49 protein-coding genes (1 of these 49 running past the window's edge) are annotated in these 57,671 nt (G+C 59.4%); 42 read left to right on the forward strand and 7 right to left on the reverse strand.

Annotated features, from left to right (window positions below; translation table 11 throughout):
* Nucleotides 1-191 precede the first annotated feature (191 nt).
* Genes WC421_08430 through WC421_08445 form a run of 4 tightly spaced genes read left to right on the forward strand, consistent with a single transcriptional unit; the run spans nt 192 to nt 6,111 of the window.
* Nucleotides 192-1,610, forward strand: a complete 1,419-nt coding sequence (locus tag WC421_08430; GenBank protein ID MFA5162258.1) for a tryptophanase — start codon at nt 192-194, stop codon at nt 1,608-1,610.
* Between the two features lie 5 nt (nt 1,611-1,615).
* Nucleotides 1,616-3,631, forward strand: a complete 2,016-nt coding sequence (locus WC421_08435; GenBank protein MFA5162259.1) for an FAD-binding protein — start codon at nt 1,616-1,618, stop codon at nt 3,629-3,631.
* A complete protein-coding gene (locus WC421_08440) occupies nt 3,618-5,009 on the forward strand; it encodes a (Fe-S)-binding protein (GenBank protein ID MFA5162260.1) in 1,392 nt (463 codons plus the stop codon). Before WC421_08435 ends, WC421_08440 begins: the two co-directional genes overlap by 14 nt.
* Nucleotides 5,002-6,111, forward strand: coding sequence for an HD domain-containing phosphohydrolase (locus tag WC421_08445; protein MFA5162261.1), 1,110 nt, complete (start codon nt 5,002-5,004; stop codon nt 6,109-6,111). The genes WC421_08440 and WC421_08445 overlap by 8 nt, the downstream gene beginning before the upstream one ends.
* A 178-nt stretch (nt 6,112-6,289) precedes the next feature.
* On the opposite strand, the gene WC421_08450 is transcribed toward WC421_08445, so the two are convergent.
* Together WC421_08450 and WC421_08455 are read right to left on the reverse strand one after the other, a co-directional pair.
* On the reverse strand, nt 6,290-7,819 hold the full coding sequence (locus tag WC421_08450; GenBank protein MFA5162262.1) for a YifB family Mg chelatase-like AAA ATPase: 1,530 nt from the start codon (nt 7,817-7,819) through the stop codon (nt 6,290-6,292).
* A 6-nt stretch (nt 7,820-7,825) separates the two neighbouring features.
* Nucleotides 7,826-8,491, reverse strand: coding sequence for a DUF2064 domain-containing protein (locus tag WC421_08455; GenBank protein ID MFA5162263.1), 666 nt, complete (start codon nt 8,489-8,491; stop codon nt 7,826-7,828).
* 229 nt (nt 8,492-8,720) lie between these two features.
* On the opposite strand from WC421_08455, the gene WC421_08460 reads away from it, so the two are divergent.
* The 4 genes from WC421_08460 (at nt 8,721) to dinD (ending at nt 12,153) form a co-directional block, all read left to right on the forward strand.
* On the forward strand, nt 8,721-9,656 hold the full coding sequence (locus WC421_08460) for an SDR family oxidoreductase (protein MFA5162264.1): 936 nt from the start codon (nt 8,721-8,723) through the stop codon (nt 9,654-9,656).
* A complete protein-coding gene (gene rfbB / locus WC421_08465; GenBank protein MFA5162265.1) occupies nt 9,653-10,663 on the forward strand; it encodes a dTDP-glucose 4,6-dehydratase in 1,011 nt (336 codons plus the stop codon). Before WC421_08460 ends, rfbB begins: the two co-directional genes overlap by 4 nt.
* 1 nt (nt 10,664) lies before the next feature.
* Nucleotides 10,665-11,222, forward strand: a complete 558-nt coding sequence (locus tag WC421_08470; protein ID MFA5162266.1) for a thymidine kinase — start codon at nt 10,665-10,667, stop codon at nt 11,220-11,222.
* A 76-nt stretch (nt 11,223-11,298) separates the two neighbouring features.
* Entirely contained in the window at nt 11,299-12,153 is an 855-nt protein-coding gene (dinD, locus tag WC421_08475) for a DNA damage-inducible protein D (protein ID MFA5162267.1), read from the forward strand.
* Here dinD and WC421_08480 read toward each other — a convergent pair.
* A complete protein-coding gene (locus WC421_08480; protein ID MFA5162268.1) occupies nt 12,150-12,905 on the reverse strand; it encodes a Nif3-like dinuclear metal center hexameric protein in 756 nt (251 codons plus the stop codon). The two genes, dinD and WC421_08480, sit on opposite strands and share 4 nt — an antisense overlap.
* 82 nt (nt 12,906-12,987) lie before the next feature.
* On the opposite strand from WC421_08480, the gene tpiA reads away from it, so the two are divergent.
* The 13 genes from tpiA to WC421_08545 all read left to right on the forward strand — a co-directional run bounded on the left by tpiA (nt 12,988) and on the right by WC421_08545 (nt 28,198).
* Nucleotides 12,988-13,755, forward strand: coding sequence for a triose-phosphate isomerase (gene tpiA / locus WC421_08485; GenBank protein MFA5162269.1), 768 nt, complete (start codon nt 12,988-12,990; stop codon nt 13,753-13,755).
* On the forward strand, nt 13,752-14,387 hold the full coding sequence (locus WC421_08490) for a phosphate propanoyltransferase (protein ID MFA5162270.1): 636 nt from the start codon (nt 13,752-13,754) through the stop codon (nt 14,385-14,387). The genes tpiA and WC421_08490 overlap by 4 nt, the downstream gene beginning before the upstream one ends.
* Before the next feature lie 11 nt (nt 14,388-14,398).
* Nucleotides 14,399-15,409 (forward strand): HEAT repeat domain-containing protein, encoded by a 1,011-nt coding sequence (locus tag WC421_08495; protein ID MFA5162271.1) that lies wholly within the window; start codon nt 14,399-14,401, stop codon nt 15,407-15,409.
* A gap of 37 nt (nt 15,410-15,446) precedes the next feature.
* Nucleotides 15,447-16,124 (forward strand): deoxyribose-phosphate aldolase, encoded by a 678-nt coding sequence (gene deoC, locus WC421_08500; GenBank protein ID MFA5162272.1) that lies wholly within the window; start codon nt 15,447-15,449, stop codon nt 16,122-16,124.
* A gap of 15 nt (nt 16,125-16,139) precedes the next feature.
* Nucleotides 16,140-18,185 carry a DnaA/Hda family protein gene (locus WC421_08505; protein ID MFA5162273.1) on the forward strand — a complete coding sequence of 682 codons (2,046 nt, stop codon included), beginning with the start codon at nt 16,140-16,142 and terminating at the stop codon, nt 18,183-18,185.
* 269 nt (nt 18,186-18,454) lie between these two features.
* Complete coding sequence (locus WC421_08510) at nt 18,455-20,233, forward strand: hypothetical protein (protein ID MFA5162274.1); 1,779 nt, start codon at nt 18,455-18,457, stop codon at nt 20,231-20,233.
* Between the two features lie 5 nt (nt 20,234-20,238).
* A complete protein-coding gene (gene pilM / locus WC421_08515) occupies nt 20,239-21,834 on the forward strand; it encodes a pilus assembly protein PilM (protein MFA5162275.1) in 1,596 nt (531 codons plus the stop codon).
* Entirely contained in the window at nt 21,834-22,439 is a 606-nt protein-coding gene (locus WC421_08520; protein MFA5162276.1) for a hypothetical protein, read from the forward strand. The genes pilM and WC421_08520 overlap by 1 nt, the downstream gene beginning before the upstream one ends.
* Before the next feature lie 4 nt (nt 22,440-22,443).
* The gene (locus WC421_08525) at nt 22,444-22,956 is read left to right on the forward strand and encodes a hypothetical protein (GenBank protein MFA5162277.1); all 513 of its coding nucleotides are present in this window, start codon (nt 22,444-22,446) and stop codon (nt 22,954-22,956) included.
* Between the two features lie 50 nt (nt 22,957-23,006).
* Nucleotides 23,007-24,683 carry a secretin N-terminal domain-containing protein gene (locus WC421_08530; protein ID MFA5162278.1) on the forward strand — a complete coding sequence of 559 codons (1,677 nt, stop codon included), beginning with the start codon at nt 23,007-23,009 and terminating at the stop codon, nt 24,681-24,683.
* Nucleotides 24,683-26,422 carry an ATPase, T2SS/T4P/T4SS family gene (locus tag WC421_08535; GenBank protein ID MFA5162279.1) on the forward strand — a complete coding sequence of 580 codons (1,740 nt, stop codon included), beginning with the start codon at nt 24,683-24,685 and terminating at the stop codon, nt 26,420-26,422. Before WC421_08530 ends, WC421_08535 begins: the two co-directional genes overlap by 1 nt.
* A 4-nt stretch (nt 26,423-26,426) precedes the next feature.
* A complete protein-coding gene (locus WC421_08540; protein MFA5162280.1) occupies nt 26,427-27,659 on the forward strand; it encodes a type II secretion system F family protein in 1,233 nt (410 codons plus the stop codon).
* An 11-nt stretch (nt 27,660-27,670) separates the two neighbouring features.
* Complete coding sequence (locus WC421_08545; protein ID MFA5162281.1) at nt 27,671-28,198, forward strand: prepilin-type N-terminal cleavage/methylation domain-containing protein; 528 nt, start codon at nt 27,671-27,673, stop codon at nt 28,196-28,198.
* Between the two features lie 18 nt (nt 28,199-28,216).
* On the opposite strand, the gene WC421_08550 is transcribed toward WC421_08545, so the two are convergent.
* Together WC421_08550 and WC421_08555 are read right to left on the reverse strand one after the other, a co-directional pair.
* Nucleotides 28,217-29,191, reverse strand: coding sequence for a lysylphosphatidylglycerol synthase transmembrane domain-containing protein (locus WC421_08550; GenBank protein MFA5162282.1), 975 nt, complete (start codon nt 29,189-29,191; stop codon nt 28,217-28,219).
* A gap of 193 nt (nt 29,192-29,384) precedes the next feature.
* Nucleotides 29,385-30,266: a DUF4105 domain-containing protein gene (locus WC421_08555; GenBank protein ID MFA5162283.1), complete on the reverse strand. Its 882-nt coding sequence runs from the start codon at nt 30,264-30,266 to the stop codon at nt 29,385-29,387.
* A 115-nt stretch (nt 30,267-30,381) separates the two neighbouring features.
* On the opposite strand from WC421_08555, the gene WC421_08560 reads away from it, so the two are divergent.
* The 18 genes from WC421_08560 to WC421_08645 all read left to right on the forward strand — a co-directional run bounded on the left by WC421_08560 (nt 30,382) and on the right by WC421_08645 (nt 52,438).
* On the forward strand, nt 30,382-32,421 hold the full coding sequence (locus tag WC421_08560) for a hypothetical protein (GenBank protein MFA5162284.1): 2,040 nt from the start codon (nt 30,382-30,384) through the stop codon (nt 32,419-32,421).
* A gap of 28 nt (nt 32,422-32,449) precedes the next feature.
* Nucleotides 32,450-33,493 carry a tRNA 2-thiouridine(34) synthase MnmA gene (mnmA, locus tag WC421_08565; GenBank protein ID MFA5162285.1) on the forward strand — a complete coding sequence of 348 codons (1,044 nt, stop codon included), beginning with the start codon at nt 32,450-32,452 and terminating at the stop codon, nt 33,491-33,493.
* On the forward strand, nt 33,490-34,536 hold the full coding sequence (gene hydE, locus WC421_08570) for a [FeFe] hydrogenase H-cluster radical SAM maturase HydE (GenBank protein MFA5162286.1): 1,047 nt from the start codon (nt 33,490-33,492) through the stop codon (nt 34,534-34,536). Before mnmA ends, hydE begins: the two co-directional genes overlap by 4 nt.
* The gene (locus tag WC421_08575; GenBank protein ID MFA5162287.1) at nt 34,533-34,949 is read left to right on the forward strand and encodes a hypothetical protein; all 417 of its coding nucleotides are present in this window, start codon (nt 34,533-34,535) and stop codon (nt 34,947-34,949) included. The genes hydE and WC421_08575 overlap by 4 nt, the downstream gene beginning before the upstream one ends.
* Nucleotides 34,940-36,220 (forward strand): hypothetical protein, encoded by a 1,281-nt coding sequence (locus WC421_08580; GenBank protein MFA5162288.1) that lies wholly within the window; start codon nt 34,940-34,942, stop codon nt 36,218-36,220. Before WC421_08575 ends, WC421_08580 begins: the two co-directional genes overlap by 10 nt.
* The gene (locus tag WC421_08585) at nt 36,220-37,287 is read left to right on the forward strand and encodes a D-alanine--D-alanine ligase family protein (protein ID MFA5162289.1); all 1,068 of its coding nucleotides are present in this window, start codon (nt 36,220-36,222) and stop codon (nt 37,285-37,287) included. The genes WC421_08580 and WC421_08585 overlap by 1 nt, the downstream gene beginning before the upstream one ends.
* A gap of 76 nt (nt 37,288-37,363) precedes the next feature.
* The gene (locus WC421_08590; protein MFA5162290.1) at nt 37,364-37,837 is read left to right on the forward strand and encodes a DUF6790 family protein; all 474 of its coding nucleotides are present in this window, start codon (nt 37,364-37,366) and stop codon (nt 37,835-37,837) included.
* 109 nt (nt 37,838-37,946) lie between these two features.
* Nucleotides 37,947-38,084: a hypothetical protein gene (locus WC421_08595; GenBank protein ID MFA5162291.1), complete on the forward strand. Its 138-nt coding sequence runs from the start codon at nt 37,947-37,949 to the stop codon at nt 38,082-38,084.
* Between the two features lie 82 nt (nt 38,085-38,166).
* On the forward strand, nt 38,167-39,708 hold the full coding sequence (locus tag WC421_08600) for a polysaccharide biosynthesis C-terminal domain-containing protein (protein MFA5162292.1): 1,542 nt from the start codon (nt 38,167-38,169) through the stop codon (nt 39,706-39,708).
* Nucleotides 39,709-39,761: 53 nt separating this feature from the next.
* A complete protein-coding gene (locus tag WC421_08605) occupies nt 39,762-40,844 on the forward strand; it encodes a radical SAM protein (protein ID MFA5162293.1) in 1,083 nt (360 codons plus the stop codon).
* Nucleotides 40,841-42,037, forward strand: a complete 1,197-nt coding sequence (locus tag WC421_08610; protein ID MFA5162294.1) for a glycosyltransferase family 4 protein — start codon at nt 40,841-40,843, stop codon at nt 42,035-42,037. Before WC421_08605 ends, WC421_08610 begins: the two co-directional genes overlap by 4 nt.
* A 33-nt stretch (nt 42,038-42,070) precedes the next feature.
* Entirely contained in the window at nt 42,071-42,820 is a 750-nt protein-coding gene (locus WC421_08615) for a methyltransferase domain-containing protein (protein ID MFA5162295.1), read from the forward strand.
* Between the two features lie 301 nt (nt 42,821-43,121).
* Nucleotides 43,122-43,457: a hypothetical protein gene (locus WC421_08620; GenBank protein ID MFA5162296.1), complete on the forward strand. Its 336-nt coding sequence runs from the start codon at nt 43,122-43,124 to the stop codon at nt 43,455-43,457.
* Entirely contained in the window at nt 43,426-45,663 is a 2,238-nt protein-coding gene (locus tag WC421_08625) for a hypothetical protein (protein MFA5162297.1), read from the forward strand. The genes WC421_08620 and WC421_08625 overlap by 32 nt, the downstream gene beginning before the upstream one ends.
* A gap of 250 nt (nt 45,664-45,913) precedes the next feature.
* The gene (locus WC421_08630; GenBank protein MFA5162298.1) at nt 45,914-48,247 is read left to right on the forward strand and encodes a glycosyltransferase; all 2,334 of its coding nucleotides are present in this window, start codon (nt 45,914-45,916) and stop codon (nt 48,245-48,247) included.
* A 203-nt stretch (nt 48,248-48,450) separates the two neighbouring features.
* Entirely contained in the window at nt 48,451-50,505 is a 2,055-nt protein-coding gene (locus WC421_08635; protein MFA5162299.1) for a hypothetical protein, read from the forward strand.
* Between the two features lie 31 nt (nt 50,506-50,536).
* Nucleotides 50,537-50,722: a 50S ribosomal protein L28 gene (rpmB, locus tag WC421_08640; protein ID MFA5162300.1), complete on the forward strand. Its 186-nt coding sequence runs from the start codon at nt 50,537-50,539 to the stop codon at nt 50,720-50,722.
* Complete coding sequence (locus tag WC421_08645; protein ID MFA5162301.1) at nt 50,723-52,438, forward strand: hypothetical protein; 1,716 nt, start codon at nt 50,723-50,725, stop codon at nt 52,436-52,438.
* Nucleotides 52,439-52,442: 4 nt separating this feature from the next.
* Here WC421_08645 and WC421_08650 read toward each other — a convergent pair whose 3' ends face one another.
* The gene (locus WC421_08650) at nt 52,443-53,774 is read right to left on the reverse strand and encodes an MFS transporter (protein ID MFA5162302.1); all 1,332 of its coding nucleotides are present in this window, start codon (nt 53,772-53,774) and stop codon (nt 52,443-52,445) included.
* 49 nt (nt 53,775-53,823) lie between these two features.
* On the opposite strand from WC421_08650, the gene WC421_08655 reads away from it, so the two are divergent.
* The 3 genes from WC421_08655 to WC421_08665 are packed head-to-tail and all read left to right on the forward strand — an operon-like array spanning nt 53,824 to nt 56,604.
* The gene (locus WC421_08655) at nt 53,824-55,275 is read left to right on the forward strand and encodes an NAD(P)/FAD-dependent oxidoreductase (protein ID MFA5162303.1); all 1,452 of its coding nucleotides are present in this window, start codon (nt 53,824-53,826) and stop codon (nt 55,273-55,275) included.
* On the forward strand, nt 55,268-56,245 hold the full coding sequence (locus WC421_08660) for an FAD-dependent oxidoreductase (protein ID MFA5162304.1): 978 nt from the start codon (nt 55,268-55,270) through the stop codon (nt 56,243-56,245). The genes WC421_08655 and WC421_08660 overlap by 8 nt, the downstream gene beginning before the upstream one ends.
* Nucleotides 56,242-56,604, forward strand: a complete 363-nt coding sequence (locus WC421_08665; protein ID MFA5162305.1) for a DUF1667 domain-containing protein — start codon at nt 56,242-56,244, stop codon at nt 56,602-56,604. The genes WC421_08660 and WC421_08665 overlap by 4 nt, the downstream gene beginning before the upstream one ends.
* A 42-nt stretch (nt 56,605-56,646) precedes the next feature.
* On the opposite strand, the gene purB is transcribed toward WC421_08665, so the two are convergent.
* Nucleotides 56,647-57,671, reverse strand: the 3' portion of a protein-coding gene (purB, locus tag WC421_08670; GenBank protein ID MFA5162306.1) for an adenylosuccinate lyase. It continues 358 nt past the right edge of the window; the window shows 1,025 of its 1,383 coding nt (coding positions 359-1,383); its start codon lies beyond the right edge, outside the window — the gene reads right to left on this strand; it ends in the stop codon at nt 56,647-56,649.

Below are 57,671 nucleotides of genomic sequence, written 5' to 3' on the forward strand. Positions count from 1 at the left end.
TCCATTTCCAGCGTCATGGCTTAGTTTACGAACGACAGAGCGCAAACGGACGATTTCAGCGCGGTTCAGGCTCATCTTGTGTTGGAAACGAGCATTCCTTCAGGCTCATCTTGCATTGGATAATTCTACGGCGGGCTTTTTGTTTGCCAAAAAAGTAGAATAACTGTGCGCTATCCGCGCCGGAGGCCGTGATGTATATTCATCTTGAAGACTGGAAATGGAAAACCGTCATAGAGCCGCACAGAATCAAGACCGTGGAGCCGCTGGGGTTCACCAGCCGCAGGGAGCGCGGGGAAATACTGGCCCGCGCGCATTACAACCTTTTCAACATCCCCGCCGAGAAGGTGCTGCTGGATTTTCTTACCGACAGCGGCACCGGCGCTATGTCCGCCGCGCAATGGTCGGCGATAATGAGCGGCGACGAGTCTTATGCCGGCGCCTCCAGCTACTACCGCTTTGAGGCCGCCGTGCGCGGGCTTACCGGTTTTGGCGAGGTCATTCCCGCGCATCAGGGCCGCGCGGCGGAGCGGATATTGTTCTCTTTTGTGGGCGGCAAAGGGAAAACGGTGGTTTCCAATTCGCATTTTGACACCACCCGCGCCAATGTGGAAGCCGGCGGAGCCGAGGCGGTGGATTTGCCGGTAAAAGAGGCGCTGGATTTCGCGCGCCCCGGCGACTTCAAGGGCAACATGGACACCGCCGCGCTGGAGAAATTCATAAAGGAAAGAGGCGCGCAAAATATCGCCCTGTGCGTGATGACGGTTACCAACAACTCGCTGGGCGGGCAGCCGGTCTCGCTTGCCAACCTCAAACGGACCTATGAAATCTGCTCGGCGGCGAAAATACCGGTGTTCCTGGATATGGCCAGATTCGCCGAAAACGCCTATTTTATAAAGCTGCGCGAAAAGGGCTGCGAAAACCGCTCCGCGGAGGACATCGCAAAAGAGATGTTCAGATACGCCGACGGCTGCATGATGAGCGCCAAGAAAGACGCGCTGGTCAATATCGGCGGCTTCATGGCGATGAAGAACAAGGAGTGGGCCGCCCGCGCCCGGCAGGTATTGATTCTGGGCGAGGGATTCCCGACCTACGGCGGGCTTGCGGGCCGCGACCTGGACGCCATGGCGGTGGGGCTGGGCGAGGTGCTGGACGAGAAATACCTGGCTTACCGCATACGCTCCGCGCAGTATCTGGGCGACGGCCTGCGCAAGGCCGGGGTTCCGATAGTGGAGCCGCCCGGCGGCCATGCCGTGTATGTTGACGCGCGCCGCTTTTTGCCGCATATCCCGCCGGAGAAATTCCCGGCCCAGTCGCTGGCCTGCGCGCTGTATCTGGAAGGCGGCATCCGCACCGTGGAAATCGGGATGCTGATGTTCGGCAACCGCGACGCCAAGGGCAATTTCACCCCCGCCAGCATGGAACTGGTGCGCATCGCGCTGCCGCGCCGCGTTTACACGCAAAGCCATATAGATCTGCTTATAGAGGTTTTTGAGGAGTTGGCAAAGCGCAAAACCGGCATACGGGGGCTGGAGATAGAGGAAGCCCCCGCCGTGCTGGCGCATTTCACGGCAAAATTGCGGCCCGCGGAGAAAGAGCTTATCCTCAGCTAGAATAAATGTTCACAAAGGACACTTTTTCGCGTGTTCGCAAACAGGCGGAGGCCGTTGTCGGCGCGCAGAACGTGCGCGCAGACAACGGCAATCTCGCGCTTTATTCCTACGATTCGGGCCTTTCCCGCGCGCGGCCCGAGGCTGTCATCCATGTCCTCCGGACGGAGCAGCTTGCCCCGCTGATAAAGCTGCTGGCGGAAAACGATGTTCCCTTCGTGCCGCGCGGCGCGGGAACCAATCTGACCGGCGGCTGCGTGCCGCTTAAAGGCGGCGTCATCATAAACACCGCCGCGCTAAACCGCATTCTGGAGGTGGACACCGCCTCCGGCTATGCTCTTGCGGAGCCGGGCGCGGTAAACGGCGCGCTGCAGCGCGAGCTGGCGCGCGAGAATTTCTTCTTCGCGCCCGCGCCGGAGAGCGCGGCTGTCTCCACCATCGGCGGCAACATGGCCGAAAACTGCCGCGGCCCGCGCGCGTTCAAATACGGTCCGGCGGGGGCCTCGCTGCTGGAGGCGGAATTCGTCTCGCCGGAGGGGGAAACTCTGCGCTGGTCCGCCTCCGATGCGGGGCCGCTGCTGGCCCGGTTTTTTGCGGGGAGCGAGGGCTCGCTGGGCGCGGCGGCGCGGCTGCGGGTCAAAATTCTCAAATCCCCTGCGGCGGTCTGCTGCGCGCTTATAGGTTTCCGCGGCCCGGAAGGGCCCATAGACGCGGCGCGCGAGCTTGTGGCCGCCGGCATAATACCGCGCGCCGCCATCGGCATGGACAACGTCGCCGCCAGCGCCTCCGACAGCCTCGGGCTGGGCGCGTTTCCGCCGGAAAGCGCGGGCGCGCTGTTTCTGGAGCTGGACGCCGCCTCCGAAGATGAAATGTCCGCCGTCTGCGCCGCGGCGGAGAAAATATGCGCGGCGGCGGGGGCGGGGCCGGTGGTTTTTTCGCGGGACGCGGAGGGCCGCGCCGCGCTGCGCCTCCGGGCGGATGTTTACACGGCGATGGCGCGGCTTGCGCCAAACGCCGTGCTGGAGGATATGGCGGTGCCGCCGGCGTCGCTGGCGGTGGCGCTGGCCATGCTGCGCCACTGCGCCGCCAAATTTGACGCGCGCGCCGCGCTGGTCTATCACCCGGCCAGCGGCGTGCTGCGCCCCCAGCTTGTCTTTGACGAGCGTAACAGTTTTGAAGCGGGCCGCATCAAAAAGGCGGCGCGCGAAATGCTCAAATGCGCGGTTACGCTGGGCGGGCTGCCGGCCTGCGGTTTCGGCTCCGGCGTGGACAAGCGCATGGCCATGCACTGGATTTACGACAATGCCGCGCTGGAGTTGTTCCGCCGCATCAAAAAGGCCGCCGACCCGCGCGGCATAGCCAATCCCGACAAGATAATTCCCGTCGCCGGCGCGCGCGAGGGGGCCGAGGCTTTGCAGGAACGCGCGCAGCCGTCCCGCGCCGCGGCGGCGGTGGCGGCGGAGCTTGCCTCGCGTTTTGCCGCCGGCAGGGCCAGTTTTATCGCGGGGCATGGCGCCGCGCCCAGCGGGGCCGCGCCGCTGGATACGGGCGCGCTGGACGGGGTTGAGATTGACCGCGCCAACCGCTCGGCTGAGGCGGAGGCCTGCGTCCCCGTCGCCCGCCTGAAGGCAAAGGCCGCCGAACACGGTCTGCGGCTAAGGCTGCCGGATTATCCGGGCGGCATAGGCGCGCTGGCGGCGTCGGGCCGGTGCGCCGCGCTGCGGGAGATAATAACGGGAATCAAATTCGCGCTGGCCGACGGCAGCGTAATCCGAGCCGGCGGCAAATGCGCCGTGGACCCGCCGGGGACGGATGTCATCAGCCTGATGTGCGGTTCGCGCGGGGCCTACGGGGTGATACTGTCGCTCACGCTGCGCGCGGACGGCGCGGCAGACTGCTCCGCCCTTGCCGCGCGCAGGGAATTTTCGCCGGGGCCGTATCACCGCAGGCTCAAACGGGCTTTTGACCCGAAAAATCTGCTGAACCCTCATGTTTACGGGGAGAATGGCGATGCGGCTGCCTAAAATAGACGATTTTGTCCCCTATAACGAGCTTTATACCGCCGCCACGGAAGGCGCGCATCTCAAGACGCTGCTTACCGTCTCCGGCGAAAAGCCGGTATACGACTGCGCCGTCAAATGCAACCGCTGCGGCCTCTGCCTGGAAAAATGCCCCACTTATTCCGGCACAGGGGCGGAGAATTTCTCGCCGCGCGGGCGCGCGCAGCTGCTGCGCATGGCGATGGGCGGCAGGCTCAAGCTGGACGCGGACGCCGCCGTCCTGGCGGAATCGTTTTACAACTGCCTGCTGTGCGGCGCGTGTTCCGGCGCCTGCCATTCGCAGGTTCCGGTGCGGGAGCTTGCGCTGGAAGGCCGCAGGACATACCCGGAAAAGGGCGCCGGCGCGCTGGCGCGGGCGGTATTTGCGTGCGCGGCGCGGCGGCCCGCATTGGCGCGCGCGCTGATGAGGGCATTGTCCGCCGCGCGCGGCGCCGGGCTTGTGAGGCTGCTGTCCGCCGCCGGAGCGCTGGATACCGCCGACGCGCAATGGGCCGCGCGCTGGGACCGGCTGCATCCCCGCCGCGTCCGTTTCCTGGACGAAACCGCCGCAGCCGCCCCGGAGCTTAAGCGCGCCGGGCAGACCGGACGCTCCGGCTGTGTCTGCTTTATCGGCTGCCAGGCGAATTACCTGTATCCGAAAGAAGGCATGTCGGTGATACGGCTGGCGGACCGGTTTATCGGCCCCGTGCGGCTGCTTGGCGGGCTGTGCTGCGGCCTTAACTCGTATCTGTTCGGGGATATAGAGGACGCGCGCGCCGCCCTGCGCGCCGTTATAGCGCGTTACGAGGAGCTTTGCTCCGGCCAGCCGCTGCCGCTGGTTACGGACTGCGGCGAATGCTCCGCTTTTTTCAAACGGGCCGAGCAGTTGTTTTTGCAGGATCCGGCCTGGCGCCCGCGCGCGAAGGCTTTCGCCGGGGCCGTGCGGGATTCTCTGGAGATGGTGCCGGCGGAGCGCGGCGAATTCCTGCTTTCCGGCAGGGCGGACGCGGCTCTCATAAAAGCCAGAATTTCGCTGCACGAGAATGCCGCCTGCGCCCACTGGCAGTATTCGGCCTGCAAAGCCAGGCAGACGCTGGCGGCGGCCTTCGGCTCCAATTTCGTCCCGCTGGAAAACGCGGACGCGCCCTGCGGCGGCGAGTTCGGCGCGCCGCTTTTTTCCCCCGCCGCGGCAGACAGGCTGCTGCGCGCCAAAATTTCCGCCATAGCGGCGGCGCGGGCGGACATAGTGGCCTGCGGTTCACATTCGTCCGCGGCGCACATTGCCGCGGGGCTGAAAAAATACTATCCTCATGCCAAAGCCGTTCACTATGCCGTGCTTATTGACGAGGCCTGCGGTGGCTGACCCGGATGCGGAAAAAAAGCTGCGCCTGCTGATTAAATTCGGCGGGCTGATTTCGGCGGAAACCACAGTTGACGCGCTGCTGGAGATAATAGCGGACCAGATACGTCTAATCGCCGACGCGGACCGCTGCACCGTATTCCTGGCTGATATGGCGCGCAACGAACTGTGGTCCAAAGTCGCCCATGGCGGGCACAGGCGGGAAATCCGCGTGGCCATGGGCTCTGGCATAGCCGGCATCTGCGCCGTTACCGGCGAAACCATCAATGCAGGCGACGCCTATTCCGACCCCCGGTTTCTGCCCGATATAGATAAAACCACCGGCTACAAGACCCGCAATGTTCTGGCCGTGCCGCTTAAAAACAGCAAGGGCGAGCTGCTTGGTGTTTTTGAGGCGCTCAACAAAAAAAGCGGCGCGGGATTTACGCAGGGCGATATCGGGCTTTTGCAGCTTATGGGGACCTTGGCCGCCAACGCCATAGAAAACGCCAAGCTCTACGAGGATCTGCGCGCCACGCAGGAAGAAACCATTTACCGCCTGGCCGTAACCGCCGAGTACCGCGACCAGCAGGACACGGGGCGGCATTTACGGAACATAGGCCGGGTAACCTATCAGCTCGCGCTGGCGATGGGCCTGCAGCGCGAGGATGCCGAGGATATGCGCCGCGCCAGCGCGCTGCACGACATAGGCAAGGTCGCGCTGTGCGACGCGATACTGCTAAAGCCCGGCAAGCTCACCGCAGCCGAATTTGAGGAGATGAAAAAACACACCCTCTACGGCGCGAGAATACTTTCCAAGGCGGAAAGCCGGCTGCTGCGCATCGCCAGCCGGCTGGCCGCCGCCCATCACGAGAAATACGACGGCAGCGGTTATCCCGGCGGGCTAAAGGGCCGGGAAATCCCGCTGGAGGCGCGCATAGTGGCGGTGGCGGATGTTTTTGACGCGCTGTGCATGCCGCGCGTCTACAAGCCGGCCTGGGGCGCCAAACGCGCGTACGATTACATAATACGCCATGCGGGGCGGGCCTTTGACCCGGAAGTGGTGGAAGCCTTCCGGTCCATATTCCCCGAAATCAAAAAAATCTACGCCGACCAGCCGGAATAAGCCCGCCTTCCAAAGTTGGCGGCGAGAACCGGGACGGCGGATGGCGGGACAGCCTGTGCGGAAATTTTCTTGCATACCCACACGGCATGCGAGGAAAATCCCGCACAGGAATACCACGCTCCCCGCCGGCGAATTCCGCTGTCCAGCTGCGGGAAATGGGTTGCCTGAAACTTTCAGGTCAGGGAATGTTCTGCCGGTCGAAGTTGCGGTATTGCAGCACTTCCATGATGTGGGCTTTGGCGATTTCGGGCGCGCCTTCCAAATCGGCTATGGTGCGCGCCACTTTCAGGATTTTATCCAGGCTGCGGGCGGAGAGGCCGAAACGGTTCATCGCGGTCTCAAGCGTCGCGCTGCCGTCGGCGGGAACGGCGCAGAATTTCTTTATCTGGCTTACGCTCATGAAGCTGTTTGCGGTAGTGGCTGTTCCCGCAAAACGCCCGGCCTGAATTTTTCTGGCGCGGACCACGCGCGCGCGTATTTCCGACGAAGGCTCACCCTCGCTGGCCTGCGCCCAGTGGACGTATTTTACCGGCGCAAGCTGTATGTGCATGTCTATCCTGTCAATCAGCGGGCCGGAGAGCCGGCTGCGGTAGCGTTGAATTTGCAGCGGCGTGCAGGAGCAGGGCCTGTCGGGATGGCCGCAAAACCCGCACTGGCAGGGGTTGCTGGCAGCTATAAGCGTCAGCCTGGCGGGGTAGCAGACGGTCTCCTTGACGCGGGAGACTGTTACGCGGAAAGTCTCCAGCGGCTCGCGCAGCACTTCCAGAGTGGAGCGCGAAAATTCGGACAGCTCGTCCAGAAACAGCACCCCGTTGTGCGACAGCGACACCTCGCCGGGGCGCGGCGTTGTCCCGCCGCCCACAAGGGCGGCCTCGCTTATGGTGTGATGCGGGTCGCGGAAAGGGCGGCGGCGCATCAGGCTGCCGCCCCGCGTAAACCCGCAGACCGAATAGATTTTGGTGACTTCCAGCGCCTCGGTGTCGGTCATCGGCGGCAGTATGCCGGGGAAACGTTTTGCCAGCATGGACTTGCCGGAGCCGGGCGGCCCCATCATCAGCACGTTGTGTCCGCCCGCGGCGGCTATTTCCAGAGCGCGCTTTGCCAGCGGCTGGCCTTTCACCTCGCGGAAATCACCGTCGCCGCCGTCCGGCTGGGAGACGGCGCCGCATATCCCGCGCGCGCAGTCTTCCAGCGGGGCCTGCGCGGTTATGGCGGCGGCCAGCGTTTTAAGGTCCCGCGCGGCGCAGGCTTTCGCGCCGGAAACCGAAGCCTCCGCGCGGTTGGCGCGCGGCACCACCGCCGGGATATTGAGGTCTTTTGCCGCAAGCAGCATGGGCAGGATGCCGCTTACCGGGCGGATTTCCCCGTCCAGCGCCAGCTCGCCTATAAAAGCGGTACCGGACAGGGACTGCTCCGCGCCGTCCAGCTGGCCGCTGGCGGCCAGCACCCCCAGCGCTATCGGCAGGTCAAAATGCGTGCCGTTTTTTTTCAGTTCCGCCGGAGCGAGATTGACGGTTATTTTTTTAAGCGGGAAATCAAAACCGGAATTGCGGATGGCCGCCGCCACGCGGTCTTTGGATTCTTTTATTTCCGTGTCCGCCAGCCCTACTATGGAAAACGCGGGCAGCCCCGCCGCCGCGTCAACCTCTACCGAGACGGGAAACCCGTCTATCCCCTTTACTCCCAGCGAGCGGATTTTGGCGAACATCCGAAATCAGCGCGGGCCGGCTGCCGGCGCGGGTTTGGCGTCCTGCCGGGCGGGGGAATGGCTTTTCCTTCCGCCGGCAACCCACTGGTGGTAGGCGGCCTCGTCCTTTATAATCGGGTATTCGGGCAGCAGATGCAGGTTCAGGCGCAGCCGCTTGGCGCGGTCGGCAATCTCGTCGCAGACGCGGCGGCCCGGCCAGGGATAGCCTTCCAGAATGCTAAACAGCGGCTTGTTCATGCCAAGAAGATAAAGGTCGCCGTCCTTGTCGGCTCCGGCAACCATGTCTTTTTCCGCCAGGAGTGAAAAGCAGTTTTCTATAATATTGGCTGGCAGCGCGGGCGCGTTGACAGTGGCAAGCGCGACACGCTTTGCCCCCGCGTCAAAAGCCCAGCGCGCGGCGCAGGCGGCCTGTTCCGCCTCCGTGGCGCCTTTGAGCGAGAGAAACCCCGGGTCCTCCGGGTCCAGCCAGCGCAAATCCGGGTATTTGCCGATATTTTTATAAACGGCGGTGGGCTGTATTCCGTGCAACTTTTTTACAGCGGCGAAAAAATGCCGCGCCATGTCGGTATAGGCCGGGACGAGCTTGCTTTCGCCAAACCCCTCCGTCAGCCGGGGGGGCATTTCCTCCGCCATGGGGGCGTTGATAAAAACCAGAAGGCAATTTTCTTTCATGTCCCTAAATTATACCAAAATCTCAGAGGTCAAAAATGGCGAAGCGAGCAAATATTTATGTTTCGCTCAATAACAGGCAAGTATCCGCCGCGATAAGCCGCCGGGTCTGCGGTTTCAAGAAATTGCCGGAACCTTTGCAAATACATATTCGTTGAATACACAGGGATTGGCGGGATTTGTCCGCTCCGCCGCCAAATGGTAGAATTAAAAATCATTTCAGGAGAGCGCAATGTCTAATAAACCTGTGTGGCTGGTTACGGGCGGGGCGGGGTTCATAGGCTCCAATATCGCCGAGGAATTGGTGAAAATGGGCGCGCGGGTGCGCGTGCTGGATAATTTCTGCGCCGGGAAAAAAGGGAATATCGCCGCCTTCGCAGACAGGATAGAGCTTGTCAAAGGCGATATCCGCAGCGGTTCGGATTTGAGGAAATCGCTCAAAGGCGTTTCCTATGTGCTGCATCAGGCGGCTTTGCGCTCCGTCCCCAAATCCATGGACGCGCCGGAGCCTACCAACGAAAACAACGTGTCCGGCACGTTGAAGCTGCTTGCCGCCGCAAAAACCGCCGGGGTTAAACGGGTGGTGTACGCCTCCTCCAGCTCCGCCTACGGCGAGTGCAAGGTTTTCCCGCAGAAGGAGAATTTCGTTCCCGCGCCGGTGTCGCCTTACGCGGTAAGCAAGCTGGCGGCGGAATATTACTGCGTCATGTTCGCCAAAGCCTACGGGCTGGAAACCGTGTCGCTGCGCTATTTCAACGTGTTCGGCCCGCGGCAGGATCCCGCATCCAAATACTCGGCGGTTATTCCCAAATTCATGGCTTTGGCCAAAGCGGGCAAAACCGTGGAAGTCCACTGGGACGGCAAACAGTCGCGTGATTTCACTTATGTGGCCAATGTGGTGCAGGCCAATATCAGGGCCGCGCTTGCGCCGAAGGCGGCGGGCGGGGTTTACAATATCGGCTGCGGCAATTCCAAATCGCTGCTGGACCTGCTTGCGGCGATAGAACTGGCGCAGGGCCGCAAAATCGCCAGAAAATTCCTGCCCAAACGCGCCGGCGACGTGCGCAAGACTTTCGCCGACATCTCCGCCGCAAGGCGCGACCTGGGCTATAAACCGGTCGTCAACTTTGATGACGGAATCGCGAAAACATGGGAGTATTTCAAATGAAAATCGCTGTTACCGGCGGGCTGGGCTTTATAGGCTCTAATTTCGTGCGGCATGTGCTGGATAAACACACGGACTGGCATGTCCTCAACATAGATAAAAAAACATATGCCGGCAACCCGGATAATTTGCGCGATGTGTCCGGCAATCCGCGCTATAAATGGCTGCGCGCGGACATAGCCGATCTCAAAAAAATGCGCGCCGCGCTGGAGGGGATTGATGCGGTCGTCCATTTTGCGGCGGAGTCGCATGTGGACCGCTCCATACTGCATCCGGGCGATTTCATAAGGACCAATGTCGTCGGCACGCATTGCCTGCTGGAGGCGGCGCGCGCTTGCAATATCAAACGTTTCGTGCATGTCAGCACAGACGAGGTTTACGGCTCGGTGGAAGAAGGCCGCTCTGTGGAAACCGACCCGTTGCTGCCCAACAGCGCGTATTCCGCGTCCAAGGCATCGTCGGATTTGCTTGTCCGGGCTTATTTTGTCACATATAAACTGCCGGTGGTTACCACCCGCTGCACCAACAACTACGGCCCTTATCAATATCCCGAAAAGGCGCTGCCGCTGCTGATAACCAATGCCGGCGCGGACAAGCCCTTCCCGCTCTACGGCGACGGCAAGAACGTGCGCGAATGGATTTACGTGCAGGACCATGTGGAGGCGGTGGAGGCCGTGCTGCTAAAAGGCCGCGAGGGCGAAGTCTACAATATCGGCGGCGGCAAGCTGCTGTCCAATGTGGAAATCGTCAAGACCGTGCTGGACCTGATGGGCAAGCCGCATACCCTTATCCAGCCGGTTGCCGACCGTCCCGGCCACGACCGCCGCTACGCCCTTGACTGCGAAAAAATCGCGCGCGAGACCGGCTGGCGCCACCGCTTCAAATTCGAGGACGCCATAAAGCTCACCATAGACTGGTACGCGCAGAACCGCAAATGGTGGCTGAAGCTCAAAACCCGCGCCAAATACCGTAGCTATTACAAAAAGCAGTACGCGGGGAAGGCGAAGTAATATGCTGCCAACGCCGTCGTCCGTCGGCTGGATAGAGGTGGTCTGCGGCAGCATGTTCTCCGGCAAGACGCAGGAGCTTATACGGAGGCTGCGCCTTGCCACCATAGCGCGCCAGAAAGTGCAGGTTTTCAACTCCGCGTTGGACGTGCGCTACGGCAAGGACCATATAATCTCGCACGATATGGTCAAAGCGCCGTGCGAGCCGGTGCGCAGCTCCGCCGCGCTGCTCAAGGCGATGCGGCCCGACACCCAGGTGGTCGGCATAGACGAGATTCATTTTTTTGACGAGGGTATAGTGGACGCCTGCCAGAAACTCGCCGGAGAGGGCAAGCGCGTCATCGCCGCCGGGCTGGACCAGGATTATACCGGCAAGCCTTTTGAAAACACCGCAAAGCTAATGGCGGTGGCGGAATATGTCGCCAAGAATCTGGCGATTTGCATGGTATGCGGCAATCCCGCCAACCGCAGCCAGCGGGTAACGGGCGGGAAAAAGCGCATAGACGTCGGCGCGGCGGACAAATACGAAGCCCGCTGCCGCAAATGCTTCCGTGCGGAATGATTCGCCCGCAAGAATTTCAACGATGTCCAGAGAAGCATGTTTTTCGCTGCGGGATACGGCATAATGGAGCCGCAATATGGATAAAGAGCTTATTGCGAAGCTGAACAAAACGTTTGAAGAATCCGCCTGCGAACAAGACGGTGTCGAGTATTGGATGGCCAGGAATCTCCAGACACTTCTGGGCTATTCGGAGTGGCGCAACTTTTGCGAGGTGATAGACAAGGCGAAGATGGCATGCTTCAACTCGCGCCAGGATGTTGCCAACCATTTTGTTGAGGTCAACAAAATGGTCAGCATAGGTTCCGAAAGCGAGCGGGAAATAAAAGATGTCATGCTAACCCGGTATGCCTGCTATCTTATGGCGCAAAACGGGGATTCGCGCAAGGAACAAATTGCATTTGCTCAAAGTTATTTCGCGCTGCAGACCAGAAGGCAGGAATTGCTTGAGGAGCGGATTGCTTTGCAGGAGCGGCTCGTTGCCCGCAAAAAATTGGTTGAAACGGAAACCGAACTTTCAAAAACCATATACGAGCGCGGAGTGGACAGCCAGGGTTTCGGGCGCATTCGCAGCAAGGGGGGCCAGGCATTGTTTGGCGGAAAAAATACACAGGAAATGAAGCGCAAGCTCGGGGTGCCGGACAAGCGTCCGTTAGCCGATTTCCTGCCCACCATCACCATCAAAGCAAAAGATTTTGCCACGGAACTGACCAATTTCAACACCAAGAAGAAGAATTTGCACGGAGAGAATGCCATAACGCAAGAGCATGTTCAGAATAACAAAGATGTAAGAGCGGTTCTTGGAAAAAGCAGTATCGCGCCGGAACGGTTGCCGCCGGAGGAAGATATCCGGAAACTTGAGCGGCGCGTTAAATCAAGCAATCAAAAACTTATCGGGGACGCGAGGAAATTTCCGCGAAAGGATGCGTCCTAAAACGGATTCGGCACGTCTATAAAGACGGTTTTTACCGGGAATTTGGCGGCTATCACTTCTTTGAACGCAAGTATGCCCGCCTTCTCGGTGTTGTAATGCCCGCCGGAAATAAAATTCATTTTCGCCTCGCGGCAGTATTCGGGGACGGTTTCGCTGCGGTCGCCGCTGATGTATAAGTCGGCCCCGGCTTCATGCGCCTCCTCTATCATGGAGGACGCCCCGCCGCTGATGACGGCGATTGTGCGCGATTTTTCGGGCCCGCGGCTGATGACTGCGGGGCTGCCGCCTATGCGCCCGCTCAGGATTTCCGCCGCCTCGCCGGTTGAAAGCGGCCTGCGCAGCCGCCCGCAAAGCCCTATCAGATTTCCGTGATAATCGCCGAAAGGCTTTATATTGGCTGCGCCGAACCAGCTTATGATTTGCGCGTTGTTGCCGGTCTCCGGGTGCATGTCCAGCGGCAGGTGATAGGCGGCAAGGGACATGTCATGTTCCAGCAGGAGCCGGATTTTCCCTCCGAAAGTTCCGCGTATGGCGGCGGGCTTGCTCCATATCAGCCCGTGATGGACAAAAGCCATTTGCGCGCCCTCCGCCGCCGCCAGCCGCAGGAATTCATAAGAGGCCGAGACGCCGAACGCGATTTTTTTAACCCCGCGCGCGCCTTCAACCTGAAGCCCGTTCAGCGAAGCGTCCGGTATTTTGGCCGAGTGCAGATAAATGTCCGCGAATTTTACGATTGCGTCCCTGCCCGCCATAGTCCCTCCGTCAGCAAGCCTTCTTGCGAAAACCAGTGTATAAGTAATATCATTATCACAGACGAAACCGCAAGGAGGAGCCATGTCCGCCGCGACAAGAAAACCGCTTATAGCCGGAAACTGGAAAATGCACAACACCATAGACGAATCCGCCGCTTTGGCAAAAGCGCTGGCGGGAGGAGCGAGCGCGGACGCGCAGACTCTGGTCGCGCCCTCTTTCACCGCGCTCAATGCCGTCGCCCGGGCGGTTAAAGGGACCGGCATTCTGGTCGCCGCGCAGGACTGCTGTTGGGAGGACAAGGGCGCTTTCACCGGCGCGGTTTCCCCGGCGCAAATCAAAGACGCGGGGGCGACGCATGTCATAATCGGTCATTCGGAGCGCCGCGCCATTTTCGGCGATACGGACGGAATTGTCAACCGCAAAATCGCCGCCGCGCTGCGGCACGGGCTGGTTCCGGTCTTCTGCGTCGGAGAAACGTTGGAAGAGCGCGAATCGGGCAAAACAGAGAAAGTGCTGGAAACCCAGCTTGAAGGCGGGCTGAAAGGCTTTTCCGCCGCGCAGCTTTCGGAGCTGGTCATCGCCTACGAGCCGGTGTGGGCGATAGGCACCGGCAAAACAGCGACGCCGCAGCAGGCGCAGGACGCGCACCTGTTCATACGCGGGAAGGTTTCGGCGCTGCTGGGCGCGGATTTCGCGAAAAAGGTACGCATACTCTACGGCGGCTCCGTCAAGCCGGAGAACATAGACGAGCTTATGGACCGCCCCGACCTTGACGGCGCGCTTGTGGGCGGCGCCAGCCTCAAAGCCGACGGATTTTTGAGAATTATGAATTTCAGGAGGAAGCCATGACCGACAATGCAGCGTGCGTGGGTACCGTAGCGGCGGACAGGGGCTGCCTGTCAAAACCGATTCCGGCGGGGATTTCCAACCGCCATCTGCATCTGAGCAAAGAGCATTTCAAGACGCTCTACGGCGCGGATGCCGAGCCTACTCTTTACCGTCCCATCACCCAGCCCGGGTTTTACGCCTGCAACGAATGCTTCACGCTGGAAACCGAAAAGGGCAAATTTGAAAACGTGCGCATGATAGGCCCCTACCGCCCGCAGACGCAGATAGAAATCAGCATCTCGGACGCGATAAAGCTGGGCCTCAAGCCGCCGGTGCGCGATTCCGGCAAGCTGGAAAACACCCCCGGCCTCAAGATAACCGGCCCCAAGGGAAGCATTACCCTGCTTTCCGGCGTGATAATATCCAAGCGGCACATACATTTCTCTCCGGCGGACGCGCAGGAATTCGGCGTAAAAGACGGGCAGATAGTGTCCGTGCGCTGCGGACGCGGCGGGGAGCGGGAGCTTGTGTTCGGCCAGGTGCTGTGCCGGGTGAGCGACAAGTTCAAGCTGGAACTGCATGTGGACGTGGAGGAGGCCAACTCCGCCATGATTAAAAACGGGGACAGCATTTACATAGAACCGGCGCGCTGAAGCGCTTTGCCATGAAAGTCTGTCCTGAATGCCAGTATCAGAATCCCGACAACTGGCTTAAATGCGAGGTCTGCGGCAGGAGCGTGGCGGATGTTTCCGCCGCGCCGGAGCCGCAGGAGCGGGTTTCCTCCGCGCGGGTCCGGCCCGCATGGCGCGTTGCCGCTGCGCTGGCCGCGGTCGGCTGCGGCGTCTGGGGCTACCGCATTGCCGCGCGGCATTTTGCCGCAAAGCCGGTTCAGCCCGCGCCCCATGCCGCGCAGCAGCCGTCCGCGCAGGAAGAGGAGGCGCCGGAGGAGACTCCGGCCTATGGCGGCGACACCGTCGCGCTTTTACGCTCCATGTCATCACTTAAAATGCCGGGAGAGGAAGAGGCGGTTATGCTGATGCGCGCATTCTCCGACGATGTTCCGGCTGTGCGCGCCCAGGCCGCGGCCACGGCGGCGGAATGGGTGCTGTCGGGAGCAAGCTATATTCCCTCGCTGCCGGACAGGCTGCTTAAAGCGATGGCGGACCGGGATTTTCTGGTGCGCGCCCAGGCTGCGCGCGAATTGCACAGGCTGTTTTCCTCGCCCAAAGCCGCGGCGGCCTGCGGGCTGTCCGCCGCGATGCGCGACGCGAAGTTTTCCGCCCCGCTTTCCGGCGCGGTTGCGGCGGCGCTGTCGGACGGATATGAGGATGTCCGCGCCGCCGCCGCCGCGCTGGCGGGCGACACCGGCGGGGCGGAGCTTAAGGAAAAGCTGGCCGGGCTTGTGCGCTCGGAGCGGGATATACCGGTGGCCGCGCAGGCGGCGGGCTCCCTGGCGCGGCTGGGCGACGGGCGGGGGGTGAAGTATCTGCTTTCCCTGATGGCTTCCGGCGATGATGGCGCGCGCGAGTTGGCCGCCGGAATGCTTGCCGGCGCGGGCGACGCGCGGGCCGACGGCGCGCTGCGCAAGCTGGCCGGCGACGCCAGCACCGGCGTGCGCCGCGCCGCGCAACTGTCGCTGCAGCACCGCCGGCGCGAACCGGCTGTTATAAATTAGCCGGGATACGGAAATTCTGGACAGGAGGAGGACGGACATGACGCTTCCCGACGCCGCCGGCCTGGCCGGCATCATAGACCATACTCTGCTAAAGGCTTCTGCCACGCCGGCGGACATTGAAAAACTGGCCGCGGAGGCGCTGCAACACCGTTTCGCCTCCGTGTGCGTAAATCCCTGCCATGCCGCGTTGTGCGCGCGGCTGTTGAAAAATTCTCCGGTCAAAGTCTGTGTCGTTATAGGCTTTCCGCTTGGCGCCAACACTTCCGCCGTCAAGGCCGAGGAGGCGCGCTCCGCCGCCGCCGATGGCGCCGACGAGTTGGACATGGTGATTAACATCGGCGCGCTCAGGTCCGGCGGCGACGGGCTTGTCCAGTCCGATATAGAGGCGGTGCGCCGCGCCGTCCCTGGGAAAATTCTGAAAGTCATAATTGAAACCGCGTACCTGACCGATGCGGAAAAAACGCGCGCCTGCCTGCTGGCCAAACGCGCCGGCGCGGATTTCGTGAAAACCTCCACCGGATTTGCGCCTTCCGGCGCTACTGCGGCGGATATAGCGCTGATGCGCGCCGCCGTCGGGCCGGACATGGGGGTGAAAGCCTCCGGCGGGATAAAGGACGCGGCTTTTGCGCTGGCGCTGGTAAAAGCCGGGGCGACGCGCCTTGGCACCAGTTCCGGCGCGGCGATAGTTTCCGGCCGGGAGGGCGGCGCGTATTAGGTTTTCCTCGCGGCGATGATAACATACTGGGAGATACGTCCTGAGCCTTCCGTGCGCGACAGCCGCCGCCACGCGCTTTACATAGACGGCGACAAAGAAGATGTCGCTGCCATCCTTCTTAAACTCGGCAACCACTGCGGCCGGCCCCGCCGCGTGGCCGAGCCTTACACCTACCGCTTCTACATACATTCCGCCGACGCCGAACTGCTGGACAACGCCGCCGATATAATGGCCGCCGCCGCCGCCGAATCCCAGCGGCGCGCCAGGCGGGCCGCCTACTCCCGCCGCAGGCCGCTGCAAAATCCCGCGCCGGGATTCCGTCCGCCGCCCGCCGTGGTGCCGGAGGAGGCGCCGCCCGCCCCGGCGCAGGAGGAAAACCCGCCGGACGCTCCGGCATTTGCCGGGCCGGACCCTACGGCATTTATGAGCAAGACGGACGGCGGGATTGAGTCTCCGGCGCAGGCCGCGCAGCCGGAAGGCGCCGCCGCACCGCCGCAAAATTCCGTAGAAGAGGAAAAGCCGCCTCTGGATATGGAGGTGTTCATGCAGGCGGGCGCCATAACGTCGTTTCCGGGAACCGTCAGCGAGGGCGGCGTTATCCAGCTTGAAGAGCCGTCCGCGGAGGGGCAGGCCGGGCCGGACGGCGCGGATGTTTTCGTCCGCCGGGCCGCGAATGAAACCTGGACCGCGCCCAGTTTCTCCGGACTGGGCCCGCCGGAACAGCCCCGGCCCATGCAGGAAGCGCAGCAGCCGTTTCCCGGCGCGGAGCCGGGCGCGGAGCCTTTTGTGATTTCGCCCCGGGACACCGAGCGGCAGGCGTTTGAAATATTCGGCAGCGTTCAGGAGGATGCGGCGCGCGCCGAAGAGGAGATAATCCCTCCCCGCCCGTGGTCGCTGGAAATGCCTGTCAACCCCCTCTACACCTTTGACACGCTGGTGGTGGGGGCCAACCGCTTTGCGCATGCGGCGGCAAATTCCGTGGTTGAAAATCCCGGGGGCATGTACAACCCTCTTGTCATTTTCGGGCCCGCTGGCAGCGGCAAAACCCATTTCATAAACGCGGTGGCTTATGCGCTTTTACCGGTGCTGGGGCAGGAGGCGCTGTTTTTCACCGACGGCGCGCGCTTTTCCCGCGGGATGGAGCAGCTTGCCTCCGGCGGAGCGGACGAGCTTAAGAACCTGGCGGAACGGACAAGGGCGGTGTTTATAGACGATATAGACCTTATGTCCGTTTCTGACGCCAACAGGGTGTCTGCGGCGCAGTGGCTGGATTCCGCCGTTAAGGGGGGAAAGCAGATAGTGGTCGCTTCCAGCCTGCCGCCGGAGCAGCTCGTGGCGCTGGAGGAAAATCTGGGTTTCAAGTTCGATACCGGCTGGTCGGCGGAATTAAAGTGCCCGTCCGGAAAATTTTACGGCGCGATAGTCTCAAAAATGATGGAAAGCAGCGGCATCGCCCTGTCGGACGAAAGCGTGTTCAGGCTTTTCGGCAAGTCGCAGATGCCGCTTGATGCCGTAAGGCGCATAATAGCCGATGCGCTGAAACTTGAAAAACTGTCCGCCGCCGCAGGCGGCGCGGCCGTGCAGCGCGCCGATGCGTTTGACATGCTTCTGGCTGCGGACGGCGGCGGGGACAAGTCGTTGCCGGACGTGCCGGAGCTTCAGCGCGCCGCGGATTCTGATTTTTCAGGGCGCGAATGGGGCCGCTGGGCGTTTCTGTGCCAGACCGGAGATTTGCGGTATGTGCGCTGGGCGGCGCTTTCGCTGACCGAGCGTGCCCGCGAAATGAAGCTGGAAGGCGGTTTCGAAATCACCCTTGCCCGGGAATACGATTATGCCCGCATGGCCGACGCCGCCTATGATTTGGCCGAAGCCTGCCGCGGCGCCCGCGTGAAATCCGCAGTGATTCTGCTGCCCGCGGACGGGAAAAAGGCCGCGCGCGACGAATTCGCCAGGCTGGTGCGCCATATTCTGGAAGCTGCGGGAACGTTCTGCGCCACGCTTGAGATGGAGCAGTTGAAATCGCCGTCCGCATACTCGCGTATACTGCTGGATTTGATTTGACGCCGCCCTTATTGACTCCTGCGCAAGTAATGTCCCGTGCGGTTGACCGCAGTCGCGTTTGAGGCAAGCATCATGCGCGCGTCGATGTCCGTATGCAGGCGCATGGCGGCGCCGCATCACCCGCGAATGCGGACGTATGGGGCACTGCTTATGTCCGGCTCAATAAGTTTGTATACTGTGTTCGCGCGCGAAGGGGTATGCGACTGCGCGCGCGGCTGCTGCCGCAGGTGCGGACACTAATGGAGATGTTTTTGGTTTTTTTGAGGATTATGAGGATAATACCGGTTCTGGCGGTTTTTTGCGGACTGCTGCTGCCTGCGGCGGACTGCTCCGCGCAGTCCGGCGCGGGCAGGTCCGGCGGAAGCCAGGCGGTGGAGGACCAGTCTCGCCGGATATGGCATGCCATGAAAATGTACCGCAACGGCGATTATCAGAAGGCAATGGATTTGTTCATGGATGTGCTGGTAAACGGTTCCCCGTCCGAGCGTGCCATAGCCAACGAGTATGTCAACAAGATAAGCCAGAAGCTTGAGGTTGACAACTGGGAAACCGATAACGTTTACACCGAAGACGAAGAAGAGCAGGAAACTGCCGACGGCCAGGCAGCGGAGCCGTCGCTTAAAAAAGAGCTTTCAAAAATGGGCGGCGTCGTTATTTCCGGAGTGAAATCAGTCTATTACAGGCTTAAGACAGGCAAGCCCGCGCCGGAACAGCCGCCTGCGCGGGTGGAAGCCGCCGCCGCGACCGCCGCCTCCGGCCCGGCTGGGGAGCGCGCGCGCCAGGTGGACCAGAAAATAAGCGCGATGCGGGGTTTTATCTCGGGGATTCTTTCCAAAACCAAAGGCGTGCGCGTGTTTATGGACGGTGACAGAGTGGAAGCCCTGATGCTTGATCCTGCCGTGCTGTTTTCCAAAAGTCTGAAGTTCCGGCAGCCCGCGGCGGGTAAAATCCTGTCGGCGGTGGCGGGTCTGATGTACACCAACGGCAACGTCTGCTTTGTGATAACGCCGCAGGGATTCACCTCCGCGGGGGCCAGAATGCTGGATATGCGCCGGGCTATGGCGGTCAACTCGTATCTGATGCACAAGGGTATTTCGGCTGCGCGCTTGTTTGTCAATCTGGGGCTTTCGTCGCAGGAGCCGCTGCCCCACAACTTCAAGGACATACAGGGCATAGGCATAACTTTTGATTATGCCCGCCAGCCGCTGCTTAGCCAGAGCGACGGCTCCGGGCGGCTGCCGCCGCGGACAACCCTGGGCGTTTTCCCGTCGTCAATATCCACCGACAGGATGCAGGGGGCTATAGTGGAGTTCGCCGCCATAGAGACTTCGGCCCGCGTTGACTACTGGCGCCTTCAGATTTTCCGCGCCGAAAGCGACGGCTCCCTGTCGGTCATGCAGGAGACATCCGGGCAGGACGCCGCGTATCATCAGATATTCTGGAACGCGCGCAAAGGTTTTTCCGGCGCGGCGTCGCCGCCGGGGAAATACCTTTGCGTGTTCACGGCTTCGGACAGCGCGGGCCGCGAGCAGATAGCGCGCCGCGTCATAAACGTCACCGGCATGGCGCAGGCGGGCAAGGGCCGCTTGCTCAAAAAAGGAGCGGCGGGCGGCGGACAGGGCATAGGCGTCGTCATCCGAAAAGGCAAGGCTGCGGCCAAACGCAAGGCGGCCGCGCACAAAAAAACCAAAAAACGCGCGCCGCGGAGCGGCCGCGAGGTTTCGGATGAAAACGGCTTTGTTGCCATGAGCGGCAGAAAGGCGTATACTATCCGTTACGGTGCCGGCACAGCGGATATTTCGGACGCGGCCAAGCCGCAGGTCGCCAAGCTTGCGGACATGATGGTTTCCAGACCGGACGACAAGGTTATCATATCCGCCCGCGCGTCTTCGTCCGAACCGGATGCGGCGTTCCTTGCGGAGAAGCGGGCCAAGGCGCTTGTGGAAATGCTGGTCAACGAATACGGGGTGGATACTTCCATGATGGATACCAAGACGGAGGTCAGCGCGCAGGCGGAGCCGGTCTGCGTTGTTGTGTTTGGAGAATAGCGCATATGTCCATGCTTGACAATATGATGGGAAAACGCGCGGTTACCCTGACCTCGTGCCTGGGTATGTATCTCACCATGGAGGAAATCGGGCTGGTTGAAACGCAACTGGGAGGCGGCGCCGTCAAGATAGGCCGCTATGTCAGAATCGCCCTGCCTCCGCCCAAGAAAAGCGACGGGGACGCCCGTGCCTCTGCCATGAACGCGGATTTCATAACCAAGGAGGCCAACTGGCTGCCGCATCTGGAAAAGGCCATAAAGCAGGTTGACCTGGACACCCGCAAAGTGATGCTGGCGCTTTCTCCCCAGTTCGCGGTGTTCCGCTATTTCCTGATGCCGATGGTGGAGCGGCGGTTCTGGAAACAGTCGATTCCGCTTGAGGCGAAAAAATACGTTCCCTTCCCGTTTGAAACCTCCATTTACGATTTTCAGGTGCACATGCACGACCTGCCGGACGGAAGGGGCAGGATGATGGGCGTTATTTTCGCTCTGACCAGCGCCAAAATAGTGGAATCCCTGGTGGAAGGCGTCAAAAAAGCCGGGTTGGAACCGGTGGGCGTGGAAGTATCGGCCATGTCGGCCGGCAGGCTGCTGGGCCATGCCTGCGGCGGCACCACCGCGCCCAGGATATACGCGCATTTTGATGCCAGTTCCGCCTACATGCTGCTTTACAACAATGGCGTGCCGCTGCTGTTCCGCGAGGTCAATTTCGGCGACACCATGGGCACCAAACGGCGCCGGCTGGACGTCAAGGGCCCGCTTGATTTCGTGCATAAGCAGTTCGGCGAGCAGATTTTCAAGGAGCTTTACCTCAGCGGAGAAAATCTGGATGTGTGGAAATCCTCCGTGCTGGAGGATGCCAAGCTGCCGCTGAAGATGTGGGACCCGAAGGCCGCCTTCAAGCTGCGCGACGGGAACTGGGGCATGTATTCCGCCATAGGCGCCGGGATACGCCACATGACAGGCGAGGCGGGGGTGGACCTTCTCCACACCACCAGCGCTGCAGTGGATGAGGCGCGCGTCAGTCTTACGGTATGGGCTGTTGCCATAGGCATGGTGGTGATTTCCGGGCTTATGGCGTTCAGCGCCCAGGCCAGGTTTTTCATGGCCACCATGGAACTAAGCAGGCTGCGCGCTTCCATAAGCGAGGTGCCGGAATTCTCCGGCCTGACTTCCGACGGGATTCAGCAGGCGGTGGACAGCATCAGGGCATACTCCGGCAAGCTGCAGGCGCTCGGCGGCAATCCTGATTATTACGCTCCCAAACTGGTTGCCGTGCTTGATTCCGTGCCGGACAAGGTGTGGGTTTCGGACGTCGGGTACTCCGGCGTGCTGCCGTCCGCCGGCTCGCGCGGGGAAAGCGAATTGTCCATAACCGGAAAGGTGCGTTCCGGCTCGGCCCAGAACGATGTGGCCATAGTGCAAACTTTCATTGACACCCTCAAGGCCAATCCGGAAATTCAGAAGGCATTCATCGCGCCCGGAGGACAGTGCCTGAAAGATTTTGTCACTTCCCGCTCGCAGGACCGCTCCGCCCAGGATTCGGCTGCGGACACCAATTTCTCCATCAAATGCAAGGTGCAGCCGGGAGGAGGTTTCTGATGGCACAGAAACTGGAGGATGTGCTTCGCGGGCATCTGGACTATACGCGAGAGTCCTTGTCCCTTGTCCAGTCCAAATTCCGCGAGCAGGGGTGGAAATACTTCAAAGTTCCTCTTGCCGTGGGGTTGGGCGGCTCCCTGTTTTTTTATTCCGCGCTTTACAAGCCGCTTTCATCTTCCACAAACAACAAACGTTCCCAGATAGACGCCATGAAGGCGCAGGCGCAGTTCGCCACCGATTACGACACATACAAAAGCCAGATGCTGAACGCGCAGCGGCGTTTTCCCACCCAGAAAGAGCGGACGGAGTGGCTGGGCAACCTGATAACCATGTCCTGCACTTCGGAAAACGTGGTGCCCGGCCAGGTGAGCGTGCCGACCGAAAGCGGGGACGGCGATATTTCAGTGATATCGCTTCAGTTCAATTTCGTGTCTGAACTGCCGCGCATAGGCAGGATTCTGGCCAGGATAGAAAGCAGCGACCGTTTTGTGAAGCTGGAAAGGGTGGCGCTGCACAAGACTAGCGACAAGTCCAATCTGATATCCGCGGAAGTGCGGATATCCACGGTGTCGCCTAAACGCAATACCGGCATTGCAGGTGGGTAAGCATATGATTAGCCGCTTCTGTGTTCATGCGCGCAAAGCCGTTGTCCTGTGTGTTGCGGCGGGGATTGCCGCGCCATGCCTGGCGCAGGCAACGCCCTCCGCTGCCGCGCAGAACGGGAATTCCGCAGCGCAGACTGCCGCGCCGGTTGCCGCGGCGGAAGTGTCGTCGGCGACGGCGGTGGAGGTCTCTGAACAGAAAGTGGTGTTCAATCCTAAATCCGGCAGAAATCCGTTTTTGTCTCCGGAAGACATCGCCGCGCTGGAAGCGGAAAAGATGGCGACCCGCCAGCAGGTGGCTGCCGCGCAGGCGGCCAAGACCGGATCAATAGTCAGGCGGGGGTCCAATATTTTAATTCAGGGCATAATTGGTAAAATGGCGATAGTGAACAACCAGTCGGTATCCGCGGGAGGGTATGTGGGAGATGTGAAGGTTATCAGCGTCGGCGCCAATTCCGTGACTTTTGAGGAGAACGGAATGCGGTTCACAAAAGCGTTTCAGGAGTTGAGAAGAAGATAGCGCGGAATGATGTTTGGCCGCGCGGAAGCCGCTTATCGGGAGCTGGATTTATGAATATGAACAAGATCAGGCCGTATGTCGCGCTTGCGCTTGCGGCGGTGCAGATGCTGCTGCCGGTTTCCGGCGCGCTGGCACAGGATATTCCCCAGCCGGATGCGGGCGGCGGCGCCCCGCCCGCGCAGGACGCCGCAGCCGCTCCCGCGCCGGATGCGGGCGGCGGCGATTTCACAATGCCTACGGCCAATCCGCCGGGAACCCCTCTTGACGCTTCCGGCGGGTCGCCTCAGCCTTTGTACGAGGAGACCGAGCGCGTGGAGCCGATGGAGAAAAAAATCATGGTCCGGCTGCGCGGGGCGCCGCTGTCGGCGTTTTTGGAGACCGTGTCCGCCCAGTCCGGCATCAATTTCGTGGTTTCGGACAAGGTGGCCCAGGATGTCACAATATCGGCTTTTCTTCCCAAGGTAACCGCGCGCGAGGCGCTTCAGATACTGCTGCGCATGCACGGCCTGACATACGAGCGCGTGGGCAAGAGCCATACCTATGTTATATTGAAGCGTTCCGCCAGAGCAAGAAACGTGGTGACAAAAATATACACACTCAGCTTCATCTCCCTGCTGGCGGGGGAAACGTCGCAGCAGGAAATGTCGGCTATAACTTCAGCTGATGTGTCCTTCACCGGAGGGTTCAGCGGCGGGGGCGGCGGGGGCGCCGGCGGCGGCCAGAGCGGAGGCGGAGGCGGAGGCCAGGGCGGCGCGGGCGCCAGCGAAGGCGTTGCCATCATCAATGTGCTGCGCAGCGTGATGAGCAGAACCGGTACCATCGCCAGCGAGCCGCGCACGAACAGTCTTATTGTCACCGACGATGCGGACCGCTTCCCGCAGATAGAGCAGGTGCTTTCCGAACTGGACAAAAAAGCTCCCCAGGTGCTTATAGAAGCTAAAATCATGGAAATAAACAGCACCCGCCTCAACGAGATGGGCATAGAATGGGGCGGCTCGCGCGGCGAGCTGGCCTATTTCCAGGGTCCCACCCGGCTTACCGATTATTTCCTGCGTCCCGGATTTTTCAGCGGCGACCAGTGGAAGTATATGTTCCCGGACCCCAGTTCCATTGTCACCTCCGGCGGCGGCAGCGGCGGCGGTTCGGGCGGCTCAGGCGCCTCAATGGGTCCCGGCGGCATAACCTATGGCACCTTCAGCCTCAGCCAGCTTACGGCGATGCTGCGGCTGCTGGTCTCGCGCAGCGACGCGCGGTATTTAAGCCATCCCAAGGTGGTTACGTTAAACAACAAGATGGCTCTCATCAATATAAGCCAGGATGCGGCGGTCAGCGTAACCAGCACGGTTACTCAGACCACCACCACCGGAACCCTGGAGCGCAGACGGGTGGGCGTTACGTTGCGCGTTACCCCCCAGGTCAACAAGGACGGCTACATCACCCTGTTCATACAGCCGTCCTATTCGGATATTCAGGCTTCCGCCGTGACCAACAACGGACAAACGGTCTATGACCCGGTAAGCCGCGGCGCCTCCACCATGATGCGCGTCAAGAACGGTTCCACGGTGGTGCTGGGCGGCCTGCTTTCGTCCACCGACAACAAGCTTGTGCGCAAGGTCCCGTTGCTTGGATATATTCCGCTTATCGGCTGGCTGTTCACCAGCGTAAGCCAGACGCGCAAGAATTCGGATCTGGTGCTGTTTGTGACCCCGACCATACTGGTTGACTGATGCCACACAAAAAACTGGGCGAAATACTGATGGCGCAGGGGGCGCTGGACGAGCAGAAGCTCAACCAGGCGCTGCATTTCCAGGTTCAGAACAAGTGCCTGATAGGCGAGGCCATAATCAAGCTCGGCTACGCCAGCGAGGAAGTGGTGTACATGGCCCTCTCCAAGCAGTTGGGCATTCCCTACGCCTCGCGCGAAAACCGCATTCTGAGCCCGGAGAGGAATCAGGGCATTGAAAAACTGGTGGGCGAGAAATTCGCGCGCGAGCATTTCGCCATCCCGCTGTTCGTGGAGGGTGATTCTCTGGCGGTGGCGATGGCGGACCCTGCCAACGTGCTTACCATGGACAACCTGCGGCTGATGACCAATATGGAAATTCAGCCGTTTATCGCCACCAAATCCCAGATACTGCGCGTTATAGACAATTTCTACCAGGGGGCCGACCTGATAGACCAGGCCATGTCGGTGGACACCGAGGGCAAGAACGTCGCCAGCGAGGCGGACCTTGCCGTTGAAGACCATCTGGACCTGGACAAAATGATATCCGGCGAGAGCAAGGGCGCCCAGTCCATACGGGTGGTCAACGCCATACTCAAGCAGGCCATAAGCGAGCGCACCTCCGACATTCATCTGGAGATTTTTGACGAGCGCGTCAGTCTCCGTTTCCGCATAGACGGCATTCTGCACGAGCGCAGCTCCCCGCCCAAGGAGCTGGTGTCCGCGCTTATCTCGCGCATAAAAATCCTTTCAAAACTGGACATTGCGGAACGGCGGCTTCCGCAGGACGGGCATTTCAGCATCCACTACCAGAACCGCACCATAGAAGTCCGCGTTTCTGTGTGTCCGACGGTGTTCGGCGAAAAGCTGGTGCTGCGCATACTGGACAAGGGCACCGTGGAATTGAATCTGGATCTGCTGGGTTTTGAACAGCGCCAGCGCGAGGACTTCCTGCGCGCGGCGGACTATCCGCATGGCCTGATATTTCTTACCGGCCCCACCGGCTCCGGCAAGACCACCACGCTCAACGCGGTGCTAAACACCATAAAGACGCCGTCTTACAATTTCATGACGCTGGAAGACCCGGTGGAATACAAGCTTTCCGGCATAAGCCAGGTGCAGGTGCGCCCGCAGATAGGCCTTACTTTCGCGGACGGGCTGCGCTCTTTCCTGCGCCAGGATCCGGACATCATACTGGTCGGAGAGGTGCGCGACAAGGAAACGGCGGAAGCCTGTCTGCGCGCCGCGCTGACCGGCCATCTGGTGTTTTCCACGCTGCACACCAACGACGCCACCGGCGCCGTGCCCCGGCTTATTGACATGGGCATGGAGCCGTTCCTGCTTTCCAGCTCGCTTGCTCTTGTTGCGGCCCAGCGTCTGGTGAGAATGCTCTGCCCGCATTGCAAGGCGCCCACCACGGTTGACCAGAAAGTGCTGGACCAGATGCTCAAGGAAGGCCATTTCCCGCCGGAGACGGACAGGTCTCGCTGGGTGTTTTTCAAAGCGCGTGGCTGCGACAAATGCTCGCACACCGGATATATCGGGCGAAAGGCGCTCTACGAGGTGTTTCTGATTAACGACGAAATGAGGCGCATCATCTACAAAACGCAGGATGTTTCCGAATTGCGTGTGGCCGTGAAAAAAACCGGCGCGTGGAACATGCGCGCCAGCGGATGGAAAAAAGTGGTGGCGGGTCTTACCACGCCGGAAGAAGTAATGTCGGTTACCTTATCGGAGGAATAACAGCATGCCGAAATTCGCATATACCGTGCAGGACAGCCAGGGCAACGCATCCACCGGCGTCATAGAGGCCCAGGATGAGGACCAGGCTGTAATAGCCCTTCAGAACAAAGGGCTGTTCATCCTCTCCATCCAGTCGGAGTCGGATTCAAAGAGTATGCCGGTGTTCAGGAAGCTCAAAGGCTCCGGCAGCATTTCCGGCCAGGACCTGGCGTTTTTCAGCGAGCAGCTGGCGACGCTGCTGGCCGGCGGCGTGCCGCTTGTGCGCGGCCTGGCGCTGCTGAGCGAGCATGGCGAGAACAAGGCGCTGACCGCCGTGGTCTCCGACATAGCCAAGGAGGTTTCCGCCGGCGGCGCGCTCTACAAGGCGCTGGAAAAACACCCGAAGGTGTTTGACTCCATCTGGATCTCGCTGGTGCAGGCCGGCGAAATGGGCGGCCAATTGCCCGGAGTGCTGCGGCAGATATCCAACTACGTCCAGTCGCAGGAAATGATAAAGTCCAAGATTATCACGGCCATCGCCTATCCGGCGGTGCTGTTCACGATGTCCATGGGTGTGCTGGCGTACTTTGTCATATACATCGTGCCTGTCTTCACCCAGATATTCACGGACTTCAACCTGACGCTGCCCCCGCTTACGCGCACCATCGTCTGGGTGTCATATGTGGCGACGCATTACATGGTGGCCATTATCGTCATAGTCGTTGGTATTGTGCTGGCCATCCGCTCGTATCTGTCCACCGAGGTGGGCAAGCTCACCTGGCATCAGGCGCAGTTGAAGCTGCCCGTCGTGGGCGTGTTCATACGCAACATACTGATGGAGCGGCTGCTGACCACCATGTCAACGCTTATAAAGAGCGGTGTCAGCATATTAAACACCATCACCGTGCTTGAGGGCGCTTTCGGCAACAGCCTTGTAATCAGGAACGCGCTCAAGGCCGTCAAAAACGACATAGCCGCCGGCAAGTCCATATCCGCCTCGTTCAAGAACACGGGCATATTCCCCGGCCTGGTTACGGAAATGATGTGGATGGGCGAGGAATCGGGCAAGCTGCCGGACATCATCAACACCCTGTCCAAGTTCTATACCGAGCAGATCAACCAGTTCATAGCGCGCTTCTCCTCGCTGATAGACCCGATACTGGTGGTGTTCATCGGCGGAATCATAGGCGTCATAGTGATTTCCATATTCATGCCTATATTCCAGCTGTCGCAAATCGGCTCCGGCGGGCACAACTAGGAAACGGCATAATGAAAAAAGGATTCACCCTTATTGAAGTTATAGTGGTGGTGCTGATAATAGCGGTATTATCCGCTCTTGCGGCCACCCAGTTGTTCAGGGCGGTGGAAAGCTCCCGCATGAGCGACGCCGTCGCGCTTGTCAGCGCGGTTTCCGGAGCCAGGAAAATGGCCAGGCTGGATTATATCGGCGGCACCCTGCCTTCCGGCAAGCTGGCAAGCCTGACCGCAGTTAAGTCGTGCAGCGGCAGCTGGAACAGCATAGACGACTATACCAACTGCAAATACCTGTCGCCGCACGACTGGAACAGCCTCCTCTACTCCTATTATATGTGCAATGATGCCACCGGGGCGGGAGGGGGCTGCTGCGCAGCCAATGTCGTGGCCTGCGCGCAGCGCAAAACTACGTCGGAGGATTCCAAGCACGGCACCTCCGGCGATTTCGCCACATGGCGTGTCCAGCTTATGAGCAACGGGAAGTGCGTTACCAGCTGCAAAGGCAACTGCTCGTATGCGCCGCCGGACTGCCCGTCCATGTAACGCGGAAAGCGGACGGTTTCACAGCGGCGGCGCCGACGGCGCCGCCGCTGTTTTGGTTCTCCTGAAATAATACAGCGCGAAACCGCAGACCGCCCAGGCTATTTCCCTTATGTGGCGCACTATGCCGAATGCCAGCCCGTCCGAGGGCGGGTATCCCAGCGCGGCGAAGATGGCGGTTTTGGTGGCTTCCTGCGTGCCGGCTTTGCCCGGCACGGCGAAAAAAATCCCGTCCAGCAGCACTGCCAGCATTTCTATCAGAATCGCCGTTTTGACGGTAACCGCCATTCCCAGAAACCTGCATATCCAGTACGCTTCAAACGCGCCCCAGAGATAGGCCGCCGCGAAAAATCCTGCGGACAGCATAAATCTCGCCGGATACAGGCGCAGAAAGCTCATTATGGTCGCGTCCACGTCTTTGAGCTTTGCCCATATCCCGGCTGTCCCTCCGCTGGTTTGCGGCTGCGCTTTGCCGCCAGCCCTGGCTTCAAGGAAAACTATGAAAACGATGATGGCGCCGATTAGCCAGCCGCCGTTTCTCAATTGCGGTCCCAGCGCGCGCAGGCCCGCATGGGAGTGCGCCGCCAATGCCAGCCCGGCCGCCGACACCGCGGCCATCGCCAGTGTCTGCGTGATTTTAGCCAGCGCTACCGACGAAAGCCGCTGCTCCAGAGGGTGATCCGCCCCCATAAGCGCGGCCCTGGCCCACTCCCCTGCCAGAGTCGCCGACGGGGTCAGGTAATTCACGCCGTCGCCGGCTATGCGCATCATCAGTATGTCGCGGAATTTTATTTTGGCGGACATTCCCGGCGTTATGGCCAGTTTCCAGCCCAGCGCGTTAAGAATATGCGCCACAATCTCCTGCCCGAATATAAGCGCAAATCCCGGCCCCACCGCCGCCGCAGATGCCAGCGCGGCGGCGGCGTCCATTTTGGCCAGCAGTGCGGCAAGCATGAACAGTCCGGCGGCCAGCATGGCGGCTTCAATTTTTGTCATTCGGAATACGATTCTATTTTTTTTTGAGGCGGCAGCGAAAGCCTCGGCGGGACAACCTGGATAGCGGAATCCAGCGGCGGATGGCCGCATGCGCCATCGGTCTTCCCGGTTCCCGCTGTCAGCTGCAATTTCATGGCCTGAAAACGCCGCGCCCGCTGTATTGCGGCGGGCGCGGCGTCTGGATGGGAGGCTGCTATTCAACCGGCGGCAGAAGTTCTTTTATGAATCCGTGCCCGGCGGGGTCTTTTTCCGTGAATAGAAGCGGAGTCTGGCTTACAATGCCCGCGCTCTTGAGCCATTTGGTGGCATGTTTAGGCATGATAAGCCCGATCGGATAGCGGAAACCGATTCCGGTGGCCAGCATGTCCATCGGATTGGTGGTGCAGTTGTTGGTTATCGTGTTGTAATACTCGCTGTCGCGGTTCTGGACGGCGCGGTCCAGCGCCACTTTAAGGACGGCTTTTTTCTTGTCCAGAGATGCGTTCACTGAAAACATTTCTATCCTGGCCACTTCTCCGGGGAAGGTGTCCTGTATGTAGTTTTCCATGGAATAGAGCAGCCAGAGTATCTTGAATGCGCCGAAGGCGCCGGCAGTGGCGGAATAATCCTGGTCCCAGCGGAGCTTGGCCTCCACGCTGACGACCAGCGTGTCGCTGTTGTATGCGCCGCTTCCCTGCTTGACAAAGCCGCCGGGCTTGAATTTGAACACCAGGAAGGAGTGGCCCACTCCGCTGCCCTTGTCTACGTCTATGCCCCAGTAAGCCTCCTTCAGCATGTCGGGGTTTATGCTGGCGGTGTAGCAGGCGTTTTTGCCGTCGCCCAGCGTTATCCATTTGACATGAGCTATCGTAATCCCTTTCGGACCGGAAGATACCAGTTCCGGCGGGGACTTGTATCCGTTTGTGATTTCCTGGCCGGATTCTTTTACATGCGCGGGCTCGGAAGCCTGCGGTGCGGGAACAGCCATGCCGACAGCCGTTTTCGGGCCGAGTTGAAGCTCCTCAAACTGGTGCCCCCAGCCTGCTGGCGGCAAAAACAGCGCCGCGATTGCAATCAGCTTCGATACTGTGGTCATGGTCTGCCTCCTTTAATTACTGCGGTTTTACAAGCCCGCCGCCCTGATTAGTAAATTGTCTCAATAATCGCGGCAGGCCGCATGGGCCGTAGGGCCTATTTCATATAATATCGGCATGAAAACCATAATCCTGATGACGATTTTGCTGTCGCCGCTATGCCGCGCGGAGGAGCCGCGCAGCTTCCATATGCTGCCCACCGGCAACGGCCACGGTTTCCATATTTACGACGAGGCCGCCGGCAGGCTGGCGGCTTTCATGGACCATCCGTACCGCTATCTGCGCGCGCCCAAAGACCTTACCGTTGACGGCCCCGAAAGCCGCAATATCCTGGAGGATTTGACGCTGGGCGCTGATGACGGCGGCTTGTTTTCCGGCTGGGAGCGGGAGGCTGTTGAATACTCCGGGCAGAGCAATATTATAAGGACCGCGCTCCGTTCCGGGCAGAAGCGGGCGGAGGCTTACTATTTTTCGCCCTTCGGGTTGGAAATGAACGCGCTGCTTGCGCTGGCGCATGTTCCCTCCGGCGGCGGAACGGCCCGGCTGAAATTCAGCCTCGGGGCCAATGCCGCCAGCCCGGATGTGATGCACAGGACCCTTAAGGTGGAGCGCATCGCCGGAGAGCGCATCCAGAAAATTCCCGGCGCCTGGGTTCAGACGGGCAACGGAAAAGGCGCGGTGGTTTTTATCCCGGTCGGCGGGGATGGAACGTTGTCCTGCGCGGCTGCCGGGGAGGGGACGCCCCCCGCCGTCATTGAGGGCGAAACCGTCTGCTCCGGCGGCGTCGTGTCCGCGGAAATGCGCCTGCCCGCAAAAGACGGCTGGTTCGGGCTGCTGGCCGCTTATGTGGAGGAGCCTGCCCAAGCCCCCGCCGCGGTTGAAACCGCGCGCCGCTGGCTGGCTGGCCGCGCGCCGCAGGACATACTAAAGGATTCGCTGTCCGAATGGGAGGCCTGGCGCAAGCCCGCGCTGGCCCGGCTGCGAGGCGAAGACGAAACAAAAACCTGGCGGCAGAGCGAGGCCGTCCTGCGTATGGCCCAGGTGCGCGAGCCCAATATCCGCAAAGAGGGCGCGCTGCGCGTCAACAACGGCATGATACTGGCCAGCCTGCCCCCCGGCTGCTGGGCCACCGGCTGGGTGCGCGATGGGGCCTACGCCACCGCCGCACTGGCGCGCATGGGCCACTGGAAAGAGGCCAAAGCCTCGCTGAACTTCTTTCTCAACGCCGAGCCTGTGGGCAAATTCAAAAGCTATGCCGGCAATTCCGATTACCGGATTTCGCTGACGCGCTATTACGGCTCCGGCGAGGAGGAGGCCGACCATTCCGGCCTGCCCCAGCCGAATATAGAATTTGACGACTGGGGGCTTTTTCTCTGGGCCGCGGGCCAGTATGTAAAAGCCTCCGGCGATGCCGCCTGGCTTTCAGAGCCGACGCGCAAAGGCTCCGTCTACGAGGCGATGCGCGACGGCGTCGCAAAACCGCTTGAGGAAAATCTGGAGCCGCCCCCTCTGCCGCGCATTCTGCAGCGCGATTCGTCCATATGGGAGGTGCACGGCAACGCGCGGCATTACGCTTTCAGCAATATAGCCGCGATACGGGGATTGTCGGAATTCGCCGATATGGCGCGCAAAACCGGCCATGCGGACGACGCGCTGAAATACTCCCGCCTGGCCGGGGAAATGCGCGCGGATTTTGAAAAGTGCTTTGCCGGCGCGGACGGCGGCCTGCTGGGCGCGCTGGAACGCTCCCCCGGCACGGATTTGGACGGCGCGGTTGTGGAGGCGGTGTCGCTGGAAGCCGTAAACCCCAAAGGCCGGCTGGCCAAAGACACTCTGGACAAGCTGCAAAAACTGCGCACCCGCGCCGGCGGCTACAAGCGCAACGGCGGCAGCGATGATTACGACGTAAACAACTGGATTTTCATAGACCTGCGCATGGCAGGCGCGTTCTACCGTTCCGGGCGCCGCGCGGAGGCGGACGCGCTTTTGAATCTGGCGACCGGCAGGGCGGCTGCCAATTTCAACCTGCTGCCGGAGGAATACAATGTGCTGGACAGGGACGGCCCCGTCGGCGCATATATCGGCAGCATACCGATGGTTGGCTACGGTGCGGGGGTATACGCGCTTTCGCTGCTGGACAGGGATAACTTCAGATGACCGGGCCGCATATGCGGGAGTCAATGCCGTGAGCAGGATAGCCGTGGGCATGAGCGGCGGGGTGGACTCCACCCTCGCGGCGTGGCTGCTGAAAAAGCAGGGCCACGAGGTGTTTGCCGTTACCATGTCCGTGTGGGACCCCGCGCGCGGAGATTTCCGCGGCGGCTGCTTCGGCGCCGACGAGCCGGAGGAAACCGCCCGCGCGGCGCGGTTCGCGCGCAGGCTGGGGATTGAGCATTCCGTCATAGACCTGCGCGCGGAGTACGGGACCGCCGTGGTGGAGTATTTCAAAAAAGAGTACCTGGCGGGCCGCACCCCCAACCCGTGCGCGCGCTGCAACCGGCTGCTAAAGCTGGGGCTGCTGCTGGACAGGACCCGCGCCGCCTGCGGCGGCTTTGATTTTTTCGCCACCGGCCATTACGCCCGCGTTGAAAACGGCGTTCTTAAAACCTGCGCGGACGCGCGCAAGGACCAGACCTATTTCCTGTGGGCGGTGCCGCGCGAAAGGCTGGCGCAGCTGATGTTCCCGCTGGGCGGCCTCACCAAAAACCGGGTCCGCGATATGGCGCGCGAGGCTGGTTTCCCCGAAGCCGCCGCGCTGCCGGAAAGCCAGGATTTCATAGGCGGGGATTATTGCGGCCTTTTCAATAAAGAGGACAACCGGCCCGGCCCGCTGCTGGACCTCTCCGGCAGGGAGATAGGCCGGCACGGGGGAATTATCCGCTACACCGTGGGCCAGCGCAAGGGTATGAAAATAGGCGGCCTGTCAAAACCGCTTTATGTGGTGGCCATAGACGCGGCGCGCAATGCCGTAATCGCCGGGACAAAAGAAGAGGCTTTCCGCAAAACAATCCGCGCGGGCGGGCTTAACCTGCTTGCCGATGTGGAATGGCCCGTCCGGGCGGATGTTAAAATCCGCCGCCAGCACGAGGCCGCCCCGGCCCTGATTTCCGCTCCGGAAAACGGCGTCTGCCGGATTGACTTTGACGCTCCGCAGTTTGCGCCCGCGCCGGGACAGAGCGCGGTGTTCTATTCGGGAGAGACCGTCCTCGGCGGCGGGATAATATCATGACAAAAGATGGAATCGCCGCGCTGTTAAATCTTGAAGGCGAAAAAGAGAAAGAGCTTTTCAGGCTGGCTTTGGAAACCAAACTCCGGTACACCGGCAAAAAAGTTTATCTGCGCGGCATTGTGGAGCTTGGCAATATCTGCGCCAAAAACTGCCTCTACTGCGGAATCCGGCGCGATAACGCCGCGCTGCCCCGCTATCAGATGAGCGCGGAGGAAATAGTCCGCGCCGCGCTGTGGGCTTACGAGGGAGGCTACGGCTCCGTCGTGCTGCAATCAGGCGAGCGGAGCGGCGAGGATTTCATAGCGCTCATAGAATCGGCTCTTTCGGAAATAAGGGAAAAAACCGCCGGGAAGCTGGCGGTTACATTGTCGCTGGGCGAGCAGAGCGCGCGCACATACAAACGCTGGCTTGACGCCGGCGCGCGCCGCTATCTGCTGCGCATCGAAACCTCGGACCCGCAGCTTTATGAAAAGCTTCATCCGCCGGACCACAGCTTTGCCGCGCGGCTGGAATGCCTGCATATCCTCAGGGATTTGGGCTATCAGCTGGGAACCGGAGTGATGATAGGCCTGCCGTATCAGACCATAGACCAGCTTGCGGGCGATATAGTGTTCTTCAGAAAGATGGATGTTGATATGATAGGCATGGGGCCCTATATCGCCAGCGAGGGCGCGCCGCTGGCCTCCCTGGGCGGCGGCGGGGAACGCAATTTCAGCCTCTCGCTGAAAATGATAGCCGCCGCCAGGCTGGAAATGCCGGATGTCAATATCGCCGCCACCACCGCGCTTCAGGCCCTGCATCCGCAGGGGCGGGAGTTGGGGATACAGGCCGGCGCGAATGTGGTGATGCCCAATATAACCGATGTCAAATACCGCCGGCTCTACCAGCTCTACGACGGCAAGCCCTGCCTGGATGAGAATGCGCAGCATTGCCGCGCCTGCCTGGAGCGGCGCATAATTTCCGCCGGCGGAGAGGCCGCGCCCGGCGACCCGGGCGACCCGCTTCATTACAGCCGCAGGATGCGCCGCAAGAATTATTTATGAGGGTAAAAACTCTGGCGGCGGCGCTGGCGCTGCTGTCTTTATTGCAGATATTCGGCGCGCTATGGGCTTTGCGGATTTACCGCGGCAGGGTTCCGGGGCAGGACAAAGTTTCGCTTTACCTGCAAAAATTTGACGGCATCAAACCCGCTCTGGCCGACATACGGCGGGCCGGATATGTTGCCCAGCCGCCGGACTGGGCCCACCGCAAGCTGGCGCAGTATGCCCTGCCCTCCGTCGCGCTGGAGGAGAATGCCCGGACGGAGTATATGGTCGGCAATTTCTCCGGCCCGGTCCGCGTTCCCGAAGGATATGAAACCGTCGCCCAGACCTCCGGCGGCGCGGCGGTGTTCCGCGCGCGCGGGAAATCCACACATTTTGCCGCGAATAAAAAACCGGCGGCGCTATGCAGATAATATTTGCCCTGTATATTCTGGCGGTTGCGCCGCTGGCGGCGGGGTCGCGCGTGCTGGAGCTTGTCTATCCGGCGCGCGGGCCGGAGGATGCCGGGGCCGCGTTTTTCCGGCTTTGCGCGGCTTTCGCGGCGGGTCTTGGAATACTGTCGCTTTTCCATTTCTGCTGGCTGCTGTCCGCGCCGGGCGCGGCGGGGTTTTATCCGCCGGCGGAAATCGCGCTGGCCGCATTCTGCCTGCCGCCGCTGCTGCGGGTTTGCAAGAATATCCGCATCGGGTTTTCCGCCTCGTCCTCCGCCGTAGCCGCCGCCCTTGCCGGCGCGCTGGGCGCGGCGGTCATCATCTGTTTAATCAACCCGCATTCCGGTTTTGACGCCTGGGCTTTCTGGAATTTGCGCGCCAGGATATTTTATCTGGAGCCGCAGCGCTGGGCCGAGCTGTTTTCCGTCATAGACTGGAGGCCGAATCACAACAATATGCCTTTCCTGCCGCTGCTGACCGCGCGCGGCTGGGCGCTGGCCGGCTCCTGCGGCCCCGCGCTGCCGTGCGCGCAGTCCGTGATTTTCGCGGCGGGGCTGTGCGCGCTGTTGTTTGCCGCGCTCAGAAAAAGCGGCGGCATGGCCGCAATCGCCGCCATTGCGCTGCTTGGCGGGAAAGACTTCGCCGTTTTCGCCTCCTCGCAGAAAGCGGACATGCCGTTTTCTCTTTTCGCGCTGGCCGCGTTTGTCTTAGCGGCGGAGGAACGGGGCGCGCTGGCGGCGGGTTTTTTCGCGGGGCTTGCGTTCTGGACGAAAACCGAAGGGGTTCTGCTGGCGGGCGCGCTGGCCGCCGTCATGGCGGCGGATTGCCTCAAGGCGGGGAAATCCCCGCGTGAAAGGCTGTTCCGTTTCGCCGCGGGCGCGCTGCCTTTTGCGTGCGCGGCCTCCGCGTTCAAATGGTTTTACAGCGCGCAGGCGGTGTCTTATCTGACGGTTTATCCGCCCATGGAAATGCTCGTCCGGGCGGGCCGGCTGGCAAAAGCGCTGTTCATCGCGCCGGACGGGATGCGCTGGTACGAGCTGCTCACGCTGCTTCTGCTGGCGGCGCTGGCGCGGGCGCGCGGCGTGAAAACGGGGTTTCAGGCTTTTGCGCTGGCCGCAGTCTGCGCGCTGGCGCTGTGCTATTGCGCTGCCATCCTCTGCGACGCGGCGGCGATAGACGTTGTGATAAACAACGGCGCCTACCGCGCGCTGGCGCAATTGCGCCCGCTTTTCATATTTGCTTGCCTATATTGATGAAACTCAAGATAGCGGTTTTCTACGGCGGCAAGTCCGCAGAGCATGAAGTTTCCGTCCATTCGGCGGAAACGGTCGGCTCCCTTTTATCCCCGGAGAAATACCAGGTTTTTCCGGTATACATAACCCGCGGCGGCAAATGGCTGCTGGAAAAGGCGTGCGGCCGCACCGACGACCCCGCGCCGGAGGTTTCGCCCGTGCTGCACGGCGGGTTCCACCTCAACACCGGCGGCGGGCCGCTGGCTTTGGACGCCGCTTTCCCTGTCATACACGGCCCGCTGGGCGAAGACGGGACTTTGCAGGGGCTTTTCGAGCAGATGGAACTGCCCTATGTCGGCTGCGGGGTAACAGCCTCCGCCATAGGCATGGACAAGGATATTTCAAAGCGGCTGGCCGCGCTGGCCGGGCTGCCGGTGCTGGAGCATGCGCTGGTTTCCAAACCGGACTGCGATTTCGTCGCGCTTGAAAAAAAGGCTGCGCAAATGGGCTGGCCGGTCTTTGTAAAACCCGCGGCGCTCGGCTCGTCCGTGGGGGTAACCCGCGCGGATTCGCCTGAAAAGCTGCGCCAGGCGGTGGAATACGGTTTCAAATTTGACACCAGGGTCATGGTGGAAAAGGCGGTTGAAAACGCGCGGGAAATCGTCTGCGGCGTGCTTGGCGAGGGGGCGTCCGTGAAAGCCTCCGCCTGCGGCGAGGTGAAGCCATCGCACGAATTCTACGATTACAACGCCAAATACATAGACCCCGACGGGATGAAGCTTTCCATCCCCGCGCAGCTAAGCGGCGAAACAGCCTCCGCCATCCGGGCGCAAAGCGTCGATTTTTTCCGCGCCATAGGCGGCAGCGGGCTTGCGCGCATTGATTTCCTGCTGGACGGGGCGGGAAAGCACTACTTCTGCGAAATCAATACCCTGCCGGGCTTTACGTCGCACAGCCTCTATCCGCGGCTGTGGCAGGCGGCGGGGGTGGAGCCGCCCGCTCTTGTTGACGAGCTGGTTTCGCTTGCGCTGGCGCGCGCCAAAGAGCGCGGAAGCCTTCTGCTCAAGCCCGACCACGCCGTCTGCTGACCGGCCTGGCAGCGCGCGTCCGCCCTGCAGCAGATTCCCGCGGCGGACGCTTTTCCCCGCCACTGGAGGCGGTTTTATGACGGCAGCCATGTTCTGCAGTATCCTTGAAGCAGCGCGGTGGGGTTGCGTTGGAACGGGGTTTTATCTGGCGTTCATGCCCGGTATGACGCCGCAGATGCAGTTGCATGTTCTGATGCCGTGGCTGGTGCTGCCGCTTGCGGGGCTTACTGGGATTGAATCCGTTTTCCTGGGTTCCGCGGCGGCGAAGTCAAGCGGTTACGGCGCAAACCCGGCATACCAGCGCCAGTCCGGCTTCAATAACATAGCGGTGGCTGCAACCGCGTTTGCGGTATGGCTTTTCAACTGGGGAACGCGCGCCGAAGCCGCGGTGCTGACTGTTCTGCTGATTTTCCTCGCGCTGTCGGCCTGCAACCATTTCTGGACGGCGATACGGGAAAACAACCGCTCCGTCAAAAACCTGCTGCGTCCGTTGCTGACTCTTTTGCTGCTTGCCTTTTCCGTGCCGTTTCTGGCGCGGGCGCTGCGCTGACCCGCGGCGCCGCCCATTCGCGCCAGCCCATTCGCGCAGCCGCCTGAAACAGCCGGGTAAATGCTACAATACGTGAACCCGCTTTCCACATCAGAAAGCGGGTTTGCATATGACAGCCGGAATCAATATCCGCTATTACCGGGATTTAATCTCGGTCATGGTGGAAAAAGACATGAAGGTGCGCTACCGGAACAGCTATCTGGGCTATTTCTGGCCCATAGCGCACCCTCTTCTAAGTTTTTTTTAGCAACACAAGACCGCATGAGGAATTCACTCCGTTTATCTAAAATCACATGAACGCGAATAGTACTATCACACAGAAAGTGGCCATGAACACGGCCTTTAACCTGCTAGGCAGAGCGTGGAACATGGTTATCGCTTTTTTGATGACACCGTATATCATGAAGCACATGGGAGTGGACCGGTTCGGCGTCTGGGCTTTGGTCAGCGTTGTTACCGGATACTTCGGTCTGCTGGATATGGGCATAGGCACATCGTATGTGAAATACATTTCCGAGCACTATGTGAAAAGGGATTTTGCCAAAATTAACGAGATTGTCAATTCCGGCTTTGTTTTTTATCTTGCGTTCACCGCGGCCATTATGTTGCTGGCGTTTGTCCTGCAGAATGCCATCATCGGTTTTTTTAATATCCCGAACGAGCTGGGAAAAGAAACACTTTTTGTTTTTTGGGTTGGACTGTTAACCTTCTGTGTCGTAAATGCGGCCAGTAGTTTTGTCGCGGTTCAAAGCGGACTCCAGCGAATGGACGTGTATAATAAGATATCGCTGGTTATGTCAGTCCCGAGCGTGATTCTTTCGATCTTTGTCTTGGAAAAGGGCTACAGCCTGCGCGGACTTATCGTGGTTAACGCGATTGTAATGATATTATCCGGTCTGGCCAACGCTATAGCTTCATTCAAGTTGCTGCCGCAACTTGAGTTGTCAGTCCGGCATGTCAGCAAAGACACTTTCAAAACGTTGCTGGGATACGGCTCAAAATTGCAGGTGGCAAGAATTGCATCCACAATAACCATGCAAATTGACAAGCTGCTGCTCTCCCATTACATGTCCATAGGTTTTGTGACTTTTTTCCAACTGGCCAGTTCTGTGATAGAACAGGTAAAGGCGCTGCCGCTGCTATTATTACAGGCGTTATTGCCGGCATTTTCAGAACTGGACGCGCGCGGCAATCGTGCCGGAGTGATAGACAATTACATACGAGGCACCCGCTATATAGCGCTTTTCGCGCTGCCGATATTTGCTCTCGTGCTAGTATCGGCGCGGGATATTATGCTGGTATGGATGGGGCCCGGCTATGATCAGTCGGCAATAATCATACGAATACTGGCCGTTGGATGGGCCGCCGCCGTAATTTCCGGCGTGCGTTCCGTGGTTTTGCAAGCCATCGCCAAACCCGGCATAGAGATGCGGGCGGGCATTGTCGCCGCCGTCCTTAACATCCCGCTAAGCGTATTCTTCATTAAACAGTTTGGATTCGCGGGAGTCGCGCTCGGCACTTCTCTTGCCTTGATTGTGTCTGCTCTTTACGGCTTTTCGAGGCTCAATGCGGCATTGCATCTGCAAAACGGCTTCTACGTGAAGACCCGCATACCGCAGGTTATAATAGGCTGCATCTGTGCGGGGATGATTGCGTTGGCATCAACAGGATTATTGGGCGGAAGATTTGGCGGAGGGCGTGTCGAAAGCATGTTGCTGCTGTGTGCCCAGACCGCAGTGTTTGCCGCTGTGTATGCGGCGCTTCTAAGAATTGTTCAACCGCTGGATGCAACCGATATAGCGAAACTCACGCATGCCGTTCCAGGGCTTCCGCGACGGCTTATCGAAAAATTCGCGTCCGTGGAAAATTGAGGGGCTCAGTAAAGTGTATAATGGGGTAATAATTCTTGCGATGGAGACAAAAAATGGCATCTTTCATCAGCGCGCCTATTAAATTTGCAAGCAACTGCGCAGGCAGACTCAAGTCTTCCGCAGAAAGCTATCTGCTGCGGGTTTCCGGCAAATTGCCGCCCGTGCGCTGGGTTACATGGGAAATCACTGAGGCCTGCAATTCGAAATGCAGGCTATGCAGTATTTGGAAGCATGGCAAACGCCAGGACACATTGACGCTGGAAGAAATAAAAAAGGTTTTCAGCGACCCGTTATTCAAAAATTTGGAAATACTTCTCATCACCGGCGGTGAAGCCGCGTTGCGCGACGATTTGCTGGACATTTTGCTTTTCATAAGCCAGAAGCTGCCCAAAGCCCGCCCCACCATAAGCACAAATGCGTTGCTGCCGGACAGGGTGCTTGGCGTAGTTGACGCAATCCTAGAAAAAGGGCTTTGCATAGACGTCGGAGTATCGCTGGACGGGGTTGGCGAACACCATGACCAGATACGCGGCGTGCCGGGTAATTTCCAAAAGGTTGATTACCTTTTGGACAAGCTTATAGAACTTAAGAAAAAACATGGGGACCGGCTCTCTTTCGTCGCCGGACAGACATTGCATCCGATAACAGTGGATTATATAGACGAAACCAAAAAATACGCCAGGGAAAAGGGCGTCGCGCATTTCATGCAGCTATACGATGAGGCCCCTTATTATCATAATATGGGCGACGCCACGATCGCAGAGCGGGACATGGAAAAACTTGCCGCCAAAGTGCGCGCCGACCAGCCATCTTTCCATAACGAAACTCTGCTTACTATCCTGAAAAACAAAATCATCAATTTTGACTGCTTTACGATGCGCACTTTTTTTATACTGCGCAGCAACGGCGATATAATGCCATGCCTCCGGCTGTGCGACACAAAGATAGGCAATGTGCGCGATTCGTCTCCATCGGAAATCTGGAACAGCAAGCCCGCATGGGATGCGCGGCGCAAGGTTATGGATTGCAAAGGATGCGCCAACACATGGGCCACCGATTGGAGTTGCCAGTCAAATTCCCTGCCGTTTGCGAGACAGTTGTTTAGTTATTTCGCGAAAAAACATCTGAAGAAATGAGAATAACCTTTGTGCTGCCCGGCGTGTTCATTGCGGGCGGCGTGCGCGCTATTTTTGAGTGCGCAAACGGGCTTACGGAGCGTGGACATCAGGTAAATATTGTATATCCGTCCGCGCTTTTGTCTTATTCCTCGGATAATTTCCTTATACTATTGCGGCGAGGGCTGAAAAGATTTATGCAGGGGGCCGGCAAACCTGCGGGGGTATCATGGTTTTCGCTCAACGCCAGCCTTGTTAAAGTCCCCTTTATGGATTCCGTAGCCATATCATGGTTCGAGCATATGATTCCCGACGCCGATGTGGTGATTGCATCCACATGGGAAAGCGCATTTTCGGTCGCAAAGTTGAACCCGTCCAAAGGGCGAAAAGCATATTTCGTGCAGCATTACGAAGCAATGGAACTATGGAACGACCAGGATTGCTGGGATTTGGCGTCGGGAAAACATTCAAATGGAAACGATATCATCGCCTCCATGGCGCAAATAATTCCGGAAAATTCAAAATTATTGCGCTACAAAAAAATGGTGGACGCTTCATACGGGTTGCCTTTGGCCAAATTCACCACATCGGCCATGCTTGAGCGCATGATTACAAATGTATTCAAACAGACATCTTTCGGCAGAGTTCCGATAGGAAACAATTTCAAAATGTTTTATCCAGATGGGGAAAAAGCCAACAGGAATGTAATATTGCTTCCCTTTCGCGGGAACGGGTGGAAAGGCAATTCCGACACCATCAAAGCGCTGGATATATTGCGGCGTAAACGTTCCGATTTCACTGTCATCTTGTATGGCCCGCCGGAATTGAAGGAAGCCGCGCCAACGTGGGTGGACTTCAAATGTTCACCGACAGACAGCGAACTCCGCAGGCTTTATTCTTGCGCCGACATATTCGTGTCGCCTACATGGGTTGAGGGGTGGTGTTCTCCGCCAATGGAGGCGATGTCATGCGGCACGGCATGTGTGGCAACAAATGTCGGCGCAGTGTCCGAATACGCCGAACATGGTAAAACCGCAATGCTAGTCGAGCCCAGAAATCCTGCCGGCATTGCGGAGGCAATAGAACTTCTTCTGGATGATAAATCCAAGCGCGACATGCTGGCCGGGGCAGGCCGTCTTGCAATACAAAAATACACATGGAAAGAATCCGTAGATCACATGGAAGCCGTCCTATGCCAAATAGCAGTTGCTTAAGCTATGCCACCGGCTTTGTTTTAGGGAAATACCATGAAGCCTGTTAAACGAATTAAGGAGTTTGTGGGCAAGTTATTTCCGCAAACCATACGCGGCTACAAGCAGTATCGGAATTTATTTGCGGGAAAAACAGGCCTGGAAATAGGCGGGCCAAGCGATGTTTTCCGCACAATTATCCCGATTTATGGCATTATAGACTCTCTGGATGGGTGCAATTTTTCAAATCACACAATCTGGGAAGGGCAGTTAAACGAAGGACACTCATATGCATTCCATCCCGGCAAGCCTAACGGCAGGCAATTCATCTGCGAAGCCACGGATTTGAGCGAAATAAAATCCGGCGAGTATGATTTTGTGCTGGCATGCCATTCCATTGAACATAGCGCCAATCCGATGAAGGCCGTTTCCGAGTGGCTGCGGGTTATAAAACCGGGCGGACATTTATTGATAATTGCACCGGACAAGAATGCTACTTTCGATCGTTTAAGAGCAGTCACAACATTTGCACATTTATTGGATGATTTTCGGAAAGATGTGGATGAAACAGATTTGGAGCATTTGGATGAAATCATGGGACTCCATGACTTGTCCATGGATATTGCCGCCGGAGATTTGGATTCTTTCAGGCAACGCTCGCTCAAGAATTATGAAAACCGATGCCTGCATCAACATGTGTTTGATGCCGCTTTATTGGCGCAGATGGCATTGCATTTCAAGTTGAATATTGTTGACTTGCAGCAAGCATTTTCCATTCACATAATAATGCTTGCGCAAAAACTGTGATGCGCTGTGGTGTGGCAAGCTGGCAAAATTGTTGCCGCATATAGCCACAGCAGGCATCAGTCCTCGAACTATTGCAAAAATCTTACGCCGACTTCGGTTATCCATCTGCAATTTCCGGGATATTACACGCCAACAACACGGAACCGTCGGGCGGGAATTTGCTAGAATCATCAATAGATATGCTCCCGGATAGGATTTATGAGTTAAAAGACGGGATTTCGGTTTATGGCGCAGCGGTATCCGGTGAGCATTTTCGTCAGGAGACTGTGAGCCGGAGCCCGTGAAGCATAAGCCGCCATTTTTGCCCAAAAGCTTATTCGGGGGCAAGTGCATAAACGAGCCGATACGCGCCTACTCCAGCGGAATGCTGGCGCGGCTGGGGTTTTCGGTGGTAACCTCTCTTTCGCCGGACATCCTGCTGGTGGACGAGGTGCTGGCCGTGGGCGACATGGATTTCCAGAAAAAATGCCTGGCGCGGATGCGGCAGTTCAAGCGGGACGGGGTAACGATGGTATTTGTCTCCCACGATATGGACGACGTGCGCGGCATCTGCGACCGTGCCGCCTGGCTGGAAAACCACACTCTCAAAATGATTGGGAAAACCGATGAAGTTGTCAGCCGTTATCTCGGCCATTGATTTGCGCGCGCGCAAGCCGCTTACCGCGGCGCTTTACATTTTTAATGTGGCGCTGTCCGGCTGTTTTCTGGCGCTGTCCGGCTGGTACGGCGGGCTGGCGCTGCGCCAGCACGATGCGGACCTGCCGGGCAGGGCGCAGGTCTACTCTTTTTTGATTCCCTTCTTCAATCCGCTGGGAAGCTGGGCGGTGTCCTATATCTGGCTTGCGCTTTGCGCGGCGGCGTATTTCCTGTTCCTGTATTTCCGGCGGCGGCCCTTCTGGCTCATGCGCAAAATGGCGGAGAGAAGGCCCTCCTACCTGCTGGCCTGCGCCGTGTCCGACACTGTGGCATATTTCCTGATAAATCCGCTGGCCAGCTACGGTCTTGGGCGGATGCTGGTGGCGGCGGGGCTGTTTGCGGTTTCGGCGGCGCAGGTGTTCTGGTTCAGACCGCCGCGCGAAAACGCGGGGTTCGCGGCGGAGGTTTCGCTGTCCTGGGAAAAATTGGTCCGGCGCATGGTGTGGTACGGCGCGGTGCTGTCGCTGTTTATAGTTGTGTGCGAGCCGCTCAGGCTGGCGCTAAAACCCCGGCTTGCCAACGAATACCAGGCCATTTACACCCGCACCATAATCAGCCGGCATGTGGTGGAAAACAAGGCCTATATATCCAACCTGATACCGGACACGCTGGCCGCGGACAGATTTCTGAAACTCAACGCTTTTGAGCATGAACATGCCCAGATGGCGCGCGGCCAGATAAACCACATAGGCCAGATTCTGAACCCGCTCAACGAGTATCTGTGCGGAAAACCGGCAAATGAAATATACACCCAGTACGGCCTGGGCTTCACATTCCTGTACAAGCGGCTGATGGATTTGTTCGGCGGCATCAGCATAGAGAACTATTACAAGTGCCATAGCCTGCACACGGTTTATTACCTGCTGCTGGGGTTGCTGCTGCTGTACACGTTCCGGCGCGATAAGATATACGCCGCCGGCGCGTTCGGGATGTGCGGGTTCGCCATAAGCTCGCAATACTACGGCTTTCTGCTGGGGCCGGGGGCCTCGCCGGCGATACACGGCGCGGACCTGTTCGCGTTGTTTTTTCTGCTGCGGTATTTTGAAGCCGGGCGGATGCTCTGGGCAGTCGCGGCGGTTGCGGCCGGCGCGGCGGGGGTGCTGCTGAACTTCCATTTCGGGTTTCTGCTGCTGGCGGCGGTGGCGGCGGCGCTTGCGGTTTATTCGGCGGAAAAACACGGCATGAGGCGGGCCGCGGCATGGTCGCTTGCGCTGGCGGCGGTGGCGGCCGCGCTGCTGGCTTATTACCGGTTTATACTCAAACCCTACGACGTGTTCGGCTCGTTTTTTCTCAACGGGATGCTTTGCATCTCGCCGCCGGGCGCGGCGGTGAAGCTGGCGATAATATACTTGGCGGTTTCCTACGGTTTCGCGCTGGTTTTGCGGGGGCTGCGCTCCCCGGAGAAATATTTCTATCTGGCCGCGCTGTTTTACAATCAGGCGTTGCTGGCGTATTTTTTCAATTCCGGCAACACCAACCATCTGATGCACTCATACCCGTTTATGGGGCTGCAATTATTTCTGATGCTCCATATCGCGGCTGAGCAATGGAAACGCCCGGCCTGGAAACTGGCGTTTTCGGCGGTTGCGGCGCTGCTGGTCATTGTCCAGGCCGGCGCAGCGGCCGGAATGTACCGGTCCAACGGGCAGCGCGCAAGGTTCTGGGACAATTTCAGGAATCACCAGAACTATCTGTGGCGTTTTGAGCGGGCGCATATCCTGTCCACCATAGACCCGCTGCCTCTGGAAGCCAGCGTGGACCTGATTCATAAATACGCGCCCGCGCAGGGGGAGGGGATACTTATATCCTCCCGGTACGACAATCTGCTGCCTTTTCTGGCGCAAAGGCGCAGCCTGCTGCCCTATTACGACATGTCCAATTACCTTATAACGCCGGAGCATTCCGGCAGGGCGCTGCTGTCGGCGCGGCGCGCCAGGCCGGACATACTGTTTGCCGACGCGGACATTGACCAGCCCCCGTCCGACGCCTGGCGCCGGCTGGACGGCAGAATTAAATACTGGACCACGGAGCGCGACATCCGCTTTGCCAAGCAGCAGAAACTGCGCGAACTTTTTGAAGCCGCAAGCGCGGGCTACCGCAAGGTTGAAACCGCCGGCCTGCTGGCGGTGTATAGGAGGGTCCGCTGATGGGCGCAATCCGGGCTGGGCGTATGGGAATGCGGGGGCGATATTTTATACCATTGCTTGCGTAGATGCTGATACTGGCGCCGCGTCTTCGCCGTAAACGGAGCGGTAATGCGGCTTATCGTTTCCGGCGGTTGCGCGCATGGGGTTTGGCGGATTGCGATGGTTTCGTCAGGATATGGCCGCGCTGCTGTGTCGGAGGGGCATGATATCTGTTTACGATAAAAAACACCATGTGAAACATTGCGGGCCAATGCCGCACGGCCGCGACGTGGCCGAAGGGCTTGGTTTTTACGGCGCCGTCGCCGCGATGCTGTCTGTTACAATAAAACCCGAAACGGTTCTGGACATTGGTTGCGCGAAAGGTTCCCTGGTCGAATGCCTGCGCGATATCGGCATTGACGCGCGCGGTGTGGACGTGTCGGAATACGCAATAAGTCACACCCGTCATGATATAAGGCCGTTCTGCCAGGCGGTGGATATAGCTTCGTTCATTCCGCAGTGCGGGAAATACGATTTGATAACCTGCATGGAAATGCTGGAGCATTTGACGCCGGAACAAAGCGTTCTTGCAGTGGAAAAAATATGCCGGTGGACCGACGCCGCGCTCCTATTGGCATCCTCGCATGATTTTGACGAATCGTCGCATAGCGACGTCCGCCCCAAAGATTACTGGCGGGATATGTTCGGGCGTTTCGGCTTCGTGGAGGATAAAACCTTTATTTTTGGCAGACTCATATGCCGAGACGCGATGCTGTTCCGCCGGAAAGAAGGCGCCCTGGCGGCGGGGATTAAAACCTGCCTGCGTGCCGCGTCAAGCCGCGCTGCGCTGCGGTTGTGGGCCGGGCTGGCGCGGCGCAGACTGCCGCGCCTGCCGTTTCGCAATTTCGGCGAGGTGCTGCGCGTGCTGGTGCGGTTTGCCAACCGCAGAAGAATCAAGATTGTTGCCGCCGCGCTCAAAAACGGTTTTGTGCCGCTGGTGGAGGAGGTTTTTCACCGACTGCGCATGGTGCAACTGTACCCTGATTGGGTTGTTGGAATGATGGTTGCGCCCGCAGAACTGGAGCGGCAGCGTGGCGACCGGTTTGAGAAAATGCCAAAAATAAGCATTGCAACCCCGGTTTACAACACCGACGCCGGCGCGCTGACGGCAATGCTGGAATCCGTTCTGGCGCAGACCTATGCGAACTGGGAGTTGTGTCTGGCCGACGGGGCGTCCACTTTTCCGCATGTGCGGGAAATTCTGGAAAAATATTCCAAAAAAGACCCGCGCATAAAAGTCAAGTTTCTGGATGAAAATGGCGGCATAGCCAAAAACTCCAATGCCGCGCTTGGAATGGCTGGCGGCGAGTATATCGGTTTGCTGGACCATGACGACCTGCTTTCCCCGGATGCGCTTTATGAGATTGTTCGCGCCATCCACACCTGTCCCGATGCGGATGCGATTTATTCCGATGAGGATAAAATAACAGGGGATGGCCGTTTCCGGTTTGACCCTCATTTCAAGCCTGCTTGGTCGCCTGATGCGCTGCGCAGCCATAACTACATAACGCATTTTTTTGTCGTGCGGGCGGCTCTCCTGGCCAAGATAGGTGGATTCAGGGAGGGCTATGACGGTTCTCAGGACTACGACCTGATACTGCGGGCCTGCCATGTCGCGCGACAGGTGTTGCATATCCCCAGGATTCTCTATCATTGGCGCACTGTGGAAGGCTCTACGGCGTTAAATTCGTCGGCGAAGCTCTACGCTTACACCGCGGCGAAAAAAGCGCTGGCCTCGCATATTGAAAGCCTTGGCGGGAGGGGTTCTGTGACGGACGGCGATTTTGTCGGCTCATATGTGGTTAACTACGAACTGGTGGAGAAGCCGGAAACCGCGCTGGCGGTGTTGGCGCCGGAAGACTGCGGAGAGTCTTATCTGCATGCGCTGCTTGACGGAACCGGCTGGGGCAAGTTTTCCGCGCAGGTGATAACACAGCATGCCCGCCCCGATATTTCAATCGGCGGACGGACGGTGTCTTTTCGCCCCTCTTTTGTCCTTCCAGCTAACGCGAGGGCGGCGGCGTTTGTGGATTTTGGCTTGATTCCGCGCAGCCCCGGCTGGCTGGAAAAGCTGCTTATTCATGCCATGCGCGATGGCGTGGGCGCGGCTGGCGGAAAAACTTATTACCCCGGCGGAAGCGTGCATCAGGCCGGCTACTCCGTGCGCGGCGATTGCGCGCCGCTGCGCCTGCAGGAGCATTGCGGGATATTCGGCTACAAGGGCAAGCTGAAAATCGCGCACAATGTATCGGCGGTGGCGCATTGTTTCGCGGTCCGGGCGGACGTGTTCCGCGAACTGGGCGGGTTTGACCCGCGCTACTCCTCTTATCTGCGCGCCATAGATTACTGCATGAAGGCACGCTCCGCCGGGAAACTTGTAGTGTGGACGCCGTTTGCCGAATTCACCCTGCCCAAGAGCTTCCCGGACAACACGCCGCAGGCGGAGCGGGCTTACTTCCTGGAAAAATGGAAAAAAGAGCTTGCCGCCGGCGACCCGTACTACAATGCCAACTTCAACCCGGATCGCGCGGACTTCTCGCTTTAACCTGAATGTCTCAGTTGGTTGCGAGGACCGAGGCGAAAAAGCGCAAAATAATGACGAACAAAATTATCCGCGCGCCTCACTGCGCGAAAGGATAATTTTGTGAAGGCAGTATGAAGCGATTTTTCGCCGAATCCCGCAATCCAACTGAAACAAACTGAAACATTCAGGTTTAAGAGTGGCTGCGCTTTTTCTACAATTACCGCATGGAACCATGCCCGCGCGGCAAGATTTCGCCGCTTAACTTCAACTTCCGGGATAAATTTCCCTACATCGCCTGCGGCGTTTTCGCATTATTGCTGCTTTCTTTTTCCGGCAGATACTTTCCCCTTAGCGAGGGCTGGTGGCAGACCTACGGCTATCTGATTGCCGGCGGGCAGAAGCCTTATATTGATTTCCCGCTGGCCACCCCGCCGCTGTTCATATATTACACGCTGCTTGTGATGAAGCTGACGCAGTCTTTTTTTATCCAGCGGATGATTGGCGTGGCGGTTTTCACCGGCATATTATGGCTTACGGCCAGATGGCTTTCCTGTTATTTCTCCAGACCCGTCGCATGGATAGTGGCGCTGACCGCCGCCTGTTTCCGCATATCGGACCAGGTGTTTATAGTCAACGATTATCACACGCTGGTTGACTTGCTGACAATTCTGGCGCTGCTGTTTTTTTTCGGCATCAGCAAATTGCGGGATACGGGCTCCCTCGTGAAACGTTATGCGCTGCTGGGGATTCTGACCGCGCTGCTTACGCTTGTAAAACAAAATGTCGGTTTGTTTCTTTTTGGTTCATTTCTGCTCGCGGCGCTGCTGCTGCCCGCCTGCTCCTGGAAAGCAAAAGTGACGGCGCTGGCCGCCATGTGCGTCTCTTATGCCGCAATGGCTGCGGGAATAATTTCCATGTGCGCCCCCGGTTCCGTTCATGCTTTGCTGGGGCAGATACTGGCAAACGATGCGAAAGGAAGCGCGTTTACGGTGCTTACCCGTATCTTTATGGATTCATATAACGCCAGCCTGCTGCTTACCGGGGCGGAGATTTACATTCTCGTTCTGGCCGCGCGGATAATGGCAAAGCCGCCAGATTTGCGCGCCAAATCGGGCGCGGATATTGCGGCAATGGCGGTTATAACCGCTCTCGTTTTGGGTGTTATATTGACGGCAAAGCTGCCGGCCATGACAATCAGGCAGATTCTGGAGACGCTGCCGCTGACTCTTTGTTTCACGGTGATTCTGCATATCATTCACAAGGAACTGCCGAATCCGCAAAGGAACACGGAAATAGTTTTTGCGCTGTTTCCCCTCCTCGCTTTAATTTACTGCACCACCCATACGGCCTGGTTTAACTGCGTCGGCATGTTTTTTGTGATGGCTTTCTGTCTGGGCTATGCCGCGCAGGCCTTGGGGCTGGAGCATAAATACACGCGCGCCGCTATGGCCGCCGCGCTGCTGTTTGCGGTGATGACGGGCGTGTCAAAGATAAGAACCCCCTACAACTGGTGGGGGCTTGTGCAGGATTCCGTATACAGAGCCGGCTATGCGCTGCCTTACAGTCAGCTTGCCGGAATGCGGGTTGACAAAAAGACACATGATGCGTTTGCGGTTATCAAAGAAGCCATTGAATTATATGCCCCCGGAAACAGGGATGTGTACCTGTTCCCCAATATTCCGATATTCTATTACCTGCACGGGAAACTGCCCCCCTATGGCAACATAGTGCAGTGGTTTGATTTCGCCACGGGACGGCAGCTGACCGCCGAATTCGCAGCCTTTCAGAAAGCGCCGCCGCCGCTTATCGTGATTTTTGACCCGCCCGACTCCGCTTACCAAAAACATCAGTTCGCCCTGCGGAAAATGCCGCAGAGGCAGGTTTTGTTCCGGGACAGATTCAACAAACTGGTGTCCGGGGGACAATATAAACAGGTGCATTTCAGCTTCTTTGCCAACGAATTCCGCCCCGGCAATCCGGCCTTTATTGAGCCTGTGTCCAGAACTGTTGTGGTGGTAAACGGCGGCGCCGCGGGCATGAAATATTCAGCGCTATCCCGCCGGTTTGGCTCGGGGCGCTTCAGGATTGCGCGCATAATAGGGGGGGATGCGCATCTGTCTCCGTCCGGGCGGACCATTATGCACGGAGACCGCGTTGACATTGTTGCCGGCAAGGATATCGCCTCGGCATTGGTGCAGGCTCTTGGATATATTGAGCGGGAGCCGCAATACTATACCCTGCGCATTCTGGCGCGCAGCGACCGCAGGCCCGGGATTTGAGCGGAGCCGCTATATTTTCTATAATTATCCCATGGCATATAAGTGCAAAATCTGCGGGAAGCGCCCGGTATCGGGCAACTCGTACAGCCATTCCCACAAGGCGACAAAGCGGACATTCCGTCCCAACCTTCAGAAACAGAAGGTTCGCCTTGAAGGGAAAACCCAGTCCGCCTATGTGTGCACGGCGTGCATACGGTCGGGCCTGGCTCCGAGATAAGTGAAGTTTCCCGAAATATCAGACCGGGCGCAGGCGATTACGGCCAAAGTCCTGCTTGCGCTCGGCCTTTTGCTTGCCTTTTTAACGTTCTTCCAGCCCGCCGGAAACCCGGATTTTTTCTGGCATTTGTCGGCGGGAAAATTCATAACTGAAAATTTCGCCTTTCCCCGCGCGGATTTTCTGAGCTGGAGCCGCGCCGGCGCCCCCTGGGTGGATTTTGAATGGCTGTCGCAGGTGATTTACCAGCTGCTGTGGCGCGCGGGCGGGCTTTGGGCGGAGTACGCGCTTAAAATATTGCTGCTGGCGGGCGCGCTGGCGGCTTTTGCGCTGCATATGCGGCTTTACCGCGCGGCGGACAAGGTGTGGGCGCTGGCGCCGCTGTGGGCCGCCGCGCTGCTGCCCAGCCTGGACATAAGGCCGGAAAATTTCACCCTCCTGTTTTTCGTTCTGGAATTTTATCTGCTGGACAAAATCCGGCTTGCGGCGGAAATGCCGCGCGCATTGCCCGTTTTCGGGATTTCGCTGGCGGGCTTTGCGCTGTGGGGCAATTTGCACGCGGGCTGCGTTTACGGCGCGCTGCTGGCGGCGTTTTTCGCGGCGGGGGAATATGCGCGGCGGGATATTGCAAGAGCGCGGCTGTTTTCGCTTGTTACTCTGGCCGCCGCGCTGGGGCCGCTGGCAAACCCCTACGGCGCGGGAATTTACCGCGTCGCGCTGGCGCATTACGGCGACATGGCCAGCCTTCAGGATTATATACTGGAGTGGCAGCCCGCCTCGGTGCTGAACATGGCGCAGCGTCCGTACTGGTTTCTGGTGGCGGTTTGTTTGGGCGCGCTGCTCTGGCGCAGCATACGGCATAAGGATGTCCCGCCGGCGCACTTGATGGCGGCGCTTTATTTCGGGCTGGCGTCTTCCCGATACTCGCGGCAGACGATGTTTTTCGCCGCCGTGGCCGTGCCCGTGTCCGTCTGCGCGCTGGGCGCCGCGCATTCGCCCCGGCTGAAAACCGCCTGGCGGCTGGCGCTGGCGCTGATTTTCGCGGCGACGGCGGCGCATCTGGCGGTGTGGATGAAAGACAGCCTCGGCAAAAGCCCCTGGAAAAATTCGGCCACCGCTTCCGGCGCGGTCAATTATCTGGCTGCCAACAGGGAGCGGCTGGCTCCGCTGCGCATGTACAATCCCTGGGGATGGGGCGGGTATATCGGCTACAAGCTGTATCCCGGCTACAGGATTTTCCAGGACGGCAGGTATATTTTTCACGGCAACCTGGAGGAGATATACCGCGCCGAAACCGGCCCCGCGCACTGGGCGGAATTCATGGACACATACGGCTTTGGCCTTGTCGTGCTCAACCGGCTGCGCGGCGTTGCCGTGTTTGACAAGGCAACGCGCGCCGGCAGGACGGTGATTCTCAAAAGGCCGCACTATCTGGTTTACATGCCCAAGGACCGCTGGGCGCTGGTTTACTGGGACGCATATGCGCTGGTGTTTGTCCGCCGGGCCGCGGCGGACGGCGGCTGGCTTGAGGAAAATTCCTATGCAATCGCCAGGCCTGACGACGAGGAGGCTGTTTCCGCCGCGCTGTCCGACGGGGAGATAGACGCGGGCCAGTTTGAAGCGGAACTGGCGCGGCTGCAAAAGTCGTTGTCCGCTTCCGGCGCGCTGGGCGACACGCGGGATGAGTTCAACCGCTGGCGCGGGCTTGGCGCGCGCTGAAAAATCAGGAATGCCGCTCGTGGGCGTGCCAGGTCAGGGCCAGCAGCGCCATGGCCAGTATCCCGGAGGCAAGCACCATCGCAAAGCCGCAGCCCCAGCCGTAATGCTGCACCGCCTTGCCTATGCCCAATTCCGCTATTGTCGCGCCGCCCACATAGCCGAAAAATCCGGTCAGCCCCGCCGCGGTTCCGGCGGCTTTTTTGGGAACCAGGTCCACCGCCGCCACCCCCACCAGCATCACCGGCCCGTATATGAAAAACCCCGCCGTGGCCAGCGCGCACATGTCTACGAAATAATGCCCCGGCGGGTTCAGCCAGTAAACCGCCACCGCCGCCGTTACCACCGCCATATACGCCACGCCCACCGGGCCGCGCCTGCCGCTGAAAAACCTGTCCGTCATCCAGCCGGCCACCAGCATTCCCGGAATACCGGCGTATTCGTACACCGCAAACAGCCACCGCGCCGCCCCGCCGGAGCAGCATTTTACGCTCATAAGATAGGTGGGCGCCCAGGTAAGCACGCCGTAGCGCACCACATACACGAACAGATTTGCGAAAGCCAGTATCCACAAATTCCGGTTGTTGAGGATATGGCCCAGAAAAATCTCCTTGGCGGTCATTTCCTTTTCGCGGTCGGCCACGGCGGTTTCGGGATAATCGTTTTTGTATTCCTCTATGGCGGGCAGGCCCACCGACTGCGGCGTGTCGCGCAGGAAAACCGCTATCAGAACGCCCATGATGATTGACACTATCGCCGGCACGTAAAACAGCGAGGTCCACGCGGCGCACATCATCAGCGCCAGACTGCACAGCGGCCCCGCCAGCCCCGCGCCGACGTTATGGGCCACGTTCCATTCGGCGAATTTGGTGCCCCGCTCCCGGTCCGAGAACCAGTGCGTCAGGATGCGCGCGCATGGCGCCCAGCCCATTCCCTGGAACCAGCCGTTGGCAAACCAGGCGCAGGCCATCGCCGGCACTGAATGCAATTGCGTGAAAAACAGGTTTATAATTCCCGACACTATCAGCCCCGTCGCCATGAAGTAGCGCGGATTTGACCGGTCCGATACCGAGCCCATCACGAATTTGCTCACCCCGTAGGCCACCGAAAGCCCGGTGGCTATAAGCCCCACGTCGCCGGTGGTGAGCCCCAGTTCCTTTATCATGTACGGTTTTGCTATGGAGAAATTGCTGCGCACGAAATAATAGCCCGCATAGCCGGCGAATATGGTCAGCATCATCTGCCTGCGCCAGGCGGGGTAGGTTTTGTCCGCTTCCGCGCGCGGCAGCGGGGCCGCGAATTTCGCCGGCTTGTAGACGGACAGGATTGCTGCGAGCATGGCGTTATACTAGCAATTTCGCGCGGCAATATGTACTATAGACGAAATTATGCAAACAACCGAAAAATACGACGCGCTTATAATCGGCGCCGGAGTAACCGGCGCCGCCATAGCGCGCGAGCTTTCCAAATACAAGCTCCGCATCCTTTTGCTGGAAAAAGAGGCGGAGCCGGCCTTCGGCGTGTCCAAGTCCAACAGCGGCATCATACACGCCGGAACCCAGAACCCGCCCGATTCGCTAAAGGGCAGGCTGTGCGTGCAGGGCAACCGGCTTATCCGCGAAATCGCGCGGGAACTGGGCGTCCACTTCGTGGAGGTGGGCCAGCTTATCGTCGTTTTCAGCGAAAGCGACGTGCCGGAGCTTGAGAAAATCAAGCGCGAGGGCGAGGAACTGGGCATAGAAAACATGAGCATTGTCCGCCGGGACTGGCTTGCGGTGCACGAGCCGAACCTCAGCCCGGACATCCCCGCCGCGCTTTACGTTCCCTCCGCCGGAATCATAAGCCCGTACCGCCTTGTCTATGATTTGACCGAGAATGCCGTCAAAAACGGCGCCGTGCTGAAGACGTCCCACAAGGTAACGGGAATAAAGAGGCTCTCCGGCGGGCCGCACCGCTTTGAGGTGGAGGCAGCGGGCGACAGGTATCAGGCCCGCTTTCTTATAAACGCCGCCGGGCTGTTTGCGGACAAGGTGTCCGCGATGGCCGGGGTTGCGGATTTCAAAATCACCCCCCGCAAGGGCGAGGAATACCTGCTGGACAAAAAGCGCGAAAACATGGCCAACCACCTTGTTTTCCCGCTGCCCACGCCGACGTCAAAAGGCATTCTGATAATAAAAACCTCCGACGGAAACCCGATGATAGGCCCCACCGCCTCGGAAACCGGCGACAGGCGCGACCTGTCCACCACCGACGAGGGGTTCCGGGAAGTGCTGGCCGGTGCGCGCAAAATGATGCCCTCCGTGGAAAAAGGCGATATCATCGCCTATTTCGCCGGGCTGCGGCCCGCGGCGGGCAAGGATTTCATCATCCGGCACGAGAGCGCGGCTCCCGGACTGGTCAACGTGGCCGGCATACAGTCGCCGGGGCTTACCGCCGCGCCGGCGATTGCCGTCATGGTGGCCGGGCTGCTCAAAGACAACGGCCTGGTCCTGACGCCCAAAAAGAACTTTCACAGCGCGAGAGAGAAAACCACGCATCTCTTTGAAATCCCGCTGTCCAGAACGCGCGAGCTGATACAAAAAGACCCCGCCTACGGCGATATAGTCTGCCGTTGCGAAATGGTCTCCGCCAAAGAGATACGGGACGCAATCCGCCGCGGCGCGCGCACCATGGACGGCATCAAATTCCGCACCCGGGCGCAGGCCGGGCGCTGCCACGGCGGGTTCTGCACCACCCGCATCATGAAAATCATGCAGGAGGAGCTTGGCATGAACGCCGAGGAGATTACCAAGCGCGGCGAAGGCTCCGAGCTTGTGCGGGAGGAGCGCCGCCATGAATGAGCGCGAACTTGTAGTGGTCGGCGGCGGCCCCGCCGGCATGGCCGCCGCGCTGGGCGCGGCGGCTGCGGGGGTAAAAGACATTCTGCTGCTGGAGCGGGACCAGCACCTGGGCGGGATACTAAACCAGTGCATTCATCCCGGTTTCGGGCTGCACCGCTTCAAGGCCGAGCTTACCGGCCCCGAATACGCGGACCGTTTTGTGAGGGAAACCCTGCAAAACCCGGCCATAGAGGTAAGCCTGCGCTCTTTCGCGGTGAAGCTGACAAACACGTTGAAGCTCTCCTATCTCAGGCCCGGCGCGCTGGAGGAGGTGAAGGCAAAAGCCGTTATCCTCGCCACCGGTTGCCGCGAGCGCACGCGCGAGATGATACCCATTTCCGGCTCGCGCCCGGCGGGGATTTATCCCGCCGGCCTCGCCCAGAAGATGATAAACATGGAAGGCTGGATACCGGGCAGGGAGGCGGTTATCGTCGGCTCCGGCGACATAGGGCTTATAATGGCCCGGCGCATGGCGCTGGAGGGGATGAAGGTCAAAGCCGTCATAGAAATACAGCCCAAGTCGCGCGGGCTGGCGCGCAACGTGGCGCAATGCCTGGACGATTACGGCATACCGCTTTACCTGAGCCACAAAATAGTGCGGATAGAGGGCTCAAATCGGGTGGAGCGCGTCATCGCCGCCGCCGTTGACGGCGATTTTTGTGAAAAGCCCGGAACCCGCTTTGAAATCGCCTGCGATACCGTGCTGATATCGGTGGGACTTATCCCGGAAAACGAACTGCTGGAGATGTCCGGCGCGGAAATAGACCGCAAGACCAACGCCCCCGTGGCAAACGAGGTCAACCGCACCTCCGTGCCGGGGGTATTCGCCTGCGGCAACGCCTGCCGGGTTTACGATCTGGTGGACTGGGTTACCCGCGACAGCGAAAAAGCCGGCGCCATGGCCGCGCAGCACATCCGGGAGGGCAAATGACCAGCAAACTGATTTGCATAGAATGCCCGCAGGGCTGCGGGATGGAGGTGTGGCTTGAGGGCGGCAAGGTGGTTTCGGTATCCGGCAACACCTGCCCGCGCGGCGACAAATACGCCCGCAGCGAGATGGAAAATCCCGTCCGCACCTTTACTTCGTCAGTGCTGGCGGAGGGGCTGGACATTAAAATGCTGCCCGTGCGCACAAGCGGCCCCATTCCGAAGGACAAATTGTTTGCCGCCATGGCCGAGGTCAAAAAAATAGTCGTCTCAAAGCCGGTGCAGGCCGGCGACGCGGTGGCGGAAAACTTCATGGGGCTGGGCGTGAATCTAACCGCCTGCCGCCCCGCCAAACCGGCCTGAGCCTGCTGCCCCGGTTCCCGCTGCCGGCTGCGGAAAATGGGTTCACAGCCGCGCGATTTTCGCGGACAGGCCGGTATAGGTCCTGGGGGTTAGCGATTTAAGTTCCGTCTTGACTTCCGGCGCGGCATCCAACCCGTCTATGAAAGCCGCTATGTCCGAAAGCGATATTTTCCTGCCGCGCGAGAGGGCCTTCATCTTCTCGTAGCCGCCTTTGACGCCTTCCCGCCGCAGAATGGTCTGAATGCCCTCGGTTACAACCTCCGGCGCGTTATCAAGCATGCTTAGCGCGGCAGCTTCGCAAATCTCCGTTTTGCCCAGCCCGCGCAGCAGCGAGACATACGCTATGCGGCTGTGGGCGAAAGCCGCGCCGATATTGCGCTGCGTCGTTGAATCCGACAAATCGCGCTGCAGCCGCGACACCGGCAGCTTCGCCGAGAAAAACGAGAACATCGCGTTGGCCATGCCTATATTGCCCTCGGCATTCTCGAAATCTATGGGGTTGACCTTCTGCGGCATGGTGGAGGAGCCAATCTCTCCCGGCGCGGCGCGCTGTGTTATCAGCCCGTCGCTTATGTAGCGCCACATGTCCTGCGAAAAGTCCAGCAGCACGGTGTTGGCGCGGCGCATGCAGTCTAAAATCTCGGCCAGACCGTCGTGCGGCTCTATCTGTGTGGTGAACAGGTTGGCTTCCAGCTTTATGCGCCGCCCGGCATTGAGCCGCGCAATGAAGCCGCGGGAAAATTCCAGCCAGTCCGTGTCCGGCAGCGCGGCATGGTGCGCGTTGTAATTTCCCGCCGCGCCGTTGAGCTTGGCCGGCAGCCGCGCCGATTCCATCTGCCGGATTTGCCGCTCCAGCCGTTCGGAAAACACGCGGAATTCCTTGCCGAAAGTGGTGGGGACCGCGCTCTGTCCGTGTGTGCGCGCAAGCAGCGGCGCGGCGGCATGCCGTCGCGCAAGCCCGGAAATTTCGCGCCGCACCGCGCGCAGCATGGGGATTATTTCCGATTCCAGCGCGCCGCGCAGCATAAGCGCGCTGGCGATATTATTAGTGTCCTCCGAGGTGAGAG

Source organism: Elusimicrobiales bacterium (assembly GCA_041651175.1).
Lineage (GTDB): Bacteria > Elusimicrobiota > Elusimicrobia > Elusimicrobiales > Elusimicrobiaceae > JAQTYB01.

Bases quoted from the DNA above. Each gene is read 5' to 3' on its own strand.
- WC421_08430 (MFA5162258.1), top strand. From the start codon at position 192: ATGTATATTCATCTTGAAGACTGGAAATGGAAAACCGTCATAGAGCCG.
- WC421_08435 (MFA5162259.1), top strand. From the start codon at position 1,616: ATGTTCACAAAGGACACTTTTTCGCGTGTTCGCAAACAGGCGGAGGCC.
- WC421_08440 (MFA5162260.1), top strand. From the start codon at position 3,618: ATGCGGCTGCCTAAAATAGACGATTTTGTCCCCTATAACGAGCTTTAT.
- WC421_08450 (MFA5162262.1), bottom strand. From the start codon at position 7,819: ATGTTCGCCAAAATCCGCTCGCTGGGAGTAAAGGGGATAGACGGGTTT.
- WC421_08455 (MFA5162263.1), bottom strand. From the start codon at position 8,491: ATGAAAGAAAATTGCCTTCTGGTTTTTATCAACGCCCCCATGGCGGAG.
- WC421_08460 (MFA5162264.1), top strand. From the start codon at position 8,721: ATGTCTAATAAACCTGTGTGGCTGGTTACGGGCGGGGCGGGGTTCATA.
- rfbB (MFA5162265.1), top strand. From the start codon at position 9,653: ATGAAAATCGCTGTTACCGGCGGGCTGGGCTTTATAGGCTCTAATTTC.
- WC421_08470 (MFA5162266.1), top strand. From the start codon at position 10,665: ATGCTGCCAACGCCGTCGTCCGTCGGCTGGATAGAGGTGGTCTGCGGC.
- dinD (MFA5162267.1), top strand. From the start codon at position 11,299: ATGGATAAAGAGCTTATTGCGAAGCTGAACAAAACGTTTGAAGAATCC.
- WC421_08480 (MFA5162268.1), bottom strand. From the start codon at position 12,905: ATGGCGGGCAGGGACGCAATCGTAAAATTCGCGGACATTTATCTGCAC.
- tpiA (MFA5162269.1), top strand. From the start codon at position 12,988: ATGTCCGCCGCGACAAGAAAACCGCTTATAGCCGGAAACTGGAAAATG.
- WC421_08490 (MFA5162270.1), top strand. From the start codon at position 13,752: ATGACCGACAATGCAGCGTGCGTGGGTACCGTAGCGGCGGACAGGGGC.
- WC421_08495 (MFA5162271.1), top strand. From the start codon at position 14,399: ATGAAAGTCTGTCCTGAATGCCAGTATCAGAATCCCGACAACTGGCTT.
- deoC (MFA5162272.1), top strand. From the start codon at position 15,447: ATGACGCTTCCCGACGCCGCCGGCCTGGCCGGCATCATAGACCATACT.
- WC421_08505 (MFA5162273.1), top strand. From the start codon at position 16,140: ATGATAACATACTGGGAGATACGTCCTGAGCCTTCCGTGCGCGACAGC.
- WC421_08510 (MFA5162274.1), top strand. From the start codon at position 18,455: ATGAGGATAATACCGGTTCTGGCGGTTTTTTGCGGACTGCTGCTGCCT.
- pilM (MFA5162275.1), top strand. From the start codon at position 20,239: ATGTCCATGCTTGACAATATGATGGGAAAACGCGCGGTTACCCTGACC.
- WC421_08520 (MFA5162276.1), top strand. From the start codon at position 21,834: ATGGCACAGAAACTGGAGGATGTGCTTCGCGGGCATCTGGACTATACG.
- WC421_08525 (MFA5162277.1), top strand. From the start codon at position 22,444: ATGATTAGCCGCTTCTGTGTTCATGCGCGCAAAGCCGTTGTCCTGTGT.
- WC421_08530 (MFA5162278.1), top strand. From the start codon at position 23,007: ATGAATATGAACAAGATCAGGCCGTATGTCGCGCTTGCGCTTGCGGCG.
- WC421_08535 (MFA5162279.1), top strand. From the start codon at position 24,683: ATGCCACACAAAAAACTGGGCGAAATACTGATGGCGCAGGGGGCGCTG.
- WC421_08540 (MFA5162280.1), top strand. From the start codon at position 26,427: ATGCCGAAATTCGCATATACCGTGCAGGACAGCCAGGGCAACGCATCC.
- WC421_08545 (MFA5162281.1), top strand. From the start codon at position 27,671: ATGAAAAAAGGATTCACCCTTATTGAAGTTATAGTGGTGGTGCTGATA.
- WC421_08550 (MFA5162282.1), bottom strand. From the start codon at position 29,191: ATGACAAAAATTGAAGCCGCCATGCTGGCCGCCGGACTGTTCATGCTT.
- WC421_08555 (MFA5162283.1), bottom strand. From the start codon at position 30,266: ATGACCACAGTATCGAAGCTGATTGCAATCGCGGCGCTGTTTTTGCCG.
- WC421_08560 (MFA5162284.1), top strand. From the start codon at position 30,382: ATGAAAACCATAATCCTGATGACGATTTTGCTGTCGCCGCTATGCCGC.
- hydE (MFA5162286.1), top strand. From the start codon at position 33,490: ATGACAAAAGATGGAATCGCCGCGCTGTTAAATCTTGAAGGCGAAAAA.
- WC421_08575 (MFA5162287.1), top strand. From the start codon at position 34,533: ATGAGGGTAAAAACTCTGGCGGCGGCGCTGGCGCTGCTGTCTTTATTG.
- WC421_08580 (MFA5162288.1), top strand. From the start codon at position 34,940: ATGCAGATAATATTTGCCCTGTATATTCTGGCGGTTGCGCCGCTGGCG.
- WC421_08585 (MFA5162289.1), top strand. From the start codon at position 36,220: ATGAAACTCAAGATAGCGGTTTTCTACGGCGGCAAGTCCGCAGAGCAT.
- WC421_08590 (MFA5162290.1), top strand. From the start codon at position 37,364: ATGACGGCAGCCATGTTCTGCAGTATCCTTGAAGCAGCGCGGTGGGGT.
- WC421_08595 (MFA5162291.1), top strand. From the start codon at position 37,947: ATGACAGCCGGAATCAATATCCGCTATTACCGGGATTTAATCTCGGTC.
- WC421_08600 (MFA5162292.1), top strand. From the start codon at position 38,167: ATGAACACGGCCTTTAACCTGCTAGGCAGAGCGTGGAACATGGTTATC.
- WC421_08605 (MFA5162293.1), top strand. From the start codon at position 39,762: ATGGCATCTTTCATCAGCGCGCCTATTAAATTTGCAAGCAACTGCGCA.
- WC421_08610 (MFA5162294.1), top strand. From the start codon at position 40,841: ATGAGAATAACCTTTGTGCTGCCCGGCGTGTTCATTGCGGGCGGCGTG.
- WC421_08615 (MFA5162295.1), top strand. From the start codon at position 42,071: ATGAAGCCTGTTAAACGAATTAAGGAGTTTGTGGGCAAGTTATTTCCG.
- WC421_08625 (MFA5162297.1), top strand. From the start codon at position 43,426: ATGAAGTTGTCAGCCGTTATCTCGGCCATTGATTTGCGCGCGCGCAAG.
- WC421_08630 (MFA5162298.1), top strand. From the start codon at position 45,914: ATGCCGCACGGCCGCGACGTGGCCGAAGGGCTTGGTTTTTACGGCGCC.
- WC421_08635 (MFA5162299.1), top strand. From the start codon at position 48,451: ATGGAACCATGCCCGCGCGGCAAGATTTCGCCGCTTAACTTCAACTTC.
- rpmB (MFA5162300.1), top strand. From the start codon at position 50,537: ATGGCATATAAGTGCAAAATCTGCGGGAAGCGCCCGGTATCGGGCAAC.
- WC421_08650 (MFA5162302.1), bottom strand. From the start codon at position 53,774: ATGCTCGCAGCAATCCTGTCCGTCTACAAGCCGGCGAAATTCGCGGCC.
- WC421_08655 (MFA5162303.1), top strand. From the start codon at position 53,824: ATGCAAACAACCGAAAAATACGACGCGCTTATAATCGGCGCCGGAGTA.
- WC421_08660 (MFA5162304.1), top strand. From the start codon at position 55,268: ATGAATGAGCGCGAACTTGTAGTGGTCGGCGGCGGCCCCGCCGGCATG.
- WC421_08665 (MFA5162305.1), top strand. From the start codon at position 56,242: ATGACCAGCAAACTGATTTGCATAGAATGCCCGCAGGGCTGCGGGATG.